General features: G+C 71.2%; 41 protein-coding genes and 1 rRNA gene (1 of these 42 running past the window's edge). 27 read left to right on the top strand and 15 right to left on the bottom strand.

The window, feature by feature from the left end; genetic code table 11:
• Window positions 1-7 precede the first annotated feature (7 nt).
• From rrf to QWM81_RS16485, 9 genes are all read left to right on the top strand, one after another.
• Window positions 8-124 (top strand): 5S ribosomal RNA (rrf, locus tag QWM81_RS16525).
• Window positions 125-186: 62 nt separating this feature from the next.
• Window positions 187-831, top strand: a complete 645-nt coding sequence (locus tag QWM81_RS16520; RefSeq protein ID WP_290112761.1) for an HAD family hydrolase — start codon at window positions 187-189, stop codon at window positions 829-831.
• Window positions 832-873: 42 nt separating this feature from the next.
• The gene (locus tag QWM81_RS16515) at window positions 874-2,037 is read left to right on the top strand and encodes an MFS transporter (protein ID WP_290112760.1); all 1,164 of its coding nucleotides are present in this window, start codon (window positions 874-876) and stop codon (window positions 2,035-2,037) included.
• Window positions 2,006-3,181, top strand: a complete 1,176-nt coding sequence (locus QWM81_RS16510) for an acetoin utilization protein AcuC (RefSeq protein WP_290112759.1) — start codon at window positions 2,006-2,008, stop codon at window positions 3,179-3,181. The genes QWM81_RS16515 and QWM81_RS16510 overlap by 32 nt, the downstream gene beginning before the upstream one ends.
• 140 nt (window positions 3,182-3,321) lie before the next feature.
• On the top strand, window positions 3,322-4,137 hold the full coding sequence (locus QWM81_RS16505) for a phosphatase (RefSeq protein WP_290112758.1): 816 nt from the start codon (window positions 3,322-3,324) through the stop codon (window positions 4,135-4,137).
• Window positions 4,138-4,265: 128 nt separating this feature from the next.
• Complete coding sequence (locus QWM81_RS16500; RefSeq protein WP_064070100.1) at window positions 4,266-4,478, top strand: helix-turn-helix domain-containing protein; 213 nt, start codon at window positions 4,266-4,268, stop codon at window positions 4,476-4,478.
• Between the two features lie 151 nt (window positions 4,479-4,629).
• Window positions 4,630-4,728 (top strand): 30S ribosomal protein bS22, encoded by a 99-nt coding sequence (locus QWM81_RS16495; protein WP_003948845.1) that lies wholly within the window; start codon window positions 4,630-4,632, stop codon window positions 4,726-4,728.
• A 159-nt stretch (window positions 4,729-4,887) separates the two neighbouring features.
• Entirely contained in the window at window positions 4,888-5,961 is a 1,074-nt protein-coding gene (locus tag QWM81_RS16490) for an NAD-dependent epimerase/dehydratase family protein (RefSeq protein WP_290112757.1), read from the top strand.
• Window positions 5,962-5,978: 17 nt separating this feature from the next.
• Window positions 5,979-7,106: a lysophospholipid acyltransferase family protein gene (locus tag QWM81_RS16485; RefSeq protein ID WP_290112756.1), complete on the top strand. Its 1,128-nt coding sequence runs from the start codon at window positions 5,979-5,981 to the stop codon at window positions 7,104-7,106.
• A 58-nt stretch (window positions 7,107-7,164) separates the two neighbouring features.
• On the opposite strand, the gene QWM81_RS16480 is transcribed toward QWM81_RS16485, so the two are convergent.
• The 3 genes from QWM81_RS16480 to QWM81_RS16470 form a co-directional block, all read right to left on the bottom strand.
• On the bottom strand, window positions 7,165-8,340 hold the full coding sequence (locus QWM81_RS16480) for a DUF5667 domain-containing protein (RefSeq protein ID WP_290112755.1): 1,176 nt from the start codon (window positions 8,338-8,340) through the stop codon (window positions 7,165-7,167).
• Between the two features lie 238 nt (window positions 8,341-8,578).
• Entirely contained in the window at window positions 8,579-9,358 is a 780-nt protein-coding gene (locus tag QWM81_RS16475) for an ECF subfamily RNA polymerase sigma factor, BldN family (RefSeq protein WP_290112754.1), read from the bottom strand.
• Window positions 9,359-9,921: 563 nt separating this feature from the next.
• Complete coding sequence (locus tag QWM81_RS16470; RefSeq protein ID WP_290112753.1) at window positions 9,922-10,848, bottom strand: HAD family hydrolase; 927 nt, start codon at window positions 10,846-10,848, stop codon at window positions 9,922-9,924.
• A gap of 105 nt (window positions 10,849-10,953) precedes the next feature.
• Between QWM81_RS16470 and QWM81_RS16465 the strand changes: the two genes are divergently transcribed.
• The 6 genes from QWM81_RS16465 (at window position 10,954) to hemB (ending at window position 17,554) form a co-directional block, all read left to right on the top strand.
• The gene (locus tag QWM81_RS16465; protein ID WP_290112752.1) at window positions 10,954-11,220 is read left to right on the top strand and encodes a glutaredoxin family protein; all 267 of its coding nucleotides are present in this window, start codon (window positions 10,954-10,956) and stop codon (window positions 11,218-11,220) included.
• 310 nt (window positions 11,221-11,530) lie between these two features.
• Window positions 11,531-12,304, top strand: a complete 774-nt coding sequence (locus QWM81_RS16460; protein ID WP_290112751.1) for a redox-sensing transcriptional repressor Rex — start codon at window positions 11,531-11,533, stop codon at window positions 12,302-12,304.
• Window positions 12,301-13,656: a glutamyl-tRNA reductase gene (locus tag QWM81_RS16455; RefSeq protein WP_290112750.1), complete on the top strand. Its 1,356-nt coding sequence runs from the start codon at window positions 12,301-12,303 to the stop codon at window positions 13,654-13,656. Before QWM81_RS16460 ends, QWM81_RS16455 begins: the two co-directional genes overlap by 4 nt.
• A gap of 119 nt (window positions 13,657-13,775) precedes the next feature.
• Complete coding sequence (gene hemC / locus QWM81_RS16450) at window positions 13,776-14,738, top strand: hydroxymethylbilane synthase (protein ID WP_290112749.1); 963 nt, start codon at window positions 13,776-13,778, stop codon at window positions 14,736-14,738.
• Window positions 14,735-16,399, top strand: coding sequence for a bifunctional uroporphyrinogen-III C-methyltransferase/uroporphyrinogen-III synthase (locus QWM81_RS16445; protein WP_290112748.1), 1,665 nt, complete (start codon window positions 14,735-14,737; stop codon window positions 16,397-16,399). Before hemC ends, QWM81_RS16445 begins: the two co-directional genes overlap by 4 nt.
• A 162-nt stretch (window positions 16,400-16,561) precedes the next feature.
• On the top strand, window positions 16,562-17,554 hold the full coding sequence (hemB, locus tag QWM81_RS16440; RefSeq protein ID WP_290112747.1) for a porphobilinogen synthase: 993 nt from the start codon (window positions 16,562-16,564) through the stop codon (window positions 17,552-17,554).
• A gap of 48 nt (window positions 17,555-17,602) precedes the next feature.
• On the opposite strand, the gene argS is transcribed toward hemB, so the two are convergent.
• A complete protein-coding gene (gene argS, locus QWM81_RS16435) occupies window positions 17,603-19,369 on the bottom strand; it encodes an arginine--tRNA ligase (RefSeq protein WP_290112745.1) in 1,767 nt (588 codons plus the stop codon).
• A 189-nt stretch (window positions 19,370-19,558) separates the two neighbouring features.
• On the opposite strand from argS, the gene lysS reads away from it, so the two are divergent.
• Window positions 19,559-21,307, top strand: a complete 1,749-nt coding sequence (gene lysS, locus QWM81_RS16430; protein ID WP_290112744.1) for a lysine--tRNA ligase — start codon at window positions 19,559-19,561, stop codon at window positions 21,305-21,307.
• 48 nt (window positions 21,308-21,355) lie between these two features.
• Here lysS and QWM81_RS16425 read toward each other — a convergent pair whose 3' ends face one another.
• From QWM81_RS16425 to QWM81_RS16415, 3 genes are all read right to left on the bottom strand, one after another.
• Window positions 21,356-22,621 (bottom strand): DUF2637 domain-containing protein, encoded by a 1,266-nt coding sequence (locus QWM81_RS16425; RefSeq protein WP_435372379.1) that lies wholly within the window; start codon window positions 22,619-22,621, stop codon window positions 21,356-21,358.
• A gap of 121 nt (window positions 22,622-22,742) precedes the next feature.
• On the bottom strand, window positions 22,743-23,468 hold the full coding sequence (locus tag QWM81_RS16420; RefSeq protein WP_290112742.1) for a DUF3558 domain-containing protein: 726 nt from the start codon (window positions 23,466-23,468) through the stop codon (window positions 22,743-22,745).
• 110 nt (window positions 23,469-23,578) lie between these two features.
• Window positions 23,579-24,412 carry a DUF3558 domain-containing protein gene (locus QWM81_RS16415; RefSeq protein WP_290112741.1) on the bottom strand — a complete coding sequence of 278 codons (834 nt, stop codon included), beginning with the start codon at window positions 24,410-24,412 and terminating at the stop codon, window positions 23,579-23,581.
• Window positions 24,413-24,623: 211 nt separating this feature from the next.
• On the opposite strand from QWM81_RS16415, the gene QWM81_RS16410 reads away from it, so the two are divergent.
• Window positions 24,624-25,817 (top strand): RtcB family protein, encoded by a 1,194-nt coding sequence (locus QWM81_RS16410; protein ID WP_290112740.1) that lies wholly within the window; start codon window positions 24,624-24,626, stop codon window positions 25,815-25,817.
• 67 nt (window positions 25,818-25,884) lie between these two features.
• Here QWM81_RS16410 and QWM81_RS16405 read toward each other — a convergent pair whose 3' ends face one another.
• Window positions 25,885-26,655 carry an SDR family NAD(P)-dependent oxidoreductase gene (locus QWM81_RS16405; RefSeq protein ID WP_290112739.1) on the bottom strand — a complete coding sequence of 257 codons (771 nt, stop codon included), beginning with the start codon at window positions 26,653-26,655 and terminating at the stop codon, window positions 25,885-25,887.
• A gap of 154 nt (window positions 26,656-26,809) precedes the next feature.
• On the opposite strand from QWM81_RS16405, the gene QWM81_RS16400 reads away from it, so the two are divergent.
• Window positions 26,810-27,280 (top strand): hypothetical protein, encoded by a 471-nt coding sequence (locus QWM81_RS16400; protein ID WP_290112738.1) that lies wholly within the window; start codon window positions 26,810-26,812, stop codon window positions 27,278-27,280.
• 148 nt (window positions 27,281-27,428) lie between these two features.
• Here the strand turns inward: QWM81_RS16400 and QWM81_RS16395 are convergent, their stop codons facing one another.
• Window positions 27,429-28,847, bottom strand: coding sequence for an FAD-dependent oxidoreductase (locus QWM81_RS16395; protein WP_290112737.1), 1,419 nt, complete (start codon window positions 28,845-28,847; stop codon window positions 27,429-27,431).
• Window positions 28,848-28,951: 104 nt separating this feature from the next.
• Here QWM81_RS16395 and QWM81_RS16390 point away from each other — a divergent pair, with 104 nt between their 5' ends.
• On the top strand, window positions 28,952-29,539 hold the full coding sequence (locus tag QWM81_RS16390; protein ID WP_435372378.1) for a TetR/AcrR family transcriptional regulator: 588 nt from the start codon (window positions 28,952-28,954) through the stop codon (window positions 29,537-29,539).
• 67 nt (window positions 29,540-29,606) lie between these two features.
• Here the strand turns inward: QWM81_RS16390 and QWM81_RS16385 are convergent, their stop codons facing one another.
• The 3 genes from QWM81_RS16385 to QWM81_RS16375 form a co-directional block, all read right to left on the bottom strand.
• On the bottom strand, window positions 29,607-30,341 hold the full coding sequence (locus QWM81_RS16385) for a Mut7-C RNAse domain-containing protein (protein ID WP_290112736.1): 735 nt from the start codon (window positions 30,339-30,341) through the stop codon (window positions 29,607-29,609).
• Window positions 30,342-30,669: 328 nt separating this feature from the next.
• On the bottom strand, window positions 30,670-31,194 hold the full coding sequence (locus QWM81_RS16380) for a GNAT family N-acetyltransferase (RefSeq protein ID WP_290112735.1): 525 nt from the start codon (window positions 31,192-31,194) through the stop codon (window positions 30,670-30,672).
• Between the two features lie 53 nt (window positions 31,195-31,247).
• Complete coding sequence (locus QWM81_RS16375; RefSeq protein WP_290112734.1) at window positions 31,248-31,814, bottom strand: hypothetical protein; 567 nt, start codon at window positions 31,812-31,814, stop codon at window positions 31,248-31,250.
• A 303-nt stretch (window positions 31,815-32,117) separates the two neighbouring features.
• Here QWM81_RS16375 and hemL point away from each other — a divergent pair, with 303 nt between their 5' ends.
• From hemL to QWM81_RS16335, 8 genes are all read left to right on the top strand, one after another.
• Window positions 32,118-33,425, top strand: coding sequence for a glutamate-1-semialdehyde 2,1-aminomutase (hemL, locus tag QWM81_RS16370; RefSeq protein WP_290112733.1), 1,308 nt, complete (start codon window positions 32,118-32,120; stop codon window positions 33,423-33,425).
• Window positions 33,422-34,123, top strand: a complete 702-nt coding sequence (locus QWM81_RS16365; protein WP_290112732.1) for a histidine phosphatase family protein — start codon at window positions 33,422-33,424, stop codon at window positions 34,121-34,123. Before hemL ends, QWM81_RS16365 begins: the two co-directional genes overlap by 4 nt.
• Window positions 34,124-34,385: 262 nt before the next feature.
• Window positions 34,386-35,618 carry a polysaccharide deacetylase family protein gene (locus QWM81_RS16360; protein ID WP_290112731.1) on the top strand — a complete coding sequence of 411 codons (1,233 nt, stop codon included), beginning with the start codon at window positions 34,386-34,388 and terminating at the stop codon, window positions 35,616-35,618.
• A 67-nt stretch (window positions 35,619-35,685) separates the two neighbouring features.
• Window positions 35,686-36,363 carry a TlpA family protein disulfide reductase gene (locus tag QWM81_RS16355; RefSeq protein ID WP_290112730.1) on the top strand — a complete coding sequence of 226 codons (678 nt, stop codon included), beginning with the start codon at window positions 35,686-35,688 and terminating at the stop codon, window positions 36,361-36,363.
• 3 nt (window positions 36,364-36,366) lie between these two features.
• A complete protein-coding gene (locus QWM81_RS16350; protein WP_290112729.1) occupies window positions 36,367-37,107 on the top strand; it encodes a cytochrome c biogenesis CcdA family protein in 741 nt (246 codons plus the stop codon).
• A gap of 4 nt (window positions 37,108-37,111) precedes the next feature.
• Window positions 37,112-38,830, top strand: coding sequence for a cytochrome c biogenesis protein ResB (gene resB / locus QWM81_RS16345; RefSeq protein WP_290112728.1), 1,719 nt, complete (start codon window positions 37,112-37,114; stop codon window positions 38,828-38,830).
• A complete protein-coding gene (gene ccsB, locus QWM81_RS16340) occupies window positions 38,827-39,912 on the top strand; it encodes a c-type cytochrome biogenesis protein CcsB (protein ID WP_290112727.1) in 1,086 nt (361 codons plus the stop codon). The genes resB and ccsB overlap by 4 nt, the downstream gene beginning before the upstream one ends.
• Window positions 39,913-39,949: 37 nt before the next feature.
• Window positions 39,950-40,465, top strand: a complete 516-nt coding sequence (locus QWM81_RS16335; RefSeq protein ID WP_290112726.1) for an SRPBCC domain-containing protein — start codon at window positions 39,950-39,952, stop codon at window positions 40,463-40,465.
• 6 nt (window positions 40,466-40,471) lie between these two features.
• Here QWM81_RS16335 and QWM81_RS16330 read toward each other — a convergent pair whose 3' ends face one another.
• The 3 genes from QWM81_RS16330 to QWM81_RS16320 all read right to left on the bottom strand — a co-directional run.
• Window positions 40,472-42,019, bottom strand: coding sequence for an ABC transporter substrate-binding protein (locus tag QWM81_RS16330; protein ID WP_290112725.1), 1,548 nt, complete (start codon window positions 42,017-42,019; stop codon window positions 40,472-40,474).
• 1 nt (window position 42,020) lies between these two features.
• A complete protein-coding gene (locus tag QWM81_RS16325; protein ID WP_290112724.1) occupies window positions 42,021-44,093 on the bottom strand; it encodes a hypothetical protein in 2,073 nt (690 codons plus the stop codon).
• 119 nt (window positions 44,094-44,212) lie between these two features.
• Window positions 44,213-44,305 carry the final stretch of a PLD nuclease N-terminal domain-containing protein gene (locus tag QWM81_RS16320; RefSeq protein WP_290112723.1) on the bottom strand. It continues 306 nt past the right edge of the window, so 93 of the gene's 399 nt are visible here — the last part of the coding sequence; the start codon falls outside the window, past its right edge; it ends in the stop codon at window positions 44,213-44,215.

The following is a 44,305-nucleotide window of genomic DNA, read 5'->3' as shown; positions in this document are numbered from 1 at the left end:
ATAGTGTTTCGGTGGTCATAGCGTTAGGGAAACGCCCGGTTACATTCCGAACCCGGAAGCTAAGCCTTTCAGCGCCGATGGTACTGCAGGGGGGACCCTGTGGGAGAGTAGGACACCGCCGAACAATTATTGTGGGAAAGCCCCGCACCTTCTGGTGCGGGGCTTTCCTGCGTTTACGGTGGTGTCATGCGCTATGAACTCGTCATTTTTGACAACGACGGCGTGCTCGTCGACAGCGAGCCCATTTCCAACACCCTCCTCGCCGGGTACCTGACCGAGCTTGGCCACCCCACCTCGTACGAGGAGTCCTTGCGGGACTACATGGGGGCCGCCATGCATCGCGTACACGACCTCGTCCTGGAGCGGACCGGGCAGCGGTTGCCGACGGACTTCGACGAGACGTTTCACGCCCGCGTGTTCGCCGCGTTCGAGCGGGAGCTGGAGGCGGTCGCCGGGGTGAGTGAGGTGCTGGGGAAGCTGGTCGCGGAAGGGGTGCCGTACTGCGTCGCTTCGTCGGGGAGCCATGAGCGGATCCGGGTGGGGCACCGTAAGACCGGGCTTGACCGGTGGTTCCCCGAGGACACCGTGTTCAGCTCGCAGGACGTGGGGCGCGGAAAGCCGGCGCCCGACCTGTTCCTGTACGCCGCCGAGCGGATGGGTGTGGCGCCCGAGCGGTGTGTCGTCGTGGAGGACAGCCCGCTCGGGGTGCGTGCGGCGCTGGCTGCCGGGATGGATGTGTACGGGTTCACGGCGATGACGCCGGCGGAGAGGCTCGTGGGGGTGAAGGGCTGCTTCGATGACATGGGGGAGTTGGTCGGGCTTCTCGCGTGATGAGCTACCCAGCGGTAGGCAGGCCGCCTACGCTGTGCCGCCATGACGGATGCGCGGTCGCGGCGTGGGCGGGGCTCTCTGGCGGTCTCCTTCTTCGTGCAGGGAGTGACCTTTGCCCTGTTGGTGACGCGTATCCCCGCCATTCAGGACCGGTACGGGATATCCGACGCGTTGCTGCCGGTGTTTCTCGCGGCAGTGCCGGTCCTCGCGGGTGTCGGCAGCGTGCTCACCGGGAAGCTGGTCCGCCGGGTGGCGCCGAGCGTGGTGCTCCGGTGGGCGCAGCCGGTCGTGCTGCTGGCGTTGCTGGCGCTCGGGGCCGGCGAACGGCTGTGGCATGTCGGGGTCGCGCTGGGCGTGTTCGGGCTGGCGGTCGGGGCGCTCGACGCGTCCATGAACATGCTCGGGGTCAGCCTCCAGAGGGCGTACGGGCGCAGCATCATGCTCGGGTTCCACGCGGCGTACAGCCTGGGCGGGATCGTGGGGGCCTCGCTGGCGTGGGTCGGCGCGCACGGGGAGCTGGCGCTCGTCGTGTCGTACCTGCCGGTCGTCGCCGTGCTGCTGCCGGTGGCCCTGGTGGGGAGCCGGTGGTACGTGGAGGGGGAGCCGGGGCGTGGTGGGCCGGTCGGGCGTTCGGGCGGAGTGCTGGTGCCGCTGTGCCTGGTGCTGATGTTCGCGTACATCGGCGATTCCACCGTGGCGAACTGGAGCGCGAAGTATTTGGCGGACGTGCTGGGCGGTTCGGAGGAGCTGGCGACCGTTCCGTACAACGCCTATATGGTCACGACCCTGTTGGGGCGGGCCGTGGGTGACCTGGCGGTGCGGCGGTTCGGGGCGGTGGCCGTGGTGCGGGGCGGGGCGGTGCTGGCGGCGGCCGGGTTCGCGGTGGTGGCCGGGGCGCCGGGGGCGTGGGCCGGGGTGGCCGGGTTCACGGTGCTGGGTCTCGGGCTGAGCGTGGTGGTGCCGCAGGCGTTCGCGGCGGCGCGCAGTGATGCGGAGGTGGCGCGGCTGAACGTCTTCAACTACGTCGGGTTCCTGGTGGGATCGCCGTTGGTGGGGGCGCTCGGGGACGCGTGGAGCTATCGCGGGGCGATGCTGCTGCCGCTGGTGCTGGTGCTGGTGATGTTGCGGTACGCCACGGCGGTCGGCGGCGAGAGGGCCCTATACGGTGGCGGGCATGAGCGGCCGCGCACTGTTGATGTGGGATGACGGACTGACCGGGTACGACTTCGGGCCGGGCCATCCGATGGATCCGGTACGGCTCGCGCTGACCATGGGGTTGGTCCGGGCGTACGAGCTGGATCGCCGGGTGAACGTGGTGGCGGCCAAGCCGGCCGGTGATTCCACGCTGCGGCTGGTGCACCGGGAGGACTACGTGGCCGCGGTGCGGGCCGCGTCGGCGAACCCGAGGGCGGCGGACCAGGCGTACGGGCTGGGGACCATGGACGACCCGGCGTTCCCCGGGATGCACGAGGCGTCGGCACTCATCGCGGGGCAGTCGGTGGGCGCGGCGGACGCGGTGTGGCGTGGGGACGCCGCTCACGCGGTGAACTTCGCGGGCGGGCTGCACCACGCGATGCCGGGGTCGGCGGCCGGGTTCTGCGTCTACAACGACGCGGCCCTGGCGATCGCGCGGCTGCTGGAGCTGGGCGCGGAGCGGGTGGCGTACGTGGACGTGGACGTGCACCACGGGGACGGGGTGCAGGCGGCGTTCTGGGAGGACCCGCGGGTGCTGACCGTCTCGTTGCACGAGCACCCCGGGACGCTGTTCCCGGGCACGGGTTGGCCGGAGGAGACGGGCGCCGCCGGGGCGGCGGAGGGCGGCGCGGTCAATGTGGCGCTGCCGGCGGGGACGGGCGACGCGGGGTGGCTGCGGGCGTTCCACGCGGTGGTGCCGGAGCTGTTGGCGGACTTCCGGCCGCAGGTCCTGGTGACGCAGCACGGGGCGGACACCCACTTCGAGGACCCGCTCGCGCACCTGGCGGTGTCGCTGGACGCGCAGCGGGCGGTGCAGGCCGCGTGCCACGAACTGGCGCACGCGTACGCGGACGGGCGGTGGGTCGCCCTGGGCGGTGGCGGCTATGCGGTGGTGGACGTCGTACCGCGGTCGTGGACCCACCTGGTGGGGATCGCGGCGGACGCTCCGGTGGAGCCCGAGTCGGTCATCCCGTCGTCGTGGCGGGACGAGGTGTACGCGCGGACGCGGCAGTTGGCGCCCGGTCGGATGACGGATGGGCGGTGGCCGGTGTCGTGGCGGGCCTGGGACGAGGGGTACGACCCGGCCGACCGGCTGGACCAGGCGGTGCTGGCGACGCGGCGGGCGGCGTTCCCGCTGCGGGGGCTGCTGCCGTAGGGGGCGGCCGCGGGAAGCGAGCCCGGCCGGGCCGCGCCGCGGGTCGTGTTCCTCGCGCGTTCGAGCGGCGGTTACGCCAACTGTGCGGCGTCCTCCCGGTTTTGGCGCCCGGCCCGGGCAGGTGCGGCAGCATCGGCAGGGTGCTGAGTACCGGGGCGCTGCGCGCGCATCTGCTGGCGGCCAGGCTGGCCGGCCCCGTGGCAACCTCGCGGGAGGAGAGCCTGCGGAGCTACCGGCTGTTCGCGGCTCGCGATCCACGGGTGACGCTCGGGCTCGACCCCGAGTGGAGCTGGGACGAGCGGGCGCTGCTGCGGCTGATGGCCGACAAGTGCGGGGTCTCCGGCGACCCCGCGTACCGGTCCGGGCCCGACGTCATCGACCCGGAGCGGACGCTGAGCGCGCTCGACGCGTTCGCCGCTCGGCTCGGGGAGGCGGCCCGGCGGCGGGCGCCGGTGCTGTTCGGGACCGGGCATCCGCACCGTCTGCTGGGGTTCTACGCCGGCCTCGCAGACGCTTTGTCGGCGGCCGGATGTCTCGTTCTCACACCGTCGCAGGGCAGATCTGTCGACATAACGACCCGGTTCGGCGTACGTACGTACAACCTCGACTACGTACGAGGAGTCGCGGTGGTGCGGGAACCCGGGGCCGAAGGCGCCGGTTGTGAGACCGGCGCACACACCCATTCCCCCTTGCCCGTCAGGGTCGCTCTGGAGGGTCTCGCGGACGTCGGCGAGCCCCTGCCGGAGCTGGTCGTCGGCGACCACGGATGGGTCTGCGGAGCAGGTCAGCTGGGCTTTGAGGCCATCGGCCTGGCCGACACGGACGACCCCGCGCTGTTCGTCGGGGAGGCCGAGGGGCGCGTGTCCGTCGCCGTTCCGCTTGATGACGCGGTGCGGTCCGATTACTACCGGCCGCTTACTCGCTATGTACTCAATCGAGCGTGTCTGTCACGGTAGGCGGCGGATGGCTGCTCCTCTTCCCCACTCGTATCACCCGCCCCTAGTCTGGTGAGTGAGCGCACCGCGACGAAGAGTCACCGGAGGGGAAGCCGGTGGGCGTTGTGGGCGGAAGGTACAGGTGGGTCATGGCTGCTGCTGGCGAGAGGCCTCTCAACGAGGTCAAGTTCCTGACCGTGGCGGAAGTCGCCTCGGTGATGCGAGTGTCGAAGATGACCGTGTACCGCTTGGTGCACAGCGGTCATCTGCCGGCGATCCGGGTGGGCAGGTCATTCCGGGTTCCGGAGCAAGCGGTTCACGAGTACCTCCGTGAGTCCTTTGTGGGGGTGGAGACCGCTTAGCGGTCGTCGGGAGAGTCCCACGTACCCCTCGGATTACAAGCTCGGCGCTCTGGCCGGTAGGCTAGGCCGACGTAGGTCGTGTGGGCCCAGACGCCCCGCACCGAGATCCCCGCTGATGCGGGGGTGTTCCGAGAAGTGAGCGAGGGTAGTCGTGGGCTCTGTTATCAAGAAGCGGCGCAAGCGGATGGCCAAGAAGAAGCACCGCAAGCTGCTTAAGCGCACCCGCGTTCAGCGTCGCAACAAGAAGTAAGCGACGGCTGTACGTGCGCCATTCGCGGCCCTTCCACCGGTTCCGGTGGGAGGGCCGCGGTGTTTCCCGCGCCGCCCCCGGGGGTGCGGCGGTCATTACAGCGCCACACCGACCCGCTACGGTGGCGCATAGGCGAGGACCGAACGGAAGGCGCTGATCTTGGGCAAGGTCGTGCTCGTCACCGGCGTGGCCCGGCAGCTCGGCGGCCGGTTCGTACGCCGCATCCAGCGGGACCCCGAGGTGGACCGGGTGATCGGCGTGGACGCCGTCCCACCCGCGCACCAGTTGGGCGACGCGGACTTCGTCCGTGCCGACATCCGCCAGCCCGCCATAGGGCGGGTCCTGGCCGAGTACGGGGTCGACACCGTCGTCCATATGGACGTCACGGGGACGCCGCTGGGCGCCGGCGGCCGGACCGCGGTCAAGGAGACCAACGTCATCGGCACCATGCAGCTGCTCGGGGCGTGTCAGAAGTCACCGACGGTCAGCCGGCTGGTGGTGAAGTCCAGCACGAGCGTGTACGGCTCCGCGCCCCGCGACCCGGCCGTCTTCATGGAGACGACCCCGCCGAAGTCGCTGCCGAGCGGCGGCTTCGCCAAGGACGCCTGCGAGGTGGAGGGGTACGTGCGGGGCTTCGCGCGCCGGCGGCCCGATGTGGCGGTGTGCGTGCTGCGCTTCGCCAACATCCTGGGCCCGAGCGCGGACTCGCCGCTCGCCGAGTACCTCTCGCTGCCCGTCCTGCCCACCGTCTTCGGATACGACCCGCGGCTGCAGTTCGTCCACGAGGACGACGTCATCGAGGTGTTGCGGATCGCCGCGCACGAGCCCCGGCGGTCCACGCTCAACAGCGGCACGTTCAATGTGGCGGGCGACGGCGTGCTGACTCTCTCGCAGTGCTCACGGCGGCTGGGGCGGCCGACGGTGCCGGTGCTGCTGCCGGCCGTGACCTGGGTGGGTCAGGCGCTGCGTACGGTCGGTGTGACGGACTTCTCGCCCGAGCAGATCCGGCTGCTGACGCACGGTCGGGTGGTCAGTACGGCGCAGATGCGCGAGACGCTCGGGTACGAGCCGAAGTACACGACCGCGGAGGCCTTCGAGGACTTCGCCCGCAGCCGCGGGCCGGGCCTGCTGCCGCCGGGGGCCCTGGCCGGGGCGGTCGACCGGATCGCCGCGTGGGCGCTGCCGCTTCCCGGCGGTGGCGGCGACGCGAAGACGACTCACAGCGCCGGATGAGGGAGCGCGATTCAACGATGGCGGACGCCAAGGTCATTCCGTTCGACGACGACCGGTCGCGCGCGGGTGCGCCACGCTGGGGGCGACGGCGGCCCGGTACGGGCGGTGGCCGCCGCAGCGGCGAGAAGGGCGCCCCCACGGCGGCCGGCGAGCCCGGTACGGCCCCGGGTGGCGCCGGTGCGCGTGACGCGGCGGTGAGCCCGCTGCCGGGCCGCCCTGCCGATGACGCGGTCCCGGGCGCGGAGCAGCAGGACGTGAAGCGGGGCGCGGGCGGGGGCCAGGGGTCTGCCGGAGGCGGCGTGGAGCGCGACTGGGAGCGGCGGATCGCGGGTGGTCTGGCGTTCCTGCGACGGCGTATCACCGGCGAGTACGAGGTCGACGAGTTCGGGTACGACGAGGATCTGACCGACCAGGTCCTGATGTCGCTGCTGCGGCCGCTGTACGAGAAGTACTTCCGCGTCGAGGTGAAGGGCATCGAGAACATCCCGGCCGAGGGCGGGGCGCTGGTGGTGGCGAACCATTCGGGCACGCTGCCGCTGGACGGGCTGATGATGCAGGTCGCCGTGCACGACAACCACCCGGTCGGACGGCATCTGCGGCTGCTGGCCGCGGACCTGGTGTTCATGCTGCCGGTCGTCAACGAGCTGGCCCGCAAGGCGGGGCACACGCTGGCGTGCGCGGAGGACGCGGAGCGGCTGTTGCAGCGCGGTGAGGTCGTCGGGGTGATGCCGGAGGGCTTCAAGGGCATCGGGAAGCCCTTCAGCGACCGCTACAAGCTCCAGAGGTTCGGCCGGGGCGGTTTCGTCTCGACGGCGCTGCGGGCGGGGGCGCCGATCGTGCCGTGCTCCATCGTGGGGGCGGAGGAGATCTACCCGATGCTCGGCAACGCGAAGACCCTCGCGCGGGTGCTGGGGATTCCGTACTTCCCCATCACGCCGACCTTCCCGTGGCTCGGGCCGCTGGGGATGGTGCCGCTGCCGACGAAGTGGACGATCCAGTTCGGGGAGCCGATCCCCACGGACGGGTTCCCGCCGGAGGCGGCGGAGGATCCGATGCTGATGTTCAACCTGACGGATCAGGTTCGGGAGCAGATCCAGCACACGCTGTACAAGCTGCTGGTGCAGCGGCGGTCGGTGTTCTTCTGAAACACGTGGTGGGGGTGCCCTCCTTGAGGAGGGCACCCCCACCAGCGGACCGTCTCGTCTACCGCGCGTCTCCCTGGTCCATGCCCAGGCCCGGGAGGATGTCCGGGATCAGCGGCGGGATGGTGACGTCCGGGGCCGGCGCCGGGGGCTGCTGGCCGCCCGAGGCCGGTGGCGGCGTCGACGGGTCCGGTTCGAGCAGGCCGCCCGTGTTGCCGCCGATCAGGCCGTCGTCCTGCGTCGGGCCGGAGCCGGACGGGCCGGGCTTGGTGGTGCTGCCCGAAGGGCGGGATTCCGGCGTGGACGGCGAGCCGTCGGACGGACCGTGGCCGGAGGAGTCCTCGGTGGCATCCGGGCGGCCGGAGCCCTGGCCGGTCCTCGCCGGGGGCTGCGGCAGCTTGGACTGGAGCGGTCCGACCTCTTCGTCTATGGCGGCGAAGACGTCGCTCACCTGGTCCCGTACGTCGGTGAGCTGGGCGGGAAGGCGGTCGCGCAGTCCGTTCCACGCTTCACGGTGGTTGCGCGCGAAGGAGTTCAGCGTGGCCATCGGGGCGAGGATGCCGTCCCGCTCGTACGCCAGGCGCAGCAGCCGGTGGCCCTCGGAGGCGTCGTGCTGCATGCCGTTGAGCGCGCGCCGGATCTCGCCCAGGGACTCGTGGTCCAGCGCCCCTGACCTGTCCCGCTCCATGAGGCGGCGGACCTCGCTGAGCCGGGTGGAGGCCTGGTCCAGGTAGATCTCGCCGCGGTGGGCGTCATCGTCCGCCAGACCGAGCTTGAGGTCCTCCATGCCGCGTTTCAGTCCGTACAGCGAGTCACCGGGAAGGGCGTCGGAACTGGCAGCGGCCACCCCGCTGAACGCGCCCGCCGCCACCCCGACCGTGAGGCCGCCGGCGGCGAGCCCCTTCGACCAGCGTGAACGCGGACGGAGTTTCCGCAGCGCGGTGGCCCGGTGGGCACCCCGCCCGGCCGATGCCCGTTGCTCCGGGACCGTAGGGCCCCCGGCCGCCGTGCCCTCCTGAAGCATCGCTTCCATGGCGGCGACGAGCTGGGCTCGCTGCACCACCTTCACCTCGGGGTCCAACTCCGGCTTCGGCAACTCGCCGAGACCGCTCGCCAGGGCCAACAGCCGACCCTGCTCGGTCCGTTCGACCGGCGCTTCGGGCTGCTCGGACGCCTGCTCTTCCAGGGCCTGGGCGAAGGCGTTCGCCCGCCGGTGCGCCGATACGTTCGCGATCACTGGCGGCACCTCCTCTCGTCATGACGGTCGACTCCCCGGGGGGTCCGGAGGTTGCACACCTTGAGCGCATCCACACGAACGAGTGAATGGCTGCGGTCGCGGTGTGACCACAGGGAGCCTGCATCCCGCACAACGAGCGCCGCGGCACTTGGGTTACGCACGAAAGATGATCGGACCAGGGCGTCATGGTGGCGTCACTGTCGGTGAGTTGAGCGTGCGGCGTTGAGGTGTACGGGGGTCAGCGGGCGTCTTCGGGGAGCAGGCGTGCCAGGGTGCGGACCGCCCGGTACTGGAGTGTCTTGATCGCCCCTTCGTTCTTGCCCATCACGCGGGCGGTCTCCGCCACGGACAGGCCCTGCAGGAAGCGCAGGGTCACGCACTCCTGCTGCTGCGGGTTGAGCTTGCGGACCGCCTCCAGGAGCGCGGCGTTGGAGAGGGACTCCAGGACCGAGTCCTCCGGGCTGCGCTCGACCTCGTTGGCGTCGAGCATTTCACCGGTGGTCACTTCCAGCCTGAATCGGCTCGACTTGAAGTGGTCGGCGACCAGATTGCGCGCGATCGTGACCAGCCAGGCACCGAAATCGCGTCCCTGCCAGGTGAAGGTGGAGATACGGCGCAGGGCGCGCAGGAACGTCTCGCTGGTGAGGTCCTCGGCCGTCGCCTTCCCGCCGACGCGGTAGTAGATGTAGCGGTAGACGGTGTCGCTGTACTGGTCGTACAGCCGGCCGAAGGCCTCGGCCTCACCGGCCTGGGCGCGCTCGACCAGCTCCATCATGCGGGCGCTGTCGCTGTCGGCGGTGGGGCGCCGGGCGGTGGTCGAGGTGCCCGAGCCGCCCCGGCCGCCGCGTCTCCCGACGGCGGCACCGCCGTCGGCGAGGGCATAGCAAGGACCGGCGAGTGCCGGTGAGGCGAAGGTCGGGACGGCGTACGCGGTGGGGACGAAACCGCGCAGGTGGTCGATGACCGTTGCGCGGAGCGTAGCCAGGCCCGAGGCGTCAACCCCGACGTGTGGGTACACGGGACTCCCAGAGGCAGAGCTTCCATCACGTGCAGTACGGAACCTTTCACTCGTCGTAGCGACGCGTGGTGGTCTCGTATGCGTCTGAGGAGAATAACGCTTAGTGCAGGGAGCGCTACACCGAGTTGCTTAAATCATCGATTCAGTCGCTTCTGTTGCGTCTACGCGGCTGATCAAGTCCCACTTCGTGACCAGTTATTGATCGGATTACTTCGAGATCTGGTTAGGTGCGGTATGTCTTGTGGCCGAGTGCGGCGGCGGTGACTGGCCGGGGGTCAGCGGGGGTAAGACCCCGGATTGGGCGCGGGCCGGACAGGGGTGCCGGGCATGGGTGCCGGCCGCCCGGCCTGGCCGGACCGGCGGTGAGGGCGGTGAGGGAAGGGGGCGCGGCCCAAGGTCGTGTCCGCGGAGTCCCGTCTGTCTGGCGACGCCCGGCACGCACGCCCCCAGAGCTCCGTCCGGGGGTACGCCCAGCGGCGTTGTCGTCCGCCTTGCGATCGCACGCACCGGACGCCGCCAGGCCCGCCCTGCGGGCGGACGACGCTACTGTGCGGGCACTCCCCCTAGCGGCGGCGGCGGTGGAGGGCGACCGCGGCCGCCGTGCCGCCCGCGAGGGCGCCGACGCCCGCCGCGGCCGGGATGCCGACCTTGGCGGCCTTGCGGCCCGTGCGGTAGTCGCGCAGCCGCCACTCGCGCTCGCGGGCGTACCTGCGCAGCTTGGCGTCCGGGTTGATGGCGTACGGGTGGCCCACCAGGGACAGCATGGGGATGTCGTTGTGGCTGTCGCTGTAGGCCGCGCAGCGCGACAGGTCCAGGCCCTCCGCGGCGGCCAGGGCGCGGACCGCCTCCGCCTTCGCCGGGCCGTGCAGCGGCTCGCCGACCAGCCTGCCGGTGTAGACGCCGTCCACCGACTCGGCGACCGTGCCCAGCGCGCCGGTCAGGCCCAGGCGGCGGGCGATGATCGTCGCCGTTTCGACGGGGGCGGCCGTGACCAGCCAGACCTTCTGGCCCGCGTCCAGGTGGGCCTGGGCGAGCGCGCGCGTGCCGGGCCAGATCCGGTCGGCCATGTACTCGTCGTAGATCTCCTCGCCGATCGTCATCAGCTCGGAGACGCGGTGGCCCTTGACGATGGACAGCGCGCTCTCGCGGGCGTCCTGCATGTGCTCGGGGTCCTCGACGCCGGCCAGCCGGAACCACGCCTGCTGCCAGGCGAACCGGGCCAGCTCCCGGCGCTGGAAGAACTTCCGCTTGTACAGGCCGCGGCCGAAGTGGAAGATCGCGGCGCCCTGCATCACCGTGTTGTCGAGGTCGAAGAAGGCGGCGGCGCGGTCGTCGCCGGGGACGGGGAACTGCGGCTCGGGCGCCGGGGGCGCCGTCTCTTCGAGGAGCTGCGACGTCTTGCGGGCGGCCTCGGCCGACGCTTCGCCTGCCAGCACGCTGCGCGCGGTGGCGGAGCGCCGGTGAGGAGTGAGCCATCCCAGTGCGGCCATGTCGTGAGCATAGCCACTGTGTTCGGTACTTCCCGACTGGTGGGGATGCCATGGTGTGAACTCTGCAGGGCCGGGGCGTGACGCGGGCGGGCGGACAATGGGCTCATGTTCGGACGTACGAAGAAGAAGACCGGTCCTCGGACGGTGACCCTCATCGGCAAGCCCGGGTGCCATCTGTGCGACGACGCGCGTGCGGTGATCCAGCAGGTGTGCGCCGAGACGGGCGCGGTCTGGGAGGAGAAGGACATCCTCCAGGACGAGGAGCTCCACCGGGCGTACTGGGAGCAGATTCCGGTTGTCCTGGTGGACGGCGAGCAGCACACCTTCTGGAAGGTGGACGCCGGGCGGCTGAGGCGGGCGCTGGCGGGCTGACGGCAAGGCCCGAGCGGGAGCGAGCGGAGAGCCTGACCGGGAAAGACGGTTACCATCGTGTGCGATTTGTTGCGCTTCGGGGGCGTGGTCATGAGGAGTGTGTACGGCTTTGCCCCCTTCGGGCCCCCAACGGGGTGAGACGGTTCCGAGTTCCGGGATGGCGCGATCGGTGCGCGTGACCCCGGTCACTTTGCGCGGACAAATCGGACACCATCTTTGTGCACGCGTTCACAAAGACATAGCCTGCTGTCGACGGGGCGGTCCTGGGACATATGGCCGCCTGCAGCCCCGCTCATCCCGCAGGAGCACCGTGGCAACTGGCCGAACACACCGACCGGCGACCCGTAGCCGAGGAATCCCCGAGGCCACCGTCGCCAGGCTTCCGCTGTATCTGCGGGCGCTGACCGCACTGTCGGAGCGCTCCGTACCCACGGTCTCCTCCGAGGAGCTCGCGGCGGCGGCGGGGGTCAACTCCGCGAAGCTGCGCAAGGACTTCTCCTACCTCGGCTCGTACGGGACGCGGGGCGTCGGGTACGACGTCGAGTACCTCGTCTACCAGATCTCACGCGAGCTCGGGCTGACCCAGGACTGGCCGATCGTCATGGTCGGTATCGGTAACCTCGGCGCCGCCCTCGCCAACTACGGCGGCTTCGCCTCCCGTGGCTTCCGCGTCGCCGCGCTGATCGACGCCGATCCCGCCATGGTCGGCAAGCCGGTCGCGGGCATGCCCGTCCAGCACATCGACGACCTTGAGAAGATCATCGACGAGAACGGGGTCTCGATCGGCGTCATCGCCACCCCCGCCGGAGCCGCCCAGCAGGTCTGCGACCGGCTGGTCACGGCCGGGGTGACCTCCATCCTGAACTTCGCGCCGACCGTGCTCTCCGTGCCCGACGGTGTGGACGTGCGCAAGGTCGACCTCTCCATCGAGCTGCAGATCCTCGCCTTCCACGAGCAGCGCAAGGCGGGCGAGGAGGCGGGGGCCGCCGAGGCCGTCGTACCGCCGGTCGTACGCGGCGCCACCGCCCCGGCCGAGGGACGGAAGGGACCTGACGGGGACATGCCCGCCGTGATGCCGGCATGAGCCTCCTCGTCGTCGGCCTCAGCCACCGCAGCGCCCCCGTCAGCGTGCTGGAGCGGGCCTCGCTCGACACCGACACGCAGACCAAGCTGCTCCAGGACACCCTCGCCGCCGAACCGGCCGTCGAGGCCGCGGTCCTCGCCACCTGCAACCGCATCGAGCTGTACGCCGACGTGGACAAGTTCCACGCGGGCGTCGCCGAGCTGTCCACGCTGCTCGCCCAGCACAGCGGCGTCGGGCTGGAGGAGCTCACCCCGTATCTGTACGTGCACTACGAGGACCGGGCCGTCCACCACCTGTTCTCGGTGGCGTGCGGGCTCGACTCGATGGTCGTGGGCGAGGGGCAGATCCTCGGCCAGATCAAGGACGCCCTCGCGCGTGGCCAGGAGCTGCACACCGCGGGGCGGCTGCTGAACGACCTGTTCCAGCAGGCGCTGCGGGTCGGCAAGCGGGCGCACAGCGAGACCGGCATCGACCGGGCCGGTCAGTCGCTCGTCACCTTCGGGCTGGAGCAGCTCGCGCTCGGTACGGACGTCGACACCTGGGCCGAGGGCAAGCGCGCGCTGGTCATCGGCGCAGGTTCGATGTCCTCGCTCGCCGCCGCCACGCTCGCCCGTGCCGGTGTCGCCGAGGTCGTCATCGCCAACCGGACGATGGAGCGCGCCGAGCGGCTCGTGCGGATCCTCACCGAGCCCGGGGGCACGGGCGTGGCCGCGCGTGCGGTCGCCATGGGCCGCGTGGGCGACGAACTGACCCGTGCCGATGTGGTCGTCTCCTGCACCGGGGCCACCGGGCTGGTGCTGACGGGCGCCGCCGTGGAGGCCGCGACCGCGGTCCGTACCGCGCCGCTCGCGCTGCTCGACCTCGCCATGCCCCGCGACATCGACGCCGCGGCGCACCGGCTGGCGGGCGTCAGGCTCGTGGACATCGAGTCGCTCGCCGAGGCCTCCGCCGACGCCCCCATGGCCGCCGACGTGGACCAGGTGCGCGGCATAGTCGCCGCGGAGGTCGCCGCCTTCGGCGCCGCCCAGCGCGCCGCGCACATCACCCCCACCGTCGTCGCGCTGCGCACCATGGCGGCCGACGTGGTGGACGTCGAGATGGCGCGGCTGGAGGGGCGGCTTCCCGGTCTCGACGACAAACAGCGCGCCGAGATCACGCAGGCCGTGCGCCGCGTGGTCGACAAGCTGCTCCACGCGCCGACCGTACGGGTCAAGCAGCTGGCCAGCGAGCCCGGCGGCGCCGGGTACGCGGACGCGCTGCGCACACTCTTCGACCTCGACCCGGAGACGGTCGCCTCCGTCAGCCGGGCCGACGTGAACGACGCCGATCTCAAGAACCGAGGGCGAGTATGACCGAGAGGGCCCAGAGGGCATCGAGCCAGGGGGCTCCGCGTGCCGGTGCTCCGAGTGCTTCGAGCCCGGGCGCGCCGGGACAGGGCACGCCGGGAGGACAGGGCGCGCCGGGACAGGGCGTGCCGGAGCAGGGGGCGCTGCGGCTGGGGACCAGGCGCAGCAAGCTCGCCATGGCCCAGTCCGGGCATGTCGCGGACGCCGTCCGGCAGCTGACCGGGCGCCCCGTGGAGCTCGTGGAGATCACCACGTACGGGGACACCTCCCGCGAGCACCTCGCGCAGATCGGCGGCACGGGCGTCTTCGTCACCGCCCTGCGCGACGCGCTGGTGGCGGGCGAGGTCGACTTCGCCGTGCACTCGCTGAAGGACCTGCCCACCGCGCAGCCCGAGGAGCTGGTGCTCGCCGCGATCCCGCGCCGCGAGGACCCGCGCGACGTGCTGGTCGCCCGGGACGGGCTGCGGTTCGAACAGCTTCCGGCCGGGGCCCGCGTGGGCACCGGTTCGCCGCGGCGCATGGCGCAGCTCAACGCGTACGCGCGTGCCCACGGCATGGAGATCGAGTGCGTCGCCATTCGGGGGAATGTCGACACGCGCATCGGCTACGTACGGAACGGGGAGCTGGACGCGGTGGTACTCGCCGCGGCCGGGCTCAACCGGATCGGGCGTAGTGCGGAGGTCACCGACTTCCTGTCGGTCGACACCGTTCTGCCCGCCCCCGGCCAGGGGGCCCTGGCGATCGAGTGCACGGCGGCCAACGCCGGCCTCGCCGCCGCGCTCGCCGAGCTCGACGACCCGTACACCCGGGCCGCCGTGACCGCCGAGCGATCCCTGCTCGCCGCCCTGGAGGCCGGCTGCTCCGCACCCGTGGGTGCGTTGGCCGACCTGCTGGCCGATGGGCAGGCTGTTCATGAGATGCGCCTGCGGGGTGTGGTCGGCACGGCCGACGGCTCCACGCTGGTGCAGTTGTCCACCACCGGTCCCGTACCCACGTCGCACGGCGACGCCGTCGCGCTCGGTCGCGAACTCGCGTCCGAGATGCTCGCCAAGGGTGCGGCCGGTCTTATGGGGGAGCGAGCACTTTGAGCCCCACCACTGCATCCAAGGCTTCCTCGGCGTTCTCCGCGTGCGGGCACGTCACCTTCCTGGGCGCCGGACCCGGTGATCCGGGGCTGCTGACTCTGCGCGCCGTCGAGGCGCTGGCAGGCGCTGACGTACTGATCGCCGAGCCGGATGTGCTCGCTGTCGTACGCGGCCATGCGCGGGCGGGCGTGAGCACGCCTGAGCTGACGGTTGTTGACGATGCGTCAATGCCCGCCGGGGTCCCCGTGTTGAGGGATGCGACCAATCTTGTCATGGAGGCCGCACGGGGCGGCAAGCGGGTCGTCCGTGCGGTCAGCGGCGACCCGGGACTCGACGGCAACGCGGGCGCCGAGATGCTCGCCTGCGCCGCCGAGGGCATCCCCTTCGAGGTCGTGCCCGGCGTCGCCGCGGCCGTGGGCGTGCCCGCGTACGCCGGTGTGCCGCTGCGGGACGCGCAGGGCGCGGACGTGCGGTTCGTCGACGCCCGTACGGCGAGCGAGCGGTGCTGGACGGAGGTGGGGGCCTCGGACGGGACGGTTGTCGTGTCGACGTCCCTCGACTCCGTGGCCGCCGCTGCCGGTGAGCTGGTGTCGGCCGGCCGTAAGCCAGACACCCCGCTGACCGTCACCGTGGCCGGGACGACCACCCGGCAGCGGACGTGGACCGCGACGCTCGGCACCATCGCGCAGGTGCTCAAGCAGGCGAAGGTGCTGCCGTCGCCGGAGGGCCACCAGCCCGTCATAGCCGTGGTCGGCGAACGCAGCGCGGCCGCTCAGCGCGACCAGCTCGCGTGGTTCGAGTCGAAGCCGCTGTTCGGCTGGAAGGTCCTCGTACCGCGGACGAAGGAGCAGGCGGCGTCGCTCTCCGACCAGCTCCGGTCCTACGGCGCCGTGCCGAGCGAGGTCCCGACCATCGCCGTCGAGCCGCCGCGTACGCCGCAGCAGATGGAGCGCGCGGTGAAGGGGCTGGTGACCGGGCGGTACGAGTGGATCGCCTTCACGTCCGTCAACGCGGTGAAGGCGGTGCGGGAGAAGTTCGAGGAGTACGGGCTCGACGCGCGCGCCTTCGCCGGGATCAAGGTCGCGGCGGTGGGCGAGCAGACTGCCGCTTCGTTGGTCGAGTTCGGTGTGAAGCCGGACCTCGTGCCGAGCGGGGAGCAGTCGGCGGCGGGGCTGCTGGAGGACTGGCCGCCGTACGACCCGGTCTTCGACCCGATCGACCGGGTGTTCCTGCCGCGCGCCGACATCGCGACGGAAACGCTGGTGGCCGGTCTCATCGAGCTCGGGTGGGAGGTCGACGACGTCACCGCCTACCGGACCGTGCGCGCGTCGCCGCCGCCTGCCGAGACGCGCGAGGCGATCAAGGGCGGCGGGTTCGACGCTGTTCTGTTCACGTCGTCGAGCACGGTGCGGAACCTGGTCGGTATCGCCGGGAAGCCGCACAACGTGACGGTCATCGCCTGTATCGGGCCGGCCACCGCGAAGACCGCGGAGGAGCACGGGCTGCGGGTGGACGTCCTGTCGCCCGAGCCGTCCGTGCACAAGCTGGCCGAGGCGCTGGCCGAGTTCGGGCTCCGGCGCCGGGCGGCCGCGCTGGAGGCGGGTGACCCGGTCACCCGGCCGAGCGAGCGGCGCCCGGGCGCGAGACGCCGGCGGACCACCTGACGGTTGGATAGGCGGGGTCGGCGGGGCGCCCGAGCGGTCCGGTGGGCGCGCTCGCCGCCGATCCCCTGCGGGGACGACCCTGCACGGCCCCTCCGCGCCGTTCGTCCCGCGCCGACGCGGTGTCGGCATTCGCGGTCCCGGAGGCGGCGTAGCGTGGCTGGCATGACTGTGTACGGATCCTTCCCCGGTACGCGGCCGCGGCGGCTGCGTACGACTCCCGCGATGCGGCGGATGGTCGCGGAGACGCGGCTGAACCCGGCCGACCTGATCCTGCCCGCGTTCGTACGGGAGGGCGTCAGCGAGCCCGTTCCGATCTCGGCCATGCCCGGCGTGGTGCAGCACACGCGTGACACGCTGCGGAAGGCCGCCGTGGAGGCGGTCGCGGCCGGTGTCTCCGGGATCATGCTCTTCGGCGTGCCGGAGGAGTCGAAGAAGGACGCCCTGGGTACGGCGGGGACCGACCCGGATGGGATCTTGCAGGTCGCCATTCGGGACGTGCGCGCCGAGGTCGGGGACGACTTGGTGGTGATGTCCGATCTGTGTCTGGACGAGTACACCGATCATGGGCACTGCGGTGTGCTGGACCAGGAAGGGCGGGTCGACAACGACGCCACCCTGGAGCGGTACGCCGAGATGGCGCAGGTCCAGGCCGACGCGGGCGCCCATGTGCTGGGGCCCAGCGGGATGATGGACGGGCAGGTCGGGGTGGTCCGGGACGCGCTGGACACCATCGGCAAGGAGGACGTGGCGGTGCTCGCCTACACGGCGAAGTACGCCTCGGCGTTCTACGGGCCGTTCCGCGAGGCCGTCGGGTCGTCTCTGACGGGTGACCGCAAGACGTATCAGCAGGACTCCGCCAACGTCCGGGAGTCGATGCGGGAGTTGGCGCTGGACCTGGAGGAGGGCGCCGACATGGTGATGGTCAAGCCCGCCGGGCCCTACCTGGATGTGCTGGCGCGCGTTGCGGACGCGGTGGACGTGCCCGTGGCCGCGTACCAGATCAGTGGTGAGTACGCGATGGTCGAAGCCGCGGCGGAGAAGGGCTGGATCGACCGGGACACGGCGATCCTGGAGACGCTGACGGGCATCAGGCGGGCGGGCGCGCAGATGATCCTCACCTACTGGGCGACCGAGGCCGCCCAGCGGCTGCGCTAGCGTGCGTGCTCGTGAGCAGGCGGGTCTCCCCGCCTGCTCACGGTCCAGTCAGAGGCGCTCGGGCGTACGGATGCCGAGCAGTGCCATGCCCTGGTGGAGGGTGCGGGCGGTTAGGTCGACGAGGAACAGGCGGTTCTCGACCACCTCCGGCGCGTTCTGGTCGCTGATCACCTGGCACTGGTCGTAGAACGTCGTCAGGTGCGACGCCAACTGGTACAGGTACGCGGCCAGCTTGTGCGGCTCGTACGACGCGGCCACGTCGGTCAGGACCTCGCCGAACTGGTCCAGGTGCAGGCCCAGCGCGCGCTCGGCCGGGGCCAGGGACAACTCCGGGTGGGCGGCGGGCTGCGTGTCACCGGCCTTGCGGATGATCGACTTGATACGGGCGTACGCGTACTGAAGGTAGACGGACGTGTCGCCGTTCAGCGACACCATCTGGTCCAGGTCGAACTTGTAGTCTCGCGACGCCGAGGTAGAGAGGTCGGCGTACTTCACGGCGCCGATACCGACGTACCGGCCGTTCTCGACGATCTCCTGCTCGGTCAGGCCCACCTTCTCGGCCTTGTCGCGGACAACCGCGGTCGCCCGGTCGATCGCCTCGTCCAGGAGGTCGACCAGCCGGACCGTCTCGCCCTCGCGGGTCTTGAACGGCTTGCCGTCCTTGCCCAGGACCGTGCCGAAGGCGAGCTGGACGGCGTGGACGCGGTCGTTCAGCCAGCCCGCGCGGCGGGCGGTCTCGAAGACCATCTTGAAGTGCAGCGACTGGCGGGCGTCCACCACGTACACCAGGGTGTCGGCGCCCAGGTTCTGGACGCGGTCGCGGATCGCGGACAGGTCGGTGGCCGCGTAGCCGTAGCCGCCGTTGGACTTCTTGACGATCAGGGGGACCGGGTTGCCGTCCGGGCCCTTCACGTCGTCGAAGAACACGCACAGGGCGCCCTCGGAGCGGACCGCGACGCCCGACTCCTCCAGGATCCGGCACGTCTCGTCGAGCATGTCGTTGTAGCCGGACTCGCCGACCACGTCCGGGTCGTCGATCTCCATGTCCAACTTGTTGAAGACCGAGTAGAAGTAGATCTTCGACTCGTCGACGAATCGCTGCCACAGGGCGAGCGTCTCCTCGTCACCGGACTGGAGGGCCACCACACGGTCGCGGGAGCGCGCCTTGAACTCCTCGTCGGAGTCGAACAGGGCGCGGGCCGCCTTGTAGAGGCGGTTGAGGTTGGACATCGCCTCCTCGCCGGAGACGTCCGCGTCCTTGTGGTCCAGCTCGTGCGGGTGCTCGATCAGGTACTGGATGAGCATGCCGAACTGGGTGCCCCAGTCGCCGATGTGGTGGCGGCGGATCACCTTCTCGCCCGCGAACTCAAGGATCTTGACCATGGCGTCACCGATGACGGCGGAGCGGAGGTGCCCGACGTGCATCTCCTTCGCCACGTTCGGCTGGGCGTAGTCGATGACCGTCGTGCCGGGCTGGTCCTTGTACGGAACGCCGAGGCGCTCGTCGGCGGCGCGGGCGGCGAGGGTCTCGGTGATCGCCTTGTCGGTGATCGTGATGTTGAGAAACCCGGGGCCGGAGACCTCGATGGCCTTCAGTACGTCATTGGCCGGGATCGCGCCGACGACCTTGGTCGCCAGCTCACGCGGGTTTCCCTTGAGCTTCTTGGCCAAGGCCAGGATGCCGTTGGCCTGGAAGTCGGCCCGGTCGCTTCGTCGCAGCAGCGGATCGGCGGAGCCGGCCTCCGGCAGGGCTGCCGTCAGGGCGTCCGCGAGGCGCTGCTGCACGGTCGAAGCGAGAGAAGGGACCGAGGCCATGAGCTTCCGTTCCTGTCGAGGTGGTGAAGGGTTATTCCGGTTGTCAAGTGTCCCACGGGCACGCAAGCTCTTTGTCGCGGACCGCGTGGGCTGTGGACAACCGGGCGGTTGTGGACAACCTCGGGGGGCGCCGTTTCGTCTGGGAGAATGGCTTACGCCAACCTTCGAGAATCCCAAGGAACCAAGGACGTGCCGATCGTGGCTCAGAGCAGCACCGAGACCGACTGGGTCTCCCGTTTCGCGGACGAGGTCATCGCCGAGTCGGAGCGACGTGCGCCTGGGAAACCGGTCGTGGTCGCCTCCGGCCTCTCGCCGTCCGGCCCCATCCACCTGGGCAACCTCCGTGAGGTCATGACTCCGCACCTGGTCGCCGACGAGATCCGGCGGCGGGGGTACGAGGTACGCCACCTGATCTCCTGGGACGACTACGACCGGTACCGCAAGGTGCCGGTGGGCATCCCGGGCGTGGACGGCTCCTGGGAGGAGCACATCGGCAAGCCGCTGACCTCGGTTCCGGCCCCGGCCGGCTCGGCGTACCCGAACTGGGCGGAGCACTTCAAGGCCGCGATGGTCGAGTCGCTGGCCGAGCTGGGCGTCGAGTTCGACGGCATCAGCCAGACCGAGCAGTACACCTCCGGTGTCTACCGCGAGCAGATCCTGCACGCGATGCGGCACCGGGGGACGATCGACGCGATCCTCGACCGGTACCGGACGAAGGACAAGGCGACCGGTCAGCCGAAGAAGCAGCAGAAGCAGCAGAAGCCGGTGGACGAGGCCGAGCTGGAGGCCGCTGAGGGCTCCGGCGCGGCCAGCGAGGACGACGGCTCCGGCGGCGCCGGCGGCTACTTCCCGTACAAGCCGTACTGCGCTCAGTGCGGCAAGGACCTGACCACCGTCACCGCGTACGACGACGAGTCGACGGAGCTGAGCTACGGCTGTGCGTGTGGCTTCGCGGAGACGGTGAAGCTGAGCGAGTTCAACCGCGGCAAGCTGGTCTGGAAGGTCGACTGGCCGATGCGCTGGGCGTACGAGGGGGTCATCTTCGAGCCCAGCGGTGTCGACCACTCGTCGCCCGGTTCGTCGTTCGTGGTGGGCGGGCAGATCGTGCGTGAGGTGTTCGACGGCGTCCAGCCGATCGGACCGATGTACGCGTTCGTGGGCATCAGCGGAATGGCCAAGATGTCGTCGTCGCGCGGTGGCGTGCCGACCCCGGCCGACGCGCTGAAGATCATGGAAGCGCCGCTGCTGCGCTGGCTGTACGCGCGCCGCAAGCCCAACCAGGCCTTCAAGATCGCCTTCGACCAGGAGATCCAGCGGCTGTACGACGAGTGGGACAAGCTGGAGGCGAAGGTCGCGGACGGCACCGCGCTGCCCGCCGACGCCGCCGCCCACTCGCGCGCGGTGCGCACGGCGGCCGGTGAGCTGCCGCGTACGCCTCGGCCGCTGCCGTACCGCACGCTCGCCTCGGTCGTCGACATCACCGCCGGGCACGACGAGCAGACACTGCGCATCCTGAGCGAGCTCGACCCGGCGCGGCCGCTGACGTCGCTGGACGAGGTGCGGCCACGGCTGGACCGCGCCGAGAACTGGATCTCCACCCAGGTCCCGGCCGAGCAGCGCACCATCGTCCGCTCCCAGCCCGACACCGAGCTGCTCGGCTCGCTGGACGAGGAGGGGCGCGAGTCGCTGCGGCTGCTGCTGGAGGGACTGGACAGCCACTGGTCGCTGGACGGGCTCACCACGCTGGTCTACGGCGTGCCGAAGGTGATGGCGGGGCTCGATCCCGAGGCCAAGCCGACGCCGGAGCTGAAGGTGGCCCAGCGGAACTTCTTCGCGCTGCTGTACCGGCTGCTGGTCAGCCGGGACACCGGGCCACGGCTGCCCACGCTGCTGCTGGCGGTGGGCGCGGACCGGGTGCGCAAGCTGCTGGGCGCGTAGATCGTTCGGAGGGCTCTCTGCTGAGGGCCCTCCGGCCGTTCGACGTCCTTACGCGATGTGCTCGGCCGCCAGCTGTGCCTGGTAGGTCTCCTTGAACGTGGTGTGCAGGCGGCGCAGCAGGACGGCGCTGAGCGGGTGGCGGATGCCGTGGGCGTCGGCGAGGTGTATGTCGAGGACCTCCACGCTCGGCCAGTCGTTGTGCTCGTCGACGTACTGCTTGAACACCGGATACGCGAGGCGGCTGAACTCCTCGGCGTCCGGGTCGGCGAGCTCGGCCGGCAGTTCAGCCGGCAGTTCAGCCGGCAGTTCAGCCGGCAGTTCGGCCGGCAGGGGCTCGTCCTGGTCGGCTTCCGGGCCCTCGACGTAGGTGGGGGCGTAAGCGCGCTCGTAGGTGTCCTGCGGGAGCTGGGGCGCGGCGAACCACGGGCTGTGGTGGTTGCCGGGGAGCTGCGGCTGCGGCTGAGGCTGTTCCTGCGGCTGTTTTTCGGGCTCAGGTTGGGGCTGGGGGTGGTTCTGGGCCTGGGGCGGTTCCCCGGACCAGTCGTCGGGGGTCTGCTGGTGCTGCGGCTGGGGCAGTTCGGGCGTCGCCTTCTGGAGCTGCACCGGGTTGGGCGGCAGCAGTACGGGGTCGATGCCCGCCGCCGCCAGGCCCGCCGGTGCCGTCTCGGCGAGCGGCACGCCGTATTTCGCCAGCCTCAGCGGCATCAGCGACTCGACCGGTGCCTTGCGGCGCCAGGCCCGGCCGAAGCGGGCCTGAAGGCGTGCCTGGTAGATCAGCCGGTCCTGTTCGAGCTTGATCACCTGCTCGTACGAGCGCAGCTCCCACAGCTTCATCCGGCGCCAGAGCAGGAAGGTGGGGACGGGCGAGAGCAGCCAGCGGGTGAGGCGTACTCCCTCCATGTGCCTGTCGGCCGTGATGTCGGCGATCCGGCCGACCGCGTGCCGCGCGGCCTCCACCGCGACGACGAAGAGGACCGGGATCACGGCGTGCATGCCGACGCCGAGCGGGTCCGGCCAGGCGGCCGCGCCGTTGAAGGCGATCGTGGCGGCGGTCAGCAGCCATGCCGTCTGGCGCAGCAGCGGGAAGGGGATGCGGATCCAGGTCAGCAGCAGGTCGAGGGCGAGCAGGACACAGATGCCCGCGTCGATGCCGATGGGGAAGACGGCCGAGAAGTCGCCGAAGCCCTTCTGCTCGGCGAGCTCGCGCACCGCCGTGTACGAGCCCGCGAAACCGATCGCGGCGATGACCACCGCGCCGGCGATGACGACGCCGATGAGTATGCGGTGCGTGCGTGTCAGCTGCATCGCGGCCACCCGCGATCCCCTCCCGTTGTCCGTCCTCTGGCGGGCACAGCCTGGCACACGCGTACGGAGCCCGGACCTCGGGGGAGGTCCGGGCTCCGCACGCATGTGCCGGGCGGGTGCCGCCCGTTGGCTACTTGTTGGCCGCCGCGACCGCGGCGACCGCCTCCTTGGAGGCCTTCACCGCGTCCTCCATCAGGTCCGACGGAGTCGGCGTCTTGGCGCCCGCGTACCCGGCGCCGTTGTAGGAGACCGTGATGAGCACGTTCTCCGTACGGGTCACGATGGCCGCGTACTTGAAGTCCGCGCCGGTCTTCTTCAGGCCGTAGCTGATGGCCGTGGCCTCGTTGCCGACGCCCGCGGCGCCCGAGGTCTTGACGGCGGTGGCGCCCTGGGTGGCCTTCACCTTGCCGACTTCCTTGGTGTAGTTCTCCTGGGCGCGCTGCTCGCCGCTGCCGAGCGACGGGTCGGATTCGTAGCGCAGGAGGGCAATGTCGAGCCAGCGGTACTGCGAGCCCTTGACGCCCTTGTCATCCAGGCCGTTCCAGGAGCAGCTGCCACGGCTGGCGGTGTCGCTGGACTTGCCGGGCGTGCCGGACTTGGTCTTCACCTCCGGCACCAGGTCCTCGATCGTCTTCCCGGTGATCGCCTTGCACGCGTCGGGCAGCTTGGTGTACTTCGCGGGCGCGACGCTCGGCGTGACCTCCTGGGCGGCGTTCGGCGAGGCGGCGGCGGAGGGCGCCTGCGTGGTCGCGTCGCCCTTGCTGTCGGCGTCCGACGAGCAGCCGGCGACGACGAGCATCACCGGTACGGCTGCGCAGGCGAGTATGCGGGTGAGTCGCGGGGCTGATCGGTGCATGGTTCCTTCAGTCGCTTGTCGTACGTTCGGCCACGGGTCCGGCCACGGTAGCCCGAGTCGCTACGTCACCGGGGGCCCCGGTGGCGGTGGACCGCGAGCACCGCGGGCCGCTACTCCTCGAACCTCTCGGCGAGGTAGCGGGCCAGTCCCTGGGCCTTTTCCTGCAGTTCCTTGCTGTCGGGCACGTCGGTGATACGGGCGGGCTGCTCGCCGTACCGGATGGTGACGATCACGTTCGATGTGCGGAACACCACGCTGACGATGCGGCGCTGGGCGGTCGAACCGGCGCGGGTGAGGACGTCGTCGAGGAACGCCGCGTCGGCGAGGCCGGACAGGACGCGCGGTTGCAGGCCCTCGGGGGCGGCGATGGTGCCGGTGGCGTTCGGGGTGGGGGTGGCTGTGGCTGTGGGGGTGGGCGTGACGGTGGTGGCGTTGCCGGCCGGGGATTGCGGGGTCTGGGCGCCGCCGGCAGCGGCGGGCGGGCCGGCGGGGAGGCCGGCGGCGGCTTCCTTGCCCGCGTAGACCTGCTGGGCGCGGTCGTCGTCACTGACGGCGGGGTCGTAGGAGACGACGCGCTCGAAGTCGAGGGTCAGCTGGTGGGAGGCGTCCGGGCCATCGGTCTTCCAGCTGCAGCCGGCGCGGCGGTCGGTGTCGTAGGTGACGGCGGCCGTGCCGCGGTAGGCGCGCTCACGCTGGTCCTCGGGGAGCAGGGCGACGCCGGGCAGGAGGTCCTTGAGCGTGGCGCGCTGGATGGAGCCGCAGGGCTCCAGGAGCGTGCGGTACTTGCCGGGCTGGGCGTCGGCGTTGGCGGCGTCGCCGGCCTTGGAGTCGGTGGCGGAGCCGTCGGGGCCGGAGCCGGCGCTGCAGCCGGTGAGGCCGGTGACGCCGACGGTGAGCGCCGCGAGGAGTGCGGCCACACCGGGTACGTACGCCCTTCGTTGCACGGTGCCGGGCTCCTTTCGCTGTGCTGCCGGTCCGTACCGGCATCCCGTATCGGCATTGCGTATCGGCAAGGAAAACAGGTTGCCGCTCCGCGCCGGACGATGGACACAATGTGTATCGCACGCACTGCCGTCGATGCCGGTCCGTTGTCGCCTTCGCGGACCTTGCTGGAGGTTTTTGCGTTATCAGGCTTATCGGGGGAATTGAGGAACTATGTCGTACGTAGAGGTGCCCGGGGCGAACGTCCCGATCCGGATGTGGGCCGACCCTTCGACGGTGGAGGGCGGGGCGATGCAGCAGCTGCGCAACGTCACCACGCTGCCGTGGATCAAGGGGCTCGCCGTGATGCCGGACGTGCACTACGGCAAGGGGGCGACGGTCGGTTCGGTGATCGCGATGCGCGGGGCCGTCTGCCCGGCGGCGGTCGGGGTGGACATCGGCTGCGGTATGTCGGCGGTCAAGACGTCGCTGACGGCGAACGACCTGCCCGGTGATCTGTCGCGGCTGCGCACCAGGATCGAGCAGGCCATTCCGGTGGGGCGCGGCATGCATGACGAGGTGGTCGCCCCCGACCGGCTGCACGGCTTCCCGACGGCGGGCTGGGACGACTTCTGGGCGCGGTTCGACGGAGTGGCGGAAGCGGTCAAGTTCCGCCAGGAACGGGCCGTGAAGCAGATGGGAACGCTGGGAAGCGGCAACCACTTCATCGAGTTCTGCCTCGATGAGTCGGGATCGGTCTGGCTGATGCTGCACTCCGGGTCCCGGAACATCGGCAAGGAACTCGCCGAGCACCACATCGAAGAGGCCCGGAAGCTGCCGCACAACCAGGGCCTGATCGACCGCGACCTCGCCGTGTTCATCGCGGACACGCCGCAGATGGCGGCCTACCGTCACGATCTGTTCTGGGCGCAGGAGTACGCGAAGTACAACCGCGCGATCATGATGGCGATCTTCAAGGACGTGGTCCGCAAGGAGTTCAAGCGGGCCCGGGTGACCTTCGAGCCGGTCATCTCCTGCCACCACAACTATGTGGCGGAGGAGCGGTACGAGGGGATGGACCTGCTGGTCACGCGGAAGGGCGCGATCCGGGCCGGCTCCGGGGACTACGGGATCATCCCGGGCTCAATGGGCACCGGCTCGTACATCGTGCGGGGTCTGGGCAACGAGGCGTCGTTCAACTCGGCCTCGCACGGCGCGGGCCGGAAGATGAGCCGTAACGCGGCGAAGCGGCGGTTCACGGCGCGGGACCTGGAGGAGCAGACGCGGGGCGTGGAGTGCCGCAAGGACTCCGGCGTCGTGGACGAGATCCCGGGCGCGTACAAGCCGATCGAGCAGGTCATCGACCAGCAGCGCGATCTGGTGGAGGTCGTGGCGAAGTTGAAGCAGGTGGTCTGCGCCAAGGGCTGACGCGGAACGTGAGGGGCCCCGGCGGGTTGGCGCCGGGGCCCCTCGCCGTTGTCCGTCGCTCGTCTGCTCACAGCTCGCGGTGGACCTTGGTGTTGGAGGCCTGGGCGCGGGGGCGGACGACCAGGAGGTCGATGTTGACGTGGGCGGGGCGGGTGACCGCCCAGGTGATGGTGTCGGCGACGTCGGCCGCGGAGAGGGGATCGGGGACCCCCGCGTAGACCTTGGCCGCCTTTTCGGTGTCCCCGCGGAAGCGGGTCGTCGCGAACTCATCGGTCTTCACCAGACCCGGGGCGATCTCGATCACGCGGACCGGGGTGCCGACGATCTCCAGGCGGAGCGTCTCGGCGAGGACCCGGGCGCCGTTCTTGGCCGCGACGTATCCCGCGCCGCCCTCGTAGGTGGCGTGGCCGGCGGTGGAGGTGACGACGACCACCGTGCCGGCGCCGCTCGCGGTGAGGGCGGGGAGCAGGGCCTGCGTCATATTGAGGGTGCCGATCACGTTGACCTCGTACATCCGGCGCCAGTCGTCCGGGTCGCCGGTGGCGACGGGGTCCGCGCCGAGTGCGCCGCCCGCGTTGTTGACCAGGACGTCGACGGACGGCAAGCCGCCGAGGAAGGCCGCGAAGGCGTCGACGGCCGGGCGGTCGGTGACGTCCAGCGCGTACGCCGTGGCCTGGTGGCCGGCGGCGGTGAGCTCGGCGGCGAGGGTCTCGACGCGATCCTTGCGGCGGGCGGTGAGCACCACATGGTGGCCGGCCGCGGCGAGCTGCCGTGCCGTGGCGGCGCCGATACCGCTGCTCGCTCCGGTGACGACGGCGACGGGGGTGGCGGCGGTCATGGGGTACTCCTCGCGCGTGTGATCGAACGGCGGATACGCGGCCAGGATAGGCGGCCGCTATGGGACGGCCGGTGTAGGCGGGGTTTCCCGCTCAGCTCGGGGACGGGCGGCGGGGGAGGCGCGGAGTGGCGGGCCATATCGGTACCTTCTGGGCATGTTTGCGATGCGCGGGGCTCTTCCGGCGGTGTCCGTCGCCGTGGCGACGGTGATGGGCGCGAGTGGTGGTGCCGGGGCGGTGGGTCCCGAGGCCGACGTCTCGCACCATGGCCGTTTCTTCTACGGGGACGGTCAGCTGGATGTCGTGCTGCTGAGCGAGAACCACGGGCCGTCGCCGCTGGAGGACGCGACCGTACGGCTGGCGTTCTCGTCGCCCCTGGCCGCTGTCCATGATCTGTCGGCCGGCTGTGTGTGGGGCGGCGACCGGGAGGTGCTGTGCTCCACGGGGCCGCTGGGCGTGGACGGTGCGCGCCGCGAGACGATCCTCGCCCTGCGGACGGCGGGCGCGCCGCAGGAGGTGACGGTGCGGGTGACCACCGCGTGGAACGGTGGCGCGACCGACCGGAACCCCGCCAACAACGACCACCGGGTGCTGGTGCTCGCGACGGGTGACCCGTACGTCTTCTGAGCTGACGGCTCTGGTGGTTGAGGCTGCGGTGCACTGCGCCCGGTTGGCACCGGATTCGGTCAGTCATGGCGAGGGCTTTTGGCGGCGTTGCGGCGGAAGTCCCAGGGAGCGTCGCCCCGGTGGCCGGCCCCGGGCCCGGGCCGTGCGGTCAGCGCCTGGCCCAGGCGATGTAGCCGTCGGGGCGGACCAGGACCGTGGCGCGGCGGGCGCCGTTCGCCCAGCTCGCCCGTATGACGCTGCCCGGCACGGGAACGCCCGGCGTCTGGGGCGCGGCGCCCCGGGGGCCGATCAGTACGAACCCGCCCCTGCGGAGCAGTTCGTAGAGCCGCCCCTCGGTGAGTGCCAGGTCGGGGGCGCGCTTGCCCGTCAGGGGGTGGGCGCCGCGCCCGGCGTCGTACGCGATCCCGATGCCGCTGATCATGCCCATTGCCTTGGTGGCCGCGGGGCTGACCGTGTTCAGGAAGCCGGCGGCGGCGGCGCGGACCGCCCGCTGGACAGGGGTGTGGGCCATGGCGAGGCGGACCAGGATGCCGCTGCTGCGCAGGACCATCCTGCCCACGGGGTGCCGCTCGCGGTGGTAGCTGTCGAGCAGGGCCTGTGGGTCGGGGGCCTGGCCGTGCAGGACGGCGGCGAGCTTCCAGGAAAGGTTCGCGGCGTCCTGAAGACCGGTGTTCATCCCCTGGCCGCCGGCCGGGGAGTGGACGTGCGCGGCGTCCCCGGCGAGGAAGACGCGCCCGGTCCGGTAGGCGGGCACCTGGCGCTCGTCGCTGTGGAAGCGGGAGAGCCAGCGGGCGTCGTGCATCCCGAAGTCGGAGCCGAGGGCGAGACGGGCGGTCCCGCGGAGCTCGTCGAGGTGGACCGGCTCGCTGTCGGGGACCTGACGGTGACGGTTCCAGCCCCCTACCCGGTACCACCCGTCGCCGAACGGTACGACGAAGGCGAAGGCGTCGCCGGTGCCGTCGGCCGCGAGGACGGCTTCGGGTTCCCCGGTGAGCCGGACGTCGGCGAGGACCATCGAGCGGATGACGGAGGCGCCCGGGAACGGCAGTCCGAGGCTCTCGCGCACGGTGCTGCGGTGGCCGTCGGCGCCCACGAGGTAGCGGGCGCGCAGCGTGGCCCGCGCGCCGTCGAGGCCGGAGACCTCGGCGGCCACCGTGTCGGCGTCCTGGTGCAGGGCGCGCAGCTCCGTGCCGTACCGGAAGTCCGCGCCCGCGGACACGGCGCGGCGCTCCAGCAGGTGCTCCACCTCGTACTGCGGTGTGACGAGCAGGAAGGGGAAGCGGGAGCGCAGCCGTGACAGATCGAGCGAGAGCCGGCCGAACAGCCGCAGCCGGTCGATGGGCGTGCCCTGCTTCACCAGTTCGTCCGCGAGGCCGCGGGCGTCGAGGAGTTCCAGTGTGCGGGCGTGCACGCCGAAGGCGCGGGTCAGATTGCTGACCTCGTGCGGTCGGCGCTCGACGACCGTGACCTTCAGGCCCGCGGCGGCGAGGTCGCCGGCGAGCAGCAGTCCCGTGGGCCCCGCCCCCACGACGATGACGTCGATCTCCGTGCCGGCTGTGCCCTTCATGGCTGCCTCCTCGATGCCAACGCTTGTTGGTCAACGCTTGTTGGCAACAACGGTAGAGCCGCCTCGGCTGGAGTGTCAACAGTTGTTGGCCTACAGTTGTTGGCATGATGATGGAAGCCGCTCCGGACACACCCGCCACCCCGCGACGCTCGGACGCGACCCGCGCCGCGATCCTGGAGGCCGCCCGGGAGCGGTTCGCCGCCGACGGCTACGAGCGGGCCACCATCCGCGCCATCGCCCGCGACGCCGGTATCGACCCGTCGATGGTGATGCGCTACTACGGCAACAAGGAGGGGCTCTTCGCCGCCGCCTCGGAGTTCGATCTGCGGATCCCGAAGGTGGGCGCGCTGCCCGCCAAGCACATAGGCGCCGTCCTCGTCGCCCACTTCCTCGACCGGTGGGAGGCGGACGAGGTGCTCACCGCGCTGCTGCGGGTCGGTGTCACCAACGCCGCCGGCGCCGAGCGCATGCGTGCCGTCTTCACCGCGCAGATCGGCCCGATCGCGGCCGGTGTGTGCCCCGACCCCGCCGACGCCCCGCGCCGCGCCGCCCTCGCCGCCTCGCAGATCCTGGGCATGGCGCTGGCCCGGTACGTACTGCGCCTGCCGCCCGCCGCCGAGATGCCGCGCGAGGACGTCATCGCCTGGCTCGCGCCCACCGTCCAGCGGTATCTGACGGCGGAGCATCCGTAGGACCGGGGGGCTCTCTCCGTACACGACGGACTCCGTACACGACAGACCCTGAGCACCGGCCCGGCCGCTAAGCCGCCGCGCCGCCGAAGTCGCGCAGGGCGTCCTGGACGATGGCCTCCAGGCGGGCGTGGTGCGCGCCGCGCCAGTACACCCGGCCGCACGCCGTGCACCGTGCGAAGACGTCGTACGTACGCCGCGTGCCCTGTTCCAGCTCCCCGCGCACCGACTCCTTGTCCGCGTCGGCCAGCTCACCGTTGCAGGCCGTGCACCGCGTCCACGGGGCGAGCGGTGGCGCGAACCGCTCCAGGACGTCACGCAGCTGCTCGCCCGGCCGGTCGCTGTAGACGTACGCCCCCGCCCACAGCTCCCGCCGCCGCAGCAGTCCCCGGTCGCGGGAGAGCATCACGCGCCGCTCCGCCGCCGACCGCGCGGCCAGCGCCGCGTCGCCGATGTCCTCGCTCTCGTACGCCGCGTCGACGCCGAGGAGCCGCAAACGGCGCGCCAGCGTGCCGAGATGGACGTCCAGGAGGAACCGCAGCGGTGCGCCCGGAACCGGCTGCGGGCGCTCCACACCCAGGACCTGGACGTGCTCACCCGCCGCCGGGATGTGCGAGGCCGCGACCGGGTGCCCGTTCACCAGCAGCCGGCCCGCCTCGGTGAGCGGCACCCCGAGCGACTCGACGACATGGCCGAGCGTCGACGCCCCGTCGGTCACCACGACGGTACGGCCGGCGCGGCGCGGGGCGGCGACGAAGAGGCCCAGGTCGGGCGAGAAGCTGACGTGGATCTCGGGACCGTTCACGTCGCCAGGATGCCACCGGGCGCGCCTGACCAGCCAGATCATTTCGCCGGAGCGCCACCGAACGCGTCCGCGTGCTCGGCCGCCCCAGCTCGGCGAACGCTCGCGGGGCCGGGTGCCCGGTCAGCTCTTCGGCCGCCCGCGCGGCGCACCGCCCGCGCGGCGAACCGCCCGGTGATCGACCGTCCGCGCGGCGCACCGCCCGCCTGATCGACCCTCCGCGCGGCGCACCCTCCGCGCGACGCACCGTCCGCGCGGCGAACCGCCCGCCTGATCGACCGTCGCGCGATGAACCGTGACCGTCCGCGCCACGGGCCGGAGCGAGCCGCCGTTACGCCGCCTTCAGGTCCAGGCGCCAGTCATTGCTCCGCAGCGGGTGCCCCGGCGGGTACTCCAGGACCCGCTCGCCCAGCAGCTCGAACCCCGCCTTCCGGCACACGGCGTTCGACGCGCCGTTGGCCACGGACGGGAACGCGTGCAGGTACCGGTGCTTGCCCATCGCCCGCGCCCGCTCCACGACCGCCCTCGTCGCCGCCGTCGCGATGCCGCGCCGCTGGAAGCCAGCGAGCACGGTCCAGCCCGTCTCGTACACCCGCATCCCTTCCCAGGTCTGCTCCCAGAAGCCGATCACCCCCACCGGCACCTCCTGCGGCAGTAGCACGATCCGGAACATCCGCCCCGCCCCGGTCCGGTCGACGCTCAGGTCCACATACCGCTGGTGCCGCTTGACCAGCTGCTCCTCCGACTCGGGCCCGCCCAGGTGGTCCATCAACTCCGGCGCGTTGACCGCCCGCAGCAGGTCGAAGTCCTCATCCGACCACGCTTCGATCCGTACCGGCGATGCATCGGTGTCCATACGCAGCACTGTAGGCGGCGGGTCTGACAACGACGTGGGGCATGTGCCAGGGCTCAGGGCCACACCAGGCAGTACGGCTGGTGCCCCGCCTCATGGAGCCGTACCGAGAAGTCCTGCCACTCGTGCAGCAGCTGGTAGACGTTGAACGCGTCGCGCGGGCCGCCGCGGTCCGGGACCGTCGACCATATGAAGGCCGCCGCGCCCACCGATTCCTCGCCGACGCCGCGCAGCGGGTCGACCACCGTCATCGGGAGTTTCACCACCGCGTAGTCGGGGTGGAGTACCACCAGCTCCAGCGGGGGCACCTTGTGCAGCGGCATGCCCTGGATACCGGTCAGCACCATGGCGGCTATGGTCTCCGGTTTGATCTTGGTGAACATGCCGCCCATGCCGAGTTCGTCGCCGCCCAATTCCTCCGGCCGCATCGAGATCGGTACGCGGGCGGCGGTCGCGCCATTGGGAGCGCCGAAGTACTTGTAGGTCACCCCCATGCCCCGGCCACCCCCACTCCCCAGGGAACTTCCCAGCGACTTGTCCTGCTCACGCCGGTGCTTCCCCCGCCGGGCAGGCTCAGGGCCCAGGTCGTCGGTCCCCTCGCCCAGTCCGCCACCGCGATGCATATCTCCACCCGACTGCTTTTTAGGTAACACAGCCCCCGCCGCGCAACCCGATCATCGTGACAGTGACCTCCCCCGCGAACGTGCGGTGAAACACCTGTCCGCAAGAACGTCGGGGCCTCTGACACCATGGATTCCGTGAGCATTCCCAATGTCGCCCCAGTTTCGCAGACGCGGAGGTCCGGCGCCTCGTCGTAAACAACGTCGTGGGCGGGCGGACCGTTCAGGGAAGGCCCCCTCGCCGCCCTCCGGCCACCATGCCCCACCATTGCTCCCGCCAACTCGTACTCGCAGGTCAGGACCAACGTGCCGTATTCATACGAAGCCCCAGTCTCACAGACGCTTTTCGACCGCGCGTCCCTTGTGACGCCCGGCGGCGTGAACTCTCCCGTACGGGCCTTCCGGGCCGTGGGCGGTACGCCCCGGTTCATGGTGTCCGGTACGGGTCCGTACCTCAACGACGCGGACGGGCGTGAGTACGTCGACCTCGTCTGCTCGTGGGGGCCGATGATCCTCGGCCACGCGCACCCCGAGGTGATCGCCGCCGTGCAGGACGCGGTCTCCCGTGGCACCTCCTTCGGTACGCCCGGTGAGGGCGAGGTCGCGCTCGCCGAGGAGATCGTCGCCCGCGTCGCGCCCGTCGAGCAGGTACGGCTGGTGTCGTCCGGCACCGAGGCGACGATGTCCGCGATCCGCCTCGCCCGGGGCTTCACCGGCCGCGCCAAGGTGGTCAAGTTCGCCGGCTGCTACCACGGCCACGTGGACGCGCTGCTGGCCGCCGCCGGTTCCGGCGTCGCCACCTTCGGGCTCCCCGACACGCCCGGCGTCACGGGCGCCCAGGCGGGCGACACGATCGTCCTGCCGTACAACGACCTCGGTGCCGTACGCCAGGCCTTCGCCGCCCACCCCGGCGAGATCGCCTGTGTGATCACCGAGGCGTCGCCCGGCAACATGGGCGTGGTCCCGCCGCGCGACGGGTTCAACCAGGGGCTGAAGGACCTGTGCGCCCAGAACGGGGCGCTGTACATCTCCGACGAGGTGATGACCGGTTTCCGTACGTCCAGGGCCGGCTGGTACGGCGTCGACGGCGTCGTCCCGGATCTGATGACCTTCGGCAAGGTCATGGGCGGTGGCTTCCCGGCCGCCGCGTTCGGTGGCCGCGCCGACGTCATGGCGCACCTCGCCCCGGCCGGCCCCGTCTACCAGGCGGGCACCCTCTCCGGTAACCCGGTCGCCACCGCCGCCGGTCTCGCCCAGCTGCGGCTGCTCGACGACGCGGCGTACGAGAAGGTCGACGCCGTCTCGCGCGAGATCCAGGCCCTGGTGACCGACGCCCTGAGCAAGGAGGGCGTGGCGCACCGGCTCCAGACGGCGAGCAACATGTTCTCCGTCTTCTTCACCGACGCCGAGGTCGTGAACTACGACGACGCGAAGAAGCAGGAGGCGTTCCGCTTCACCGCCTTCTTCCACTCGATGCTGGCGCAGGGCGTCTACCTGCCGCCGTCCGCGTTCGAGTCCTGGTTCGTGTCCACGGCCCACGACGAGCGGGCGGTCGAGCGGATCGCCGCGGGGCTGCCCGCCGCCGCCCGTGCCGCCGCGGAGGCCACGGCATGACCGAGGCGAGCGAGGCGACCGGGGTGAGCGAGGTCACCGTCGTCCACCTGATGCGGCACGGCGAGGTGCACAACCCGGACGGGATCCTCTACGGGCGCCGGGCCGGCTACCACCTGTCCGAGCTCGGTCGGCGGATGGCGGACCGGGTCGCCGAGCACCTGGCCGGCCGGGACATCACCTATGTGGTCGCGTCGCCCCTGGAGCGCGCCCAGGAGACGGCCCAGCCGATCGCCAAGTCGCACGGTCTCGACCTGGCCACCGACGAGCGGCTGATCGAGGCGGGCAACGTCTTCGAGGGCAAGACGTTCGGCGTGGGCGACGGCGCGCTGCGCCGGCCGGCCAACTGGCGCCACCTGACCAACCCGTTCCGGCCGTCCTGGGGCGAGCCGTACATCGACCAGGTCGTACGGATGATGGGCGCGCTGAACGCGGCGCGTGACGCGGCGCGCGGCCACGAGGCGGTCTGCGTCAGCCACCAGCTGCCGATCTGGATCGTGCGGAGCTTCGTCGAGCGGCGCAGGCTGTGGCACGACCCGCGCCGCCGGCAGTGCACGCTGGCCTCGCTGACCACGTTCACCTACCAGGGCGACAAGATCGTCTCGGTCGGATACAGCGAGCCGGCCCGTGACCTCGTGCCGCCGCACCTGCTGTCCGGTGCCAAGCCCGCGAAGGGCCAGTCCAAGGCCTTCGGCGCGTAAGCCGGCAGCGCGCGTCAGGACTCAGGACGCGACAGGACACACCCCGCGCCGCCCCGCCCGCCATGGGCCGGGCGGCGCGCGGCGTTCGGCGGGCGACGTCCGGTGTGTGGCTTTCGACGCGTGGCGCCGTCCGGTGGGTGGCCGTCTCGTCACGCAGAGAATTGTGCGCTGATCGCGGGAACCGCCCTGTTTTTCCATCCCTCTCCCTGTGTGCCGGTTTGGAACGTATGTCCGGCGAAGAGCGAGCGCGGATGGGGACGATATGCGCGGGATCAGTCGAAGGGGCCTGCTCGGAGCGGGAGTCGGAGCGGCGGCAGCCATCGGGATCGCGGGCTGCGGCGCCGGCGGCGACAAGCGGCAGCCGGGCACGGGCGGCCACAGCGGTACGGGCAATCCGGCCCCCGGCAGGCAAGAGGGGCGCCTGATAGGTGACGGTTCCACGTCCGACACCGGAAAGCAGCCGAACCAGCCCGACAAGCCCGTCCCCCTGGAGCCCGGCCAGACGCCGCCGCAGTTCGTGATCTTCTCCTGGGACGGGGCGGGGGAGGTCGGCAACGGCCTCTTCCCCCGCTTTCTCGAACTGGCCAGGAACCACGGCGCGGCCATGACGTTCTTCCTCTCCGGGCTCTATCTCCTGCCCGAATCGAAGAAGACGCTCTACCGCCCGCCGAACAACCCCGTCGGCGCCTCCGACATCGGTTACCTCACCGACGGCCACATCAAGGAGACGCTGAAATACGTCCGCCAGGCCTGGCTCGACGGACACGAGATAGGCACCCACTTCAACGGGCATTTCTGCGACGGCTCCGGCTCGGTCGGGAAATGGACCCCGGCGCAGTGGCGGGACGAGATAGACCAGGCCGTGAAGTTCGTCACCGAATGGAAGACGCACAGCGGCTGGACCGACCTCGACCCGCTGCCCTTCGACTACCGCAAGGAACTCGTCGGCGGCCGCACCCCCTGCCTCCTCGGCCAGGACAACCTGCTGCCCACCGCCAAGAAGCTCGGCTGGCGCTACGACGCCAGCTCGCCCGGCGGCCACCAGAAGTGGCCCGTCAAGCGCCAGGGTCTGTGGGACCTGCCGCTCCAGCAGGTACCGTTCCCCGGCCACTCCTTCGAAGTCCTGTCCATGGACTACAACATGCTCGCCAATCAGTCGAAGAACACGACCAAGGGCATGCCTTCGCGTTATCCCGGCTGGAAGAAGCAGGCCACCGAGGCGCTTCTCGCCGGGTTCAGGCGGGCGTACGAATCGAATCGCGCGCCCTTCTTCATCGGTAACCACTTCGAGCAGTGGAACGGCGGTATCTACATGGACGCCGTCGAGGAAGCTCTCAAGGGCATGGCCGGAAAGAAGGACGTACGGCTGGTCTCCTTCAGGCAGTTCGCGGACTGGCTCGACGTACAGGACCCCAAGATCCTCGACAAGCTCCGTACCCTCGAAGTCGGCCAATCGCCGGCAGGCGGCTGGAACGCCTTCCTTAGGCGCGCCTGACATCGGGCTTTACGGGCAGGCAGGGGGGCGCGCAAGATCCCGGAAACGCTCATGCGAAACTTTTCACATGAGCCTTAGCCGCGCCCCCCGAGGCCTCCTGCTCACCGCCGGCGCCCTTGCGGCCGCACTCACGCTCACCGCGTGCAGCGGCGACTCCAACGGCAAGTCCGGTGGTGGCGGAAACACCAACTTCGTCACCAACACCGGTGGTGTCTCCACCGTTGCCAAGGGTGAGCGCGTGGCCCCCAACAAGCTCGCGGGCGAGACCCTCGACGGCAAGCGGCTCGACGTCGCCGACCTCAAGGGCAAGGTCGTCGTCCTCAACGTGTGGGGCTCCTGGTGCCCGCCCTGCCGCGCCGAGGCCAAGCACTTCACCAAGGTCGCGGGCGACCTCAAGTCCCAGGGCGTGGAGTTCGTCGGCATCAACACCCGCGACCCCAACAAGCAGCCCGCCCTCGCCTTCGAGAAGGACTTCGCGGTCCCTTACCCCAGCCTCTACGACCCGGCGGGCGAGCTGGTCCTGTACGGCTTCCCCAAGGGCACCCTCAACCCGCAGGCCATCCCCTCCACCGTCGTGCTCGACCGTGACGGGAAGATCGCCGCGCGGTCGCTCACCGCACTGAACGAGACCCAGCTGCGCAAGATGATCGACCCGCTGGTGAAGGAGAAGGCATCGGGGAAGGCCCCGGCAAAGGGCCCGGAAAAGGCCCCGGCAAAGGCCCCGGAACGGGCTTCGGGGAACTAGCCGATGTACAACGAGACGGTCTCCAGCGGGGCCCTCCTGCTGGCCCTGCCCATCGCGGTGCTCGGCGGGCTGGTCTCCTTCTTCTCGCCCTGCGTCCTGCCGCTCGTGCCCGGCTACCTCTCGTACGTGACCGGTGTCACCGGCACCGACCTGGCCGAGGCCCGGCGGGGCCGGATGGCCGCCGGCGCCGCCCTCTTCGTCCTCGGCTTCTCCGCCGTGTTCGTCTCCGGCGGCGCCCTCTTCGGCTACTTCGGCTGGACCCTCCAGGCGCACCGCGGGACGCTCACCACCGTCCTGGGCGTCCTGATGGTCCTGATGGGGATCTTCTTCCTGGGCCTCATGCCGTGGTTCACCCAGCGCGAGTTCCGCTTCCACAGGCGGCCGGTGACCGGGCTGGCCGGCGCGCCGCTGCTGGGCGCGCTCTTCGGCATCGGCTGGACGCCGTGCATCGGGCCGACGCTCGCCTCGGTCCAGGCCCTCGCCGCCAACGAGGCCAGCGCGGGCCGCGGGGCGCTGCTGACCGTCGCGTACTGCCTCGGCCTCGGCCTGCCCTTCATCCTCGCCGCGGTCGCCTTCCGCAAGGCGCTCGGCGCGTTCGGGTGGGTCAAGCGGCACTATGCCTGGGTGATGAGGATCGGCGGCGGCATGATGATCGCGACCGGGCTGCTGCTGCTCACGGGTGCGTGGGACACCCTCGTACAGGACATGCAGGGCTGGTCCAACGGTTTCCAGGTGGGGATCTAGTTCCATGAGCAAGACAGAAACGACCGAACGGGACATGGCGGCGGCCGGTGCGCAGCTGTCCACCGCCCCCAAGGAAGAGCTCATCCAGGCCGGCGGCCCGACGCTCGGCGTCATCGGCTGGATCCGCTGGTTCTGGCGGCAGCTGACCTCCATGCGGGTCGCGCTGATCCTGCTCTTCCTGCTCTCGCTCGGCGCGATCCCCGGCTCCCTCATCCCGCAGAACAGCGCGGACGAGTTGAAGGTCCGCTCCTTCAAGGAAGCGCACGAGACCCTCGCGCCGATCTACGACAAACTCCAGCTGTTCGACGTCTACAGCTCGGTGTGGTTCTCCGCGATCTACATCCTGCTGTTCATCTCGCTCATCGGCTGCATCATCCCGCGCACCTGGCAGTTCGTCGGCCAACTGCGCGGGCGCCCCCCGGCCGCCCCCAAGCGCCTCACCCGCCTCCCCGCGTACACCACGTGGCGCACCGGGTCCGCGCCCGAGGACGTCCGCGAGGCGGCGCTCGCGCTGCTGCGCAAGCGGCGCTTCCGCGCCCACCCGGCCGGTGACGCCGTCGCCGCCGAGAAGGGCTACCTGCGCGAGGTCGGCAACCTGGTCTTCCACATCGCGCTGATCGTGATGCTGGTGGCCTTCGCCATGGGCCAGCTCTTCAAGTCCGAGGGCGGCAAGCTGATCGTCGAGGGCGACGGCTTCTCCAACACCCTCACCCAGTACGACGACTTCAGGTCCGGCTCGCTGTTCTCCACCGACGAGCTGGCGCCGTTCAGCTTCACCCTGAACCAGTTCACCGGTACGTACGAGACCAGCGGCCCCCAGCGCGGCACGCCCCGCACCTTCGAGGCGGACGTCACCTACTCCCGCCCCGACGGCGGGAAGAAGCGCAGCGTGATCCGGGTCAACGAGCCGCTGGAGATCGACGGCTCGAAGGTCTACCTGCTCTCGCACGGGTACGCGCCCGTCGTCACCGTCAAGGACGGCAAGGGCAAGGTCGTCTACCACGGCGCCGTGCCGCTGCTGCCGATCGACAACAACGTCACCTCCACCGGTGTCATCAAGGTGATGGACGGCTACCGCGACAAGACCGGCAAGAAGCAGCAGCTCGGCTTCCCGGCCTTCTTCGTCCCCACGTACGCGGGCAAGGGCAAGGGCCAGATGTTCAGCCAGTTCCCCGGGCTCGCCTTCCCCGCGCTCAACCTGAGCGCGTACCACGGCGACCTGCGCGTCGACGGCGGGCTGCCGCAGAACGTGTACCAGCTGGACACCAGCAAGATGAAGCCGTTCAAGGGCGCGGGCGGTGACATCTTCAAGAAGACGCTGCTGCCCGGCGAGACCATGACGCTGCCGGAAGGGGCGGGCTCGATCACCTTCGAGAAGGAGATCAAGGAGTGGGCCAGCTTCCAGATCTCGCAGCAGCCCGGCAACGGTCTCGCCCTCGCCGGTGCGATCGCCGCGATCGCGGGGCTGGTCGGCTCGCTGTTCATCCAGCGCCGCCGGGTCTGGGTCCGGGCCGTACGCGGGGACGACGGCGTGACCGTCGTCGAAATGGCGGGGCTGGGGCGGAGCGAGTCCGCGAAGCTCCCCGAGGAGTTGGCCGACCTGGCCGTCACGCTCCATTCCGTGGCGCCGACCGCTCCGGAAGCCGAAGAAGCCGACCAAGCCGTCGAAGCCGACCAAGCCGTCGAAGCCGACGAGGTACCTGCCGAAGGGGCTCAGAAGTGAATCTCGCCGCCGCGACCAACGAGAGCCTGGCGGAGATGAGCAACGTGCTCGTCTACTCCGCGATGGCCGTCTACACCCTGGCCTTCCTCGCGCACATCGCCGAGTGGGTGCTGGGCAGCCGCAGCAAGGTCGGCCGTACGGCAGCCGCCCTGACCGCCGCCGGCCCCGCGCCCGCGCAGGTGCGGGTCCAGGTCGCGCAGCGCGGCGGCGGCACCGCCGTGCTGGCCAAGCCGCCCAAGGTGGTCACGCGCTCGGCGGCCGGCGCCCGGGACGTGCCGGACGGTCCCGGCGCGGCGGGCGGTGACGAGAAGGGCGACCTGTACGGACGTATCGCCGTCTCGCTGACCACCCTCGCGTTCCTCGTCGCGGCGGCCGGGGTCGTCGCCCGCGCCCTGTCCGTGCAGCGGGCGCCCTGGGGCAACATGTACGAGTTCTCCCTCACCTTCTCCACGGTGGCGGTGGGCGCGTACCTCGGCTTCCTCGTCGCCAGGAAGAACGTCCGCTGGATGGGCCTGCCGCTGGTGACCACCGTCCTGCTCGACCTGGGCATCGCCACGACCTGGCTGTACACCGAGAGCGACCAGCTCGTCCCCGCCCTGCACTCGTACTGGCTGTGGATCCACGTCTCCACGGCGATCTTCTGCGGCGCCGTGTTCTACCTCGGGGCGGTCGCCACGCTGCTCTACCTCTTCCGTGACGCGTACGAGAACACCCTCGCGCGCGGCGGTACGCCGAGCGGCTTCGCCCGCTCGGTGCTGGAGCGGCTGCCGGCGGCGGCGAGCCTGGACAAGTTCGCCTACCGCGTCAACGCGGCCGTCTTCCCGCTGTGGACGTTCACGATCATCGCGGGCGCCATCTGGGCCGGTGACGCGTGGGGCCGCTACTGGGGCTGGGACGCCAAGGAGGTCTGGTCGTTCATCACGTGGGTCGCGTACGCCGCGTACCTGCACGCCCGCGCCACGGCCGGCTGGAAGGGCCGCAAGGCCGCCTACGTCGCGCTGATCGCCTTCGCCTGCTGGCTCTTCAACTACTACGGCGTCAACATCTTCGTGAACAGCCTGCACTCCTACGCGGGCGTGTGAGGTAGCGCCGGGCCACTGCCCGCGCGAGGCTGGAGGTATGGCTGATCCGATACCTCCCGGCAGGACCGAGACCCACGGCGACACCCACATCGTGCGGTTCGCGGTGCCCCTGCCGCACCCCCCGGAGCGCGTCTGGCTCGCCATCTCCACCCCGGGGGGCCTGCGCGGCTGGCTCGCCGAGACGGAGGTCCTGGAGCCGCACCTCGGCGGAACCGTCATCCTGCGCCGGCTCACCACCGGCACGGTCGGGACCGGGACGATCACGGCGTGGGACGTCGAGCGGATCGTGGAGTACACGCTCGAACCGGACGGCCGCATCCGGCTGCACCTGGAGCCGGGCAACGGCGGGCCGGAGACGACCGTGCTGCGGTTCCTGCACGAGTTCCGGGGCACGGACGAGGTGCGGCTGGACCGCCTGGCCGACTGGCACGACCACTTCACGTACCTCTTCGAGGCGCTGGACGGGAAACCGGCCGACTGGCCGGCCTGGTCCCGCGAGCGCTGGCAGGAGCTGCGCGACAAGTACGAGGCCCGCGACTACGGAGCCACGTAAGGGCTTCTAGGGTTTGCGCGGGGGCAGGCACTCGCCGGTCGGCGGCTTCCCCTCCGGCCAGGCGATCTGTACGAACCGGGGCTCGCCGCGCGTCAGCTCCACCACCGGCACCGCCTTGTTGTACGGGTTGCCGTGGTTGTCCAGGCAGATCCAGCCGCTCGCGCCCTCCACCCGCAGCGAGCCCGTCACCTGCGGCCACTGCAACCCCACGTCCTCCGGGGCCGGCAGCCGCTCGCCCTGGACGGTCGCCTGCCGGATCGCGTGCACGGCCGTCGCCATCGCGTCGTACCCGATGATCGACTGCCCGTCGGAGAGTTCGCTCCTGCCCACCGGGCCCACCTCCCGCGAGGCGATCGTGTTCATCATCGACAGGAACCTCCCGTACGCCGCCGGCGACCCGCCCGTCTTCGGGACCGTCCTCCCGGGAGCCGCCCGCCACGCGTCGGGGTGGGCGAGCGCGGCGTAGCGGACGGTCAGCCCGGCGCCCAGCACCCTGCGGTCGAGCCGGCCGTCCGCGCCCAGGTACGAGCCCTCGTCGCCGGTCAGCACGGTGAACGCGCGGTGCGTACAGCCGCGCGCCCCGAGCGCGTTGATGAACTGGCGCAGCTGCGTGTGGCGCCCGGCGAAGAACACGGTGTCCGCGCGCGTGGTGCACAGCAGGAGGGCGATCTGCCGGAAGGTGTTGGCGGTGGTGCCCTCGTCGGTCGGGTCCTTGGGCGAGGTGAACAGATGCGGCTGGTACGGGGAGCTCGCCAGCAGCGTGGAGAAGGCGTTCTTGAGCGTGTCCGTGTAGTGGTCGCCCGCGCGGGCGTCATGGACAAGGACGGCCTTGGCCGCGTCCACCCGGCCGAAGTGGGCGAGGGCCTTCGCCTCGTCGCTGTTGGTGGGGGAGACGCGGGCGAGACCGGGGAACGGTGTGCGGCCGGGGCCGTTGGCGAGGTCGTCGGCGGTGATGGTGGTGCCCACGACCGCGATGCCCGCACGGGTCAGCTCGGTCACCGCCTGCCTGACCGGGGTGCTGCTGGTGGCTATGCCGGAGACCGCGCGCAGGTGGTGCGGCGCGCCGGTCATGGCCTTCAGGTCCGCCACGGTCGTACGCCAGTGGGCGTTGCCGTTGCCGGTGTTGGCGAGGACCAGGCGGATCTTGGGAACCTGGCTGTTGGACCTGTTGTTGGCCTCGTACTGCTGGGCGAAGGCGCCCTGCACCTCGTGCAGCACCTTCGTCCTCAGCCCCGGGCTCGTGGAGGTCAGCGGCAGCAGGAGCGCCACCGTCGCGTACTCGCCCGCCGTCAGCTTGCCGTTCTCGCGGGCGATGGCCCTGGCGACATCGGTGAGCTCCCCGACCCTGAAGTCGAAGCCGTCGCCCGACACCCCGACGCACTCCTCACTGCCGACGGGACGTGCGACACCCGGGGCGCAGGAACGATCCTCCGGGGTGGTCAGCCGCTTGACGGCGTAGACGGTGCCGCAAGCCAGCAGCGCCAGCACCAGCGCACTCGTGACGATCTTCTGCCGGGTGGTGTAGAAGACCCGGTAGCGAAGGGGGTGGGGCACGTCAGACTCCGTCCTCCCGCCCCGGCGGCACCGACAGCGCCCGCCAGGCACGGATGTCCTTCGGCCAGTGGGTGGCCGCCTCCCACAGCGGACTGGTGCCGGTCAGATGCCGGCCGGACAGCTGGCGCAACTCGTGCACCAGCTTGTCGATCACGTCGTCGTCGGGCAGCGCGAGCGGATCGGTCAGCAGCCACACCGCGTGCAGCAGCCGCCGCACGCCCAGGTGCAGCCCGGCCGCGTCCGCGTCCAGCCCTGCCGGGATCGGCCCGCCCGGCTCCTCGCCGAGGGCCACCGCGCGGCGCGGGTCCGGGCCCGTGTGGTGCCGCTCGCGCGGGTAGGGGGCGGAGGCGATGAGGCGCAGCCGGTCCAGCCAGCCCCGTACGTCCGGCTCCGGGAACGCCAGCCGCAGCTGGGTCACCGCCTCCTCGGTCCGGCCCAGCGCCAGTTCCTGCCGGAGGCGGTACGGGGTCGGCTCCGGCCCGTAGTGGCGGTGCAGCGTCTCGTGGACCGCGCGCCAGGCCGCGTACATGGGCGCGTCGCCGTCGTGGAAGCGCAGCCGGTGCAGCAGCAGCGCGCGCAGCAGCGGATCGGCCACGAAGTGCTCGGGCCCCTCCGGCCAGCCGTCCGCCCGCAGCGCGTCCCGCACCCACAGGGCCATGTCGCCCTCCACGGACACGCCGCGCAGCCGGGTGCGGGCCAGCGCCCGGGCCGACTCCTCGTCGCGGGCGGCCGCCAGCACCGCCGCCACGTCCGGGCGCAGCCCGCGCGGCAGCAGCTCGGCCAGCAGGGTCGCCGCGACCGGTACGGCACCGGTGTCCTCGCGCAGCTCCACGGCGAGGTCCAGCAGCGCGCCCGGCGTGAGCCCGCCGCGTTCCGCCGCCGGCACGCCGCCCACCGCCCGCCCCAGCAGCGCCACCCCCAGCGGGCGGCCCCCGGTCAGCCGGTGGACCGCCCGCGACAGGTCGGCCGGGGCGCGCCCGGCCGTGTCGTACCGGTCGAACAGGTCCCGCGTCCGGTCCGGGCTCAGGGGCGTGAGCTCCACGGCGAGGACGCCCGACGTGATGTCCGCGCCCCGTGGGCAGGGCGCCCGGTGCGCGACCTCCGGCAGGCGCAGCCGGGTCGCGTGGCGCAGCCCCTCGTGGTCACGGTCCAGCGACGAGGCGATGACCACGACCTCGTCGCGGCGGCCCGCGCTGCGCTCCCGCAGGATCGGCTCCACCAGGCGCCGCCCGAGCGGGAGGTGGGCGTTGTCCAGCAGGACCAGCGGGCGGCCCCGCCGGGTCCCGCGACGGGTCAGACCCACGTACGCCGCGCGCAGGTCCTCCACCAGCGCGCCGACCAGGAACGCCTCGGCCTCGTCCCGGCGGCGGCCGCCCAGCTCGAAGTCGACGGCCAGCTGGTGCAACCCCATCTCGCCCCTGCCGCCGGCGTTGCGGTAGGAGCCGTACCACGCCTTGGACTTGCGCTGGTAGCGCCCGAACACCTCCTCCAGGACCGTCTCCACCGTCGCCTCGGCCAGCAGCCCGGCGAGCGGCGCCGTCGACTCGGCGGCCGTCGCGGCCAGCTTGGCGAGCACCTTGGACACCCAGGTGGTGGCCGCGCCCTTCGTCTCGTCCACGGTGGCCAGGACCGGCCCGAGGCGCTGGAGGTCGCGCCGGGCCAGCTCGTCGTCCTCCTGCGACCAGCCGGTCGCGGCCACCGCGGCCAGGCCCAGGGCGAGCCGGGGGAACTCCACCGGCCTGGCCGTGAGCACCCGCGGCGACAGCTGGACGGCCAGCTCCGCGAGGGCCCCGGTCAGCGGGTTCCAGCCGGGCCCGTGACCGGCGGGCGGCTCGATGTGCGCGCAGTCCAGCAGGGCGAGCGGGGTGCCGCCCCGGTAGGCGTTGCGCACCTGCTTGAGCAGCGCGGTCTTGCCCATGCCGCGGCCGCCGGTGAAGACGGTGACGGGCGGGTCGTCGCCGTGCTCGTAGGCGAGCCCGGCGAAGCCGTACGGGGTGAGGCCGGTCAGCCGCGCGGCCAGACCGGAGTCGTCGAGGACCGCCTCGCGGCCGTACAGCTCTCTGTCCACCGCCACCCCCCGTGACCCACCGTCAAGTCAAGGTTACTTTCGAACCGTTGACCGCGTCAGGGGTACGGCGTTCCGTCACGTACTCGTGATGGCGTCGGGCGGCTGCCGCGAAGGGGTGTGCGGGGTCAGGGCCGCTTGGGGTCGTCGTCCCCGTCCTGCTCGCCCTTCTTCTTCAGCTCCTCCTCGCGGCGGCGCAGGTCGGCCTCCCAGTCCTTGAG

This window comes from Streptomyces ficellus (assembly GCF_030406405.1).
Taxonomy (GTDB): Bacteria; Actinomycetota; Actinomycetes; order Streptomycetales; family Streptomycetaceae; genus Streptomyces; species Streptomyces ficellus_B.
This window is presented reverse-complemented; position numbering and strand designations above follow the sequence as displayed.

Coding starts and splice junctions, on each gene's coding strand:
- QWM81_RS16520 (WP_290112761.1), top strand. CDS start 187: ATGCGCTATGAACTCGTCATTTTTGACAACGACGGCGTGCTCGTCGAC.
- QWM81_RS16515 (WP_290112760.1), top strand. CDS start 874: ATGACGGATGCGCGGTCGCGGCGTGGGCGGGGCTCTCTGGCGGTCTCC.
- QWM81_RS16510 (WP_290112759.1), top strand. CDS start 2,006: ATGAGCGGCCGCGCACTGTTGATGTGGGATGACGGACTGACCGGGTAC.
- QWM81_RS16500 (WP_064070100.1), top strand. CDS start 4,266: ATGGCTGCTGCTGGCGAGAGGCCTCTCAACGAGGTCAAGTTCCTGACC.
- QWM81_RS16485 (WP_290112756.1), top strand. CDS start 5,979: ATGGCGGACGCCAAGGTCATTCCGTTCGACGACGACCGGTCGCGCGCG.
- QWM81_RS16470 (WP_290112753.1), bottom strand. CDS start 10,848: ATGGCCGCACTGGGATGGCTCACTCCTCACCGGCGCTCCGCCACCGCG.
- QWM81_RS16465 (WP_290112752.1), top strand. CDS start 10,954: ATGTTCGGACGTACGAAGAAGAAGACCGGTCCTCGGACGGTGACCCTC.
- QWM81_RS16455 (WP_290112750.1), top strand. CDS start 12,301: ATGAGCCTCCTCGTCGTCGGCCTCAGCCACCGCAGCGCCCCCGTCAGC.
- hemB (WP_290112747.1), top strand. CDS start 16,562: ATGACTGTGTACGGATCCTTCCCCGGTACGCGGCCGCGGCGGCTGCGT.
- argS (WP_290112745.1), bottom strand. CDS start 19,369: ATGGCCTCGGTCCCTTCTCTCGCTTCGACCGTGCAGCAGCGCCTCGCG.
- QWM81_RS16420 (WP_290112742.1), bottom strand. CDS start 23,468: ATGCACCGATCAGCCCCGCGACTCACCCGCATACTCGCCTGCGCAGCC.
- QWM81_RS16410 (WP_290112740.1), top strand. CDS start 24,624: ATGTCGTACGTAGAGGTGCCCGGGGCGAACGTCCCGATCCGGATGTGG.
- QWM81_RS16405 (WP_290112739.1), bottom strand. CDS start 26,655: ATGACCGCCGCCACCCCCGTCGCCGTCGTCACCGGAGCGAGCAGCGGT.
- QWM81_RS16400 (WP_290112738.1), top strand. CDS start 26,810: ATGTTTGCGATGCGCGGGGCTCTTCCGGCGGTGTCCGTCGCCGTGGCG.
- QWM81_RS16395 (WP_290112737.1), bottom strand. CDS start 28,847: ATGAAGGGCACAGCCGGCACGGAGATCGACGTCATCGTCGTGGGGGCG.
- QWM81_RS16390 (WP_435372378.1), top strand. CDS start 28,952: ATGATGATGGAAGCCGCTCCGGACACACCCGCCACCCCGCGACGCTCG.
- QWM81_RS16380 (WP_290112735.1), bottom strand. CDS start 31,194: ATGGACACCGATGCATCGCCGGTACGGATCGAAGCGTGGTCGGATGAG.
- QWM81_RS16375 (WP_290112734.1), bottom strand. CDS start 31,814: ATGCATCGCGGTGGCGGACTGGGCGAGGGGACCGACGACCTGGGCCCT.
- QWM81_RS16365 (WP_290112732.1), top strand. CDS start 33,422: ATGACCGAGGCGAGCGAGGCGACCGGGGTGAGCGAGGTCACCGTCGTC.
- QWM81_RS16360 (WP_290112731.1), top strand. CDS start 34,386: ATGCGCGGGATCAGTCGAAGGGGCCTGCTCGGAGCGGGAGTCGGAGCG.
- QWM81_RS16355 (WP_290112730.1), top strand. CDS start 35,686: ATGAGCCTTAGCCGCGCCCCCCGAGGCCTCCTGCTCACCGCCGGCGCC.
- QWM81_RS16350 (WP_290112729.1), top strand. CDS start 36,367: ATGTACAACGAGACGGTCTCCAGCGGGGCCCTCCTGCTGGCCCTGCCC.
- resB (WP_290112728.1), top strand. CDS start 37,112: ATGAGCAAGACAGAAACGACCGAACGGGACATGGCGGCGGCCGGTGCG.
- QWM81_RS16335 (WP_290112726.1), top strand. CDS start 39,950: ATGGCTGATCCGATACCTCCCGGCAGGACCGAGACCCACGGCGACACC.